General features: G+C 47.2%; 54 protein-coding genes and 1 pseudogene (1 of these 55 running past the window's edge). 46 read left to right on the top strand and 9 right to left on the bottom strand.

Going from position 1 to position 57,671, the window contains the following annotated elements; translation table 11 throughout:
* From gltB to ACFO8Q_RS05145, 4 genes are all read left to right on the top strand, one after another.
* On the top strand, positions 1-3,926 hold the 3' portion of the coding sequence (gene gltB / locus ACFO8Q_RS05160; protein WP_380024667.1) for a glutamate synthase large subunit. The gene continues 676 nt to the left of window position 1, outside the view; only the last 3,926 of its 4,602 coding nucleotides appear in the window; the start codon falls outside the window, past its left edge; the stop codon is at positions 3,924-3,926.
* Positions 3,927-4,058: 132 nt separating this feature from the next.
* A complete protein-coding gene (locus ACFO8Q_RS05155) occupies positions 4,059-4,856 on the top strand; it encodes a YheC/YheD family protein (protein ID WP_380024666.1) in 798 nt (265 codons plus the stop codon).
* Between the two features lie 113 nt (positions 4,857-4,969).
* Positions 4,970-5,566: a TetR/AcrR family transcriptional regulator gene (locus ACFO8Q_RS05150; protein WP_380024665.1), complete on the top strand. Its 597-nt coding sequence runs from the start codon at positions 4,970-4,972 to the stop codon at positions 5,564-5,566.
* A gap of 123 nt (positions 5,567-5,689) precedes the next feature.
* Positions 5,690-6,115 (top strand): CBS domain-containing protein, encoded by a 426-nt coding sequence (locus ACFO8Q_RS05145; protein ID WP_380024664.1) that lies wholly within the window; start codon positions 5,690-5,692, stop codon positions 6,113-6,115.
* A gap of 82 nt (positions 6,116-6,197) precedes the next feature.
* Here the strand turns inward: ACFO8Q_RS05145 and ACFO8Q_RS05140 are convergent, their stop codons facing one another.
* Complete coding sequence (locus ACFO8Q_RS05140) at positions 6,198-6,368, bottom strand: hypothetical protein (protein WP_380024663.1); 171 nt, start codon at positions 6,366-6,368, stop codon at positions 6,198-6,200.
* Between the two features lie 190 nt (positions 6,369-6,558).
* On the opposite strand from ACFO8Q_RS05140, the gene ACFO8Q_RS05135 reads away from it, so the two are divergent.
* The 14 genes from ACFO8Q_RS05135 to ACFO8Q_RS05070 all read left to right on the top strand — a co-directional run bounded on the left by ACFO8Q_RS05135 (position 6,559) and on the right by ACFO8Q_RS05070 (position 20,523).
* Complete coding sequence (locus tag ACFO8Q_RS05135) at positions 6,559-6,855, top strand: thioredoxin family protein (protein ID WP_380024662.1); 297 nt, start codon at positions 6,559-6,561, stop codon at positions 6,853-6,855.
* A 187-nt stretch (positions 6,856-7,042) separates the two neighbouring features.
* Positions 7,043-7,243 (top strand): hypothetical protein, encoded by a 201-nt coding sequence (locus ACFO8Q_RS05130; RefSeq protein ID WP_380024661.1) that lies wholly within the window; start codon positions 7,043-7,045, stop codon positions 7,241-7,243.
* 203 nt (positions 7,244-7,446) lie between these two features.
* Positions 7,447-7,602 carry a hypothetical protein gene (locus tag ACFO8Q_RS05125; RefSeq protein WP_380024660.1) on the top strand — a complete coding sequence of 52 codons (156 nt, stop codon included), beginning with the start codon at positions 7,447-7,449 and terminating at the stop codon, positions 7,600-7,602.
* 66 nt (positions 7,603-7,668) lie between these two features.
* Positions 7,669-9,210, top strand: coding sequence for an extracellular solute-binding protein (locus tag ACFO8Q_RS05120; protein WP_380024659.1), 1,542 nt, complete (start codon positions 7,669-7,671; stop codon positions 9,208-9,210).
* A 116-nt stretch (positions 9,211-9,326) separates the two neighbouring features.
* Complete coding sequence (locus ACFO8Q_RS05115) at positions 9,327-10,265, top strand: carbohydrate ABC transporter permease (protein ID WP_380024658.1); 939 nt, start codon at positions 9,327-9,329, stop codon at positions 10,263-10,265.
* Complete coding sequence (locus ACFO8Q_RS05110) at positions 10,266-11,105, top strand: carbohydrate ABC transporter permease (RefSeq protein ID WP_380024657.1); 840 nt, start codon at positions 10,266-10,268, stop codon at positions 11,103-11,105.
* 29 nt (positions 11,106-11,134) lie between these two features.
* Positions 11,135-12,232, top strand: a complete 1,098-nt coding sequence (locus tag ACFO8Q_RS05105; RefSeq protein WP_380024656.1) for an NAD(P)-dependent alcohol dehydrogenase — start codon at positions 11,135-11,137, stop codon at positions 12,230-12,232.
* Between the two features lie 18 nt (positions 12,233-12,250).
* Positions 12,251-13,297: a zinc-dependent alcohol dehydrogenase family protein gene (locus ACFO8Q_RS05100; RefSeq protein WP_380024655.1), complete on the top strand. Its 1,047-nt coding sequence runs from the start codon at positions 12,251-12,253 to the stop codon at positions 13,295-13,297.
* Between the two features lie 93 nt (positions 13,298-13,390).
* Positions 13,391-14,353, top strand: a complete 963-nt coding sequence (locus ACFO8Q_RS05095; protein ID WP_380024654.1) for a PfkB family carbohydrate kinase — start codon at positions 13,391-13,393, stop codon at positions 14,351-14,353.
* A gap of 25 nt (positions 14,354-14,378) precedes the next feature.
* Complete coding sequence (locus ACFO8Q_RS05090; protein ID WP_380024653.1) at positions 14,379-14,615, top strand: phosphoheptose isomerase family protein; 237 nt, start codon at positions 14,379-14,381, stop codon at positions 14,613-14,615.
* A gap of 11 nt (positions 14,616-14,626) precedes the next feature.
* Positions 14,627-16,141, top strand: a complete 1,515-nt coding sequence (gene xylB, locus ACFO8Q_RS05085) for a xylulokinase (RefSeq protein WP_380024652.1) — start codon at positions 14,627-14,629, stop codon at positions 16,139-16,141.
* Positions 16,142-16,242: 101 nt separating this feature from the next.
* Positions 16,243-18,375, top strand: a complete 2,133-nt coding sequence (locus tag ACFO8Q_RS05080; RefSeq protein WP_380024651.1) for a BglG family transcription antiterminator — start codon at positions 16,243-16,245, stop codon at positions 18,373-18,375.
* A 5-nt stretch (positions 18,376-18,380) separates the two neighbouring features.
* Complete coding sequence (locus tag ACFO8Q_RS05075; protein ID WP_380024650.1) at positions 18,381-20,264, top strand: PTS mannitol transporter subunit IICBA; 1,884 nt, start codon at positions 18,381-18,383, stop codon at positions 20,262-20,264.
* Position 20,265: 1 nt separating this feature from the next.
* Positions 20,266-20,523, top strand: a complete 258-nt coding sequence (locus tag ACFO8Q_RS05070; RefSeq protein ID WP_380024649.1) for an HPr family phosphocarrier protein — start codon at positions 20,266-20,268, stop codon at positions 20,521-20,523.
* A 77-nt stretch (positions 20,524-20,600) separates the two neighbouring features.
* On the opposite strand, the gene ACFO8Q_RS05065 is transcribed toward ACFO8Q_RS05070, so the two are convergent.
* The 4 genes from ACFO8Q_RS05065 to ACFO8Q_RS05050 all read right to left on the bottom strand — a co-directional run bounded on the left by ACFO8Q_RS05065 (position 20,601) and on the right by ACFO8Q_RS05050 (position 24,875).
* A complete protein-coding gene (locus tag ACFO8Q_RS05065; RefSeq protein WP_380024648.1) occupies positions 20,601-20,927 on the bottom strand; it encodes an MmoB/DmpM family protein in 327 nt (108 codons plus the stop codon).
* Positions 20,924-21,994 carry an aromatic/alkene monooxygenase hydroxylase subunit beta gene (locus ACFO8Q_RS05060; protein WP_380024647.1) on the bottom strand — a complete coding sequence of 357 codons (1,071 nt, stop codon included), beginning with the start codon at positions 21,992-21,994 and terminating at the stop codon, positions 20,924-20,926. The genes ACFO8Q_RS05065 and ACFO8Q_RS05060 overlap by 4 nt, the downstream gene beginning before the upstream one ends.
* Positions 21,995-22,066: 72 nt before the next feature.
* Positions 22,067-23,101, bottom strand: a complete 1,035-nt coding sequence (locus ACFO8Q_RS05055) for an NADH:ubiquinone reductase (Na(+)-transporting) subunit F (protein WP_380024646.1) — start codon at positions 23,099-23,101, stop codon at positions 22,067-22,069.
* 121 nt (positions 23,102-23,222) lie between these two features.
* Positions 23,223-24,875, bottom strand: coding sequence for an aromatic/alkene/methane monooxygenase hydroxylase/oxygenase subunit alpha (locus ACFO8Q_RS05050; protein ID WP_380024645.1), 1,653 nt, complete (start codon positions 24,873-24,875; stop codon positions 23,223-23,225).
* Between the two features lie 501 nt (positions 24,876-25,376).
* Here ACFO8Q_RS05050 and ACFO8Q_RS05045 point away from each other — a divergent pair.
* The 7 genes from ACFO8Q_RS05045 (at position 25,377) to ACFO8Q_RS05015 (ending at position 34,074) form a co-directional block, all read left to right on the top strand.
* Positions 25,377-25,934 (top strand): DJ-1/PfpI family protein, encoded by a 558-nt coding sequence (locus ACFO8Q_RS05045; protein ID WP_380024644.1) that lies wholly within the window; start codon positions 25,377-25,379, stop codon positions 25,932-25,934.
* A gap of 58 nt (positions 25,935-25,992) precedes the next feature.
* Complete coding sequence (locus ACFO8Q_RS05040) at positions 25,993-27,012, top strand: amidohydrolase family protein (protein ID WP_380024643.1); 1,020 nt, start codon at positions 25,993-25,995, stop codon at positions 27,010-27,012.
* Positions 27,013-27,035: 23 nt separating this feature from the next.
* Positions 27,036-27,779, top strand: coding sequence for an iron-sulfur cluster assembly protein (locus tag ACFO8Q_RS05035; RefSeq protein WP_380024642.1), 744 nt, complete (start codon positions 27,036-27,038; stop codon positions 27,777-27,779).
* Positions 27,757-28,782 carry an NAD(P)-dependent alcohol dehydrogenase gene (locus ACFO8Q_RS05030; RefSeq protein WP_380024641.1) on the top strand — a complete coding sequence of 342 codons (1,026 nt, stop codon included), beginning with the start codon at positions 27,757-27,759 and terminating at the stop codon, positions 28,780-28,782. The genes ACFO8Q_RS05035 and ACFO8Q_RS05030 overlap by 23 nt, the downstream gene beginning before the upstream one ends.
* Before the next feature lie 118 nt (positions 28,783-28,900).
* Positions 28,901-30,535, top strand: coding sequence for a chaperonin GroEL (gene groL, locus ACFO8Q_RS05025; RefSeq protein WP_380024640.1), 1,635 nt, complete (start codon positions 28,901-28,903; stop codon positions 30,533-30,535).
* 500 nt (positions 30,536-31,035) lie between these two features.
* Positions 31,036-32,982 carry a sigma-54-dependent Fis family transcriptional regulator gene (locus ACFO8Q_RS05020; RefSeq protein WP_380024639.1) on the top strand — a complete coding sequence of 649 codons (1,947 nt, stop codon included), beginning with the start codon at positions 31,036-31,038 and terminating at the stop codon, positions 32,980-32,982.
* Positions 32,983-33,030: 48 nt separating this feature from the next.
* Complete coding sequence (locus ACFO8Q_RS05015; RefSeq protein WP_380024638.1) at positions 33,031-34,074, top strand: Gfo/Idh/MocA family protein; 1,044 nt, start codon at positions 33,031-33,033, stop codon at positions 34,072-34,074.
* A 233-nt stretch (positions 34,075-34,307) separates the two neighbouring features.
* On the opposite strand, the gene ACFO8Q_RS05010 is transcribed toward ACFO8Q_RS05015, so the two are convergent.
* Complete coding sequence (locus ACFO8Q_RS05010) at positions 34,308-34,433, bottom strand: GapA-binding peptide SR1P (protein WP_380024637.1); 126 nt, start codon at positions 34,431-34,433, stop codon at positions 34,308-34,310.
* A 250-nt stretch (positions 34,434-34,683) separates the two neighbouring features.
* On the opposite strand from ACFO8Q_RS05010, the gene ACFO8Q_RS05005 reads away from it, so the two are divergent.
* Together ACFO8Q_RS05005 and ACFO8Q_RS05000 are read left to right on the top strand one after the other, a co-directional pair.
* Positions 34,684-35,454: an SDR family NAD(P)-dependent oxidoreductase gene (locus tag ACFO8Q_RS05005; RefSeq protein WP_380024636.1), complete on the top strand. Its 771-nt coding sequence runs from the start codon at positions 34,684-34,686 to the stop codon at positions 35,452-35,454.
* Positions 35,451-35,924 (top strand): hypothetical protein, encoded by a 474-nt coding sequence (locus tag ACFO8Q_RS05000; RefSeq protein ID WP_380024635.1) that lies wholly within the window; start codon positions 35,451-35,453, stop codon positions 35,922-35,924. The genes ACFO8Q_RS05005 and ACFO8Q_RS05000 overlap by 4 nt, the downstream gene beginning before the upstream one ends.
* Before the next feature lie 64 nt (positions 35,925-35,988).
* Here the strand turns inward: ACFO8Q_RS05000 and ACFO8Q_RS04995 are convergent, their stop codons facing one another.
* Entirely contained in the window at positions 35,989-36,336 is a 348-nt protein-coding gene (locus tag ACFO8Q_RS04995) for a hypothetical protein (protein ID WP_380024634.1), read from the bottom strand.
* Positions 36,337-36,581: 245 nt separating this feature from the next.
* Between ACFO8Q_RS04995 and ACFO8Q_RS04990 the strand changes: the two genes are divergently transcribed.
* From ACFO8Q_RS04990 to ACFO8Q_RS04925, 14 genes and pseudogenes are all read left to right on the top strand, one after another.
* Positions 36,582-36,953, top strand: a complete 372-nt coding sequence (locus ACFO8Q_RS04990) for a Na-translocating system protein MpsC family protein (protein WP_380024633.1) — start codon at positions 36,582-36,584, stop codon at positions 36,951-36,953.
* 536 nt (positions 36,954-37,489) lie between these two features.
* Positions 37,490-38,836, top strand: a complete 1,347-nt coding sequence (locus ACFO8Q_RS04985) for a 5'-deoxyadenosine deaminase (RefSeq protein ID WP_380024632.1) — start codon at positions 37,490-37,492, stop codon at positions 38,834-38,836.
* 21 nt (positions 38,837-38,857) lie between these two features.
* Entirely contained in the window at positions 38,858-39,913 is a 1,056-nt protein-coding gene (locus ACFO8Q_RS04980) for an XdhC family protein (protein WP_380024631.1), read from the top strand.
* Complete coding sequence (locus tag ACFO8Q_RS04975) at positions 39,901-40,551, top strand: nucleotidyltransferase family protein (protein ID WP_380024630.1); 651 nt, start codon at positions 39,901-39,903, stop codon at positions 40,549-40,551. The genes ACFO8Q_RS04980 and ACFO8Q_RS04975 overlap by 13 nt, the downstream gene beginning before the upstream one ends.
* Positions 40,538-40,783, top strand: a pseudogene (locus ACFO8Q_RS04970) (FAD binding domain-containing protein); the annotation flags it as partial. The gene ACFO8Q_RS04975 and the pseudogene ACFO8Q_RS04970, both read left to right, overlap by 14 nt.
* 31 nt (positions 40,784-40,814) lie before the next feature.
* The gene (locus ACFO8Q_RS04965; protein ID WP_380024674.1) at positions 40,815-41,420 is read left to right on the top strand and encodes an FAD binding domain-containing protein; all 606 of its coding nucleotides are present in this window, start codon (positions 40,815-40,817) and stop codon (positions 41,418-41,420) included.
* A 26-nt stretch (positions 41,421-41,446) separates the two neighbouring features.
* On the top strand, positions 41,447-43,732 hold the full coding sequence (pucD, locus tag ACFO8Q_RS04960) for a xanthine dehydrogenase subunit D (RefSeq protein ID WP_380024629.1): 2,286 nt from the start codon (positions 41,447-41,449) through the stop codon (positions 43,730-43,732).
* Positions 43,719-44,273 carry a (2Fe-2S)-binding protein gene (locus ACFO8Q_RS04955; RefSeq protein ID WP_380024628.1) on the top strand — a complete coding sequence of 185 codons (555 nt, stop codon included), beginning with the start codon at positions 43,719-43,721 and terminating at the stop codon, positions 44,271-44,273. Before pucD ends, ACFO8Q_RS04955 begins: the two co-directional genes overlap by 14 nt.
* Positions 44,248-44,748 (top strand): 2-oxo-4-hydroxy-4-carboxy-5-ureidoimidazoline decarboxylase, encoded by a 501-nt coding sequence (uraD, locus tag ACFO8Q_RS04950; RefSeq protein WP_380024627.1) that lies wholly within the window; start codon positions 44,248-44,250, stop codon positions 44,746-44,748. Before ACFO8Q_RS04955 ends, uraD begins: the two co-directional genes overlap by 26 nt.
* Before the next feature lie 11 nt (positions 44,749-44,759).
* Positions 44,760-45,725, top strand: a complete 966-nt coding sequence (gene pucL, locus ACFO8Q_RS04945) for a factor-independent urate hydroxylase (RefSeq protein ID WP_380024626.1) — start codon at positions 44,760-44,762, stop codon at positions 45,723-45,725.
* Positions 45,722-46,081: a hydroxyisourate hydrolase gene (uraH, locus tag ACFO8Q_RS04940; protein WP_380024625.1), complete on the top strand. Its 360-nt coding sequence runs from the start codon at positions 45,722-45,724 to the stop codon at positions 46,079-46,081. The genes pucL and uraH overlap by 4 nt, the downstream gene beginning before the upstream one ends.
* 34 nt (positions 46,082-46,115) lie before the next feature.
* Positions 46,116-47,363: an allantoate amidohydrolase gene (locus ACFO8Q_RS04935; RefSeq protein WP_380024624.1), complete on the top strand. Its 1,248-nt coding sequence runs from the start codon at positions 46,116-46,118 to the stop codon at positions 47,361-47,363.
* Between the two features lie 16 nt (positions 47,364-47,379).
* The gene (locus tag ACFO8Q_RS04930) at positions 47,380-48,627 is read left to right on the top strand and encodes an ArgE/DapE family deacylase (protein ID WP_380024623.1); all 1,248 of its coding nucleotides are present in this window, start codon (positions 47,380-47,382) and stop codon (positions 48,625-48,627) included.
* Positions 48,624-50,000 (top strand): allantoinase, encoded by a 1,377-nt coding sequence (locus ACFO8Q_RS04925; protein ID WP_380024622.1) that lies wholly within the window; start codon positions 48,624-48,626, stop codon positions 49,998-50,000. The genes ACFO8Q_RS04930 and ACFO8Q_RS04925 overlap by 4 nt, the downstream gene beginning before the upstream one ends.
* Positions 50,001-50,199: 199 nt before the next feature.
* Here ACFO8Q_RS04925 and ACFO8Q_RS04920 read toward each other — a convergent pair whose 3' ends face one another.
* Positions 50,200-51,453 carry an IS110 family RNA-guided transposase gene (locus ACFO8Q_RS04920; RefSeq protein ID WP_380024621.1) on the bottom strand — a complete coding sequence of 418 codons (1,254 nt, stop codon included), beginning with the start codon at positions 51,451-51,453 and terminating at the stop codon, positions 50,200-50,202.
* Positions 51,454-51,950: 497 nt separating this feature from the next.
* Between ACFO8Q_RS04920 and ACFO8Q_RS04915 the strand changes: the two genes are divergently transcribed.
* From ACFO8Q_RS04915 to ACFO8Q_RS04895, 5 genes are all read left to right on the top strand, one after another.
* Positions 51,951-52,328 carry a PH domain-containing protein gene (locus tag ACFO8Q_RS04915; RefSeq protein ID WP_380024620.1) on the top strand — a complete coding sequence of 126 codons (378 nt, stop codon included), beginning with the start codon at positions 51,951-51,953 and terminating at the stop codon, positions 52,326-52,328.
* A 66-nt stretch (positions 52,329-52,394) separates the two neighbouring features.
* Positions 52,395-53,591 carry a DEAD/DEAH box helicase gene (locus ACFO8Q_RS04910; RefSeq protein WP_380024673.1) on the top strand — a complete coding sequence of 399 codons (1,197 nt, stop codon included), beginning with the start codon at positions 52,395-52,397 and terminating at the stop codon, positions 53,589-53,591.
* A gap of 15 nt (positions 53,592-53,606) precedes the next feature.
* Positions 53,607-54,464 (top strand): MBL fold metallo-hydrolase, encoded by an 858-nt coding sequence (locus ACFO8Q_RS04905; RefSeq protein ID WP_380024619.1) that lies wholly within the window; start codon positions 53,607-53,609, stop codon positions 54,462-54,464.
* An 86-nt stretch (positions 54,465-54,550) separates the two neighbouring features.
* Complete coding sequence (locus ACFO8Q_RS04900) at positions 54,551-55,126, top strand: LysM peptidoglycan-binding domain-containing protein (protein ID WP_380024618.1); 576 nt, start codon at positions 54,551-54,553, stop codon at positions 55,124-55,126.
* Between the two features lie 135 nt (positions 55,127-55,261).
* The gene (locus ACFO8Q_RS04895; RefSeq protein WP_380024617.1) at positions 55,262-56,875 is read left to right on the top strand and encodes an ABC-F family ATP-binding cassette domain-containing protein; all 1,614 of its coding nucleotides are present in this window, start codon (positions 55,262-55,264) and stop codon (positions 56,873-56,875) included.
* Between the two features lie 469 nt (positions 56,876-57,344).
* Here ACFO8Q_RS04895 and ACFO8Q_RS04890 read toward each other — a convergent pair.
* Positions 57,345-57,671: transposase (locus ACFO8Q_RS04890; protein ID WP_380024616.1), on the bottom strand; the 327-nt coding region annotated here is incomplete at its 5' end.

Below are 57,671 nucleotides of genomic sequence, written 5' to 3'. Positions count from 1 at the left end.
ACTCGCGGTTCAGCACAAACACTTTCCCGACTTGGGAACGGGCTCATCCGTATCGCTATCTGATTCACAATGGAGAAATCAACACCCTTCAAGGCAATATCAACTGGAATCTGGCTCGCGAAAAGATGTTCGAATCCGATGCGTTCGGTGATGATATCAAGAAAGTGCTGCCGATCATCGATATGGAGGGCAGCGATTCGGCGATCTTGGATAACTGCTTTGAGTTTTTCGCTTTATCCGGACGTTCACTCCCTCATGTGGCGATGATGATGATTCCGGAACCATGGGATCAAGACGACCGCATGAGCGATACGAAAAAAGCGTTTTATGAGTACCACAGCTGCTTGATGGAGCCGTGGGACGGACCGACCGCGATCTCTTTTACAGACGGCAAACAAATTGGAGCCATCTTGGATCGCAACGGACTTCGTCCAGCCCGTTATTATGTAACATCCGATGATACCATCATTTTCTCTTCTGAAGTTGGCGTGTTGGAAGTACCAGAAGAAAAAGTGCTCTATAAGGGACGTTTAAGCCCGGGCCGGATGCTGCTGGTGGATCTCGAAGAAGGTTGCATCATTGCTGATGAAGAGATTAAAGAACGAATTGCAAGCGAACAACCGTATCGCGAGTGGCTGGATAACAATCTGGTTTCGGTCGAGAACCTGCCGGAAGCAGAGCAAGCTCCGGAATTGGACAGCAAAACGCTTCTGCAGCTGCAAAAAGCGTTTGGTTATACGCAGGAAGAATTGACCAGGAGTCTGGCGCCGATGGTGACTGAGGGGAAAGACCCGATCGGTTCCATGGGTATCGATACGCCTTTGGCTGTTCTGTCCAACAGACCGCAGCTGTTGTACAACTATTTTAAGCAATCCTTTGCTCAGGTTACAAATCCGCCGATTGACGCGCTACGTGAATCGTGTGTGACTTCCACGCAGACCACGCTTGGGTCGGAAGGCAATTTGCTGAAGCCGGATGCGATGAACTGTCGAAAAATTCGTTTGGATATGCCAATTATTTCAGATGGCGAGCTGGCGAAAATCCGTCAGAATCCGTATCCGGAATTCAAGTCTGCAACTTTGCCCATCTTGTTTAAAGCGCTGAATGGAGAACAGCAGCTTGAATCGGCTCTTGATGAACTGTTTGCAGCAGCGGATCAAGCGATTGAATCAGGACATACGCTTCTGGTCCTTTCCGACCGAGGGGTGAATCAAGAGTGGGCGGCAATTCCGGCACTTCTCGCGGTAAGCGGGCTTCATCATCATTTGGTGCGGCAGGGGACCCGCACAAAGGTAAGTCTGATTGTGGAGTCGGGTGAACCTCGTGACGTCCATCAATTCGCGATGTTGATCGGATATGGTGCCGATGCGATCAATCCTTATTTGGCCATTGCATCTCTGAAAGAAATGACCAAAGGAAACGCTTTGACCAATGTGACACACGAAGAAGCCGTTCGGACTTATATCAAAACAGCAACAGAAGGCGTCGTAAAAGTGATGTCGAAGATGGGGATCTCTACGGTTCAGAGTTACCGTGGTGCACAAATCTTCGAAGCCGTTGGGATTGACCAATCTGTCATCGACCGATATTTTACGCGTACGTCTTCCCAAATCGGTGGAATTCAACTCGATGTGATCGCGAAAGAATCGCTTATGCGTCATGAAAAGGCGTATAGCCCGGACCACATCGAAGAAGCTTTGGAAGCCGGCAGCGATTTTCAATTCCGCCGGGACGGCGAGCATCATGCGTTTAATCCGAAAACGGTTCATGCTCTTCAGAAGGCATGTCGTGAAGGGGATTATGAACAATATAAGCTCTACTCCAAATTGGCTAATGAAGAACAGTCCACTTTCCTGCGGCACTTACTGGATTTCAAATCGGATCGTAGTCCTGTGCTGATTGAAGAGGTGGAATCCGTAGAATCAATTGTTCGTCGCTTTAAAACCGGTGCGATGTCTTTCGGTTCATTGAGTAAAGAAGCACACGAGACGTTGGCAATCGCAATGAACCGCCTTGGCGGCAAGAGCAACAGCGGAGAGGGCGGAGAAGACTCCAAGCGGTTTGTTCCGGATGCAAACGGAGATTTCCGCCGCAGTGCGATCAAACAGGTAGCTTCTGGACGCTTTGGGGTTTCCAGCCATTATCTGGTGAATGCTGATGAGATCCAGATTAAGATGGCTCAAGGAGCAAAACCGGGAGAAGGCGGCCAACTGCCCGGAAACAAAGTGTATCCTTGGATCGCGGAAGTTCGCGGATCAACTCCTGGAGTTGGATTGATTTCACCGCCGCCACACCATGACATTTATTCGATCGAAGATCTTGCACAATTGATTCATGACCTGAAAAATGCTAACCCTAACGCAAGAATCAGTGTGAAGCTGGTGTCGAAAGCAGGAGTTGGAACAATTGCGGCAGGTGTGGCGAAGGGTCTCGCGGATCTGATTGTCATCAGCGGACACGATGGAGGAACCGGTGCTTCTCCGCGCTCCAGTATCAAACATGCCGGTCTTCCTTGGGAATTGGGATTGGCTGAAACCCATCAAACTCTGCTGCTCAACCAGCTGCGCGACCGCGTGGTTCTGGAAACAGACGGTAAAATGATGAGTGGCCGAGACGTAGTATTTGCTGCCCTGCTAGGTGCCGAAGAATACGGATTCGCTACTGCTCCACTCATTTCTGTAGGTTGTGTGATGGCGCGCGTTTGTCATCTCGATACGTGCCCGGTAGGTGTGGCTACTCAAAATCCGGATCTGCGTAAGAAGTTTAAAGGCGATCCGCAGCATGCTGAGAATTTCATGCGCTTCGTAGCACAGGAAGTGCGAGAAATTATGGCTGAGCTGGGCTTCCGAACAATTCAAGAAATGATCGGACGAACCGATGTATTGACAGTCAGTGAGAAGGCGAAATCTCATTGGAAGGCAAAACATCTCGATCTGTCCCCACTTCTGTATCAACCGGAAGTACCGGAAGGAACAGGCAGATTTTATCAACGGCCACAGGATCACAAATTGGATCAGACACTTGACCGTCAACAAATCCTTAAGCTCTGCGAACCGGCTCTTGACAACAAGCAGCCAGTCCAAGCAACCCTTCCGATCTCCAATATCAATCGGGTTACGGGTACAATCCTCGGCAGCGAGGTTACCAAGCGATATGGGGCAGAAGGCCTGCCTGAAGATACGATTCGTCTGCATTTCAAAGGATCGGCCGGTCAGAGCTTTGGAGCGTTCGTTCCGAAAGGCATCACCCTCACATTGGAAGGGGATGCAAATGACTATATCGGAAAAGGTCTCTCCGGAGGGAAAATTGCGGTGTATCCGCCGGAACAGTCCACATTTGTGCCGAAAGAAAATATTATTATCGGTAACGTAGCTTTCTATGGAGCGACTGCAGGCGAGGCTTACATTCGCGGAATTGCCGGTGAACGTTTCTGCGTCCGAAACAGTGGTCTGCATACGGTTGTTGAAGGCGTGGGAGATCATGGATGTGAGTACATGACCGGAGGACGTGTTGTCATCCTCGGTTCCGTCGGCAAAAACTTTGCTGCCGGAATGTCCGGTGGGGTTGCGTATGTGCTCGCTGAGGATGCGAAGAAATTCGCGGAACTCTGCAACCAGGAAATGGTACTGCTGGAAACGTTAAGCGATGAGCAGGAATTAGCAGAAGTGAAGCTCCTGATTGAAAAACACGTTCAATACACCTCCAGCCAGCATGCGCAAGAAATTCTGGACCAATGGGATGTCATGGCCACGAAGTTTGTAAAAGTCATTCCGAAAGACTACAAACGGATGCTGGAATCGATTGAACAAATGGAAAAATCGGGACTCAGTCGAGAAGAAGCGGTTATGGCCTCTTTTAACTTGAATAAAGAGAAAGGTGTCAAGAAAGACACCGGCAAGAAAGATCCGCAACCAATTCTTTCTTAAAAGAGATAAACAGGAAAATGATAGGAGTGTGAAGAGGCCACCATTTTGGTGGCCTGTTCTTTTCTGTCACCCACACACCTTTCCGCGATTTCCTACATAGATTACTCGGAGAATGGAGACGCGTGTTAGGAAGTGATCAGATGGCAAACCCTAAACGGCGCCCTGAGATGGGGAAGTGGGGATGGTGGAAGTTTTTTACGACAGACCGCTTCTTCCTTTCTTATTTGCCCCCCGACTGCAGTATTAACTGCCTCGTCTCTTAAAAAGTTTGTGACGAAGTATAAAGCGGCCTATATCAAGCCGAATGGCAAACACCGCGGTGAGGGAATCATTAAGGTTTGGAAAACGTCCGCTGGCTACGCGTTTGTTAGGGAGCAGGGGGAACCTCTCGTGTTTTCATCATTGGTATCCCTATATCGAACGATTCGAAAGGAAACTCCGAAAACGAAATATGTCATCCAAAAGGCAATTGATCTTGCCGAGGTCGAGGGACGTCCTCACGACTTCCGGATCATGATGATGAGAGACACACAGCGGCAATGGAGATACGTTGGAATGTTAGCGAGGGTAGCTCACAAGGACTGTGTGATCACGAATGCGAAACGGGAACACGGAAAAGTTATCAACGCAGAGACTGCTCTAAAACAGTCTTTTGAAGACGCGGATGTGGAGAAACTAAAACAACAAATGATTCAATTGAGTTATCAGATTTGCAGGAGATTGGATCATTACCAGTATTATTGGAAAGCTGGCGTGGATCTCGCCTTTGATAAAAAGGGAAAATTGTGGATGATCGAAGCCAACACATGGCCCGGAGTCACTGCTTTCAGAAAACTGCCGGATCAATCGACGTACAGGAAGATTCGGGCAATGGCTGCAGCTTATCGCAGGAGGCGTCGAGTGAAGATACCAAGTAAGGCCCTTCCTTGAGAAGGGCCTTACTTCTTGAAATTTTCGAAAGAAAGCCCTATTATAGAAATGGACCGAATGGTCTTGAATTTTAATTGAAATTGATCAAACATAAATCAAAGAGGAAATGGACAATGCGCAAAGGTGAACGAACAAGAGTGATGATTCTGGAAAAGGCAGCAGGTTTGCTCAATCGACAAGGTTACTTGTCCACTCCTATCTCTGAAATCATGCAGGAGACTGGTTTGGAAAAAGGCGGAATTTATAATCATTTTACCAGCAAAGAAGAACTTGCCATTCAGGCTTTTCATCATTCGGTCAATACGATGAGGCAGCACTTCGCCAAAGCTTATCAAAATAAGACAAGCTCTGTAGATCGCTTATTTGCTGTTATGGACGTGTTTCGTGAACTAGGTGACAATCCTCCACTTCCCGGTGGGTGTCCACTAATGAATGCGGCCATTGAGTCAGATGATGCACACCCTGTTTTATCGAGTGAGGTTCGCCAAGCAATGGCTCAACTTTACAATATGATGAAAAAAACAGTGTTGCAGGGAATTCAAGAAAAGGAACTATCGGATAAGGCGGATGCAGACGCTGTTGCTACTGTACTCATTTCCACTTTAGAAGGCGCCTTGATGATGACTAAGCTCTATAAGGATTCGATCTATATGGAACGGGCAATTGACCACCTGAAGACGTATATTGAATCGTTGCGAGTACCAGTATGACTCTCCGTGGGGAAATCGCTCACGGAGCGTAAAATTTCGCGAGCCGGATAAATAAACCTTATCAGGAATTAGAAACCGGTTCTTTTGGGGAAGTTATGAGTAACCTGACAAGGAGGCGTTTTGATGAAACTGAAGGAACTCATGACAGACAATGTTCATTGCTGCAGTCCAAGGGATACGGTCTCTGAAGCTGCCAAAATGATGCGGGGCATAAACGTAGGCATTATTCCGGTATGTGAAGGGGAGCAATTAATCGGAGTCATTACAGACCGTGACATTGTTCTTAATGTTGTCGCGGAAGGAAAAGACGCCAACCGGGTTCTGATCGAAAACTGTATGTCGAGTACTGTGGTAACGAGCCATCCCGAAATGGATGCTCATGAAGCTGCAGAATTGATGTCCGAGCATCAAGTTCGGAGACTGCCGGTTGTGGAGAAGGGACAACTCGTTGGCATTGTTTCGATCGGGGACCTCGCCACTGTAGGGATTCACGAAAATGAGGCCGGTCGCGCACTGTCCGAAATTTCAGTTCCCAGCCGTCCTCACTAAGAGAATGCCACTCACTCAAAAAATTTCTAAAAGAAACCCCTTGAAGTTTTAGCTCCAAGGGGTTTTGTTGTTTGTCTGCGGCTTACTGAACATGGATTTTGCGCTGGTTTTTCCGCTGCAGTTGCAGCTTATAGCCTTGAACGGAATAGGCGACTGTTTTGTCCTTGTTCAACTCCTGCACATACGCATGAACCTTCGCGAGTTGATCCTCAGATAGGTATTCCAAAGCTTGTCGAACATCCTGATATTTCATATTTATTCCCTCCTCAGTATCATATATAGCGTCATTTATTCCTCCGAAGCGTGTAAGATTTTCAAACTCCTGATGTCGCATTTTCATTTAATTGTTCCCATTCCGATTCTTGGACATTCACCATCCTTCGGGCAATCTCCGAAAAGTTTCATATTATATATCAAACTTTGAAAGCGGGGAGGCATCCAGGATGATTAAAGAGATCTTTAAGTACGAAGAATTAAAAGATGCTCAATCTGTTGTGCTCGTCTTCTACACTCCCAAGTGTTCTCCGTGCCAGGTTTTGTTGAATGAGGCAGAGCAAATTGAGCCAACCGGATTCGAAATTTTAAAAGTAAATGCAGAAAAGGCGAACGATCTGGTTTACAAATTTAGTATTTGGGTAGTCCCAACATTGATTGTCTTGAAAAACGGGAAAGAAGTAGGACGGATGCTCGGGGCAAGATCGAAGACTGAACTCGAAGAATTGATCCTAACAAAATTGTAAACGATATGGTACTATATTGTATATTGTAAATAATCTGTAGAAATGCCGTTGGTAAGGAGTTGACCCAATGAGTCTTGCAAAAAAACTTCAGTTGAAAACGGCGGATTCGATTTTAGTTGTAAATGCACCGTTTGAAATTCCGAAACAATAGGCGTTCCAGAAGGAATCGTAATAAAAGAGAATCTGAATGAATCTTATGATTTTGTGCATCTCTTTGTCAATAATAAAGATGAGCTCCAAAATCAAAACCGATATCAATCGGGATAAACTGTGGCAACTTGTGGATGGTACCGCCGGATACCGGCCCGTATCTCAAATTTCTATTGACGAGACCTGGTCAGCGTTACGTTTTCGGGAGAGCGATAAAGTAAACAGCAAGAAAAAATAACGGACAAAGACCCTGCGAGTAAAGTGCAGGGTCTTTGTCCGTTTAAAATGGAGTGTGTTAGATTCCGGTTCTTAAATCTTGTCACGTGTTCCATGTGACAAGAGTATGAGATCTTTGACTATGACTTGGACCCGGCAGCTACTATAATGAAAGCGTAATCATTTTTCTCTTCTTCGCTGAAAAGGAAAAGGGGGTCAAGGAATTTGAGTGAACCAAACATCACACCGGGTTCAAAAGTCTATCAACTTTTCAACTATGAGACGGTAGTTGTGGAAGGTAAAGAAGAGCGATTTATCATTACAATCAAAAAAGAGCCTCTTCCTTCTTCGGATTCAGGGCCCCGGGCCGAATGCGGATAATACGCATCGGTCCTTTTCTTTTCTGCGAAAAAACAAACCATTGAGGAAATTAAAGGGGGCAATCTGGTGAAAAAACAAACATTGATGAAAACGACCAGCTTAACTTTGGCAGGATCTCTTTTTCTGGCTGCATGCTCTTCCCAAACCACCCAAAACAACTCGAATAATCAAGGCGCTAAGGTGAATCCGGATAAGCTGGTGGACGCTCCGTTTGATGGGTGGGTAGAGGGGCTTCCTAAGATTCAGGCACCCGAAGGATTCGACTGGAAACAGTATGCAGGTACCGAGCTGACATTGATTTCCGAAAACACCCCACCGTCTTCGGCTCTTGCAGCCAACATCAAAAAATTTGAAGACGTAACCGGAATCAAAGTAAAGATCGAACAGAGTGATTTGAGTGTAGTAGTTGAAAAAGTCGGTCTTGACTTTAATGCGAAATCAGCGAAGAACCACATCGTTTACGCGGATCCGTATCAAATTCTGGCAAAGAATTCGACCCATTTTTTGGATTTGAACAAATTCAATAACGATCCGACTCTGCCGCATGTTCCTGGCGGTATGCAGGATTTCATCGAAAGCCAGCTGCAAGTGGATGGTTATATGGGAAGCAAGGACAAACTGTACACGCTTCCGTATGATGCTCCTACCATGGTTCTGGCATATCGAAAAGATGTAATTGAAAAGTATAAAGATCTCTTTATGAAAGAAAAAGGTTTTGATTGGACACCGGGACCAAACTTAACCTGGGAACAATACTATGAAATGGCAAAATGGATCAATGAAAAAGTGAAAGCCGGCGTGATTACGGAAGTCAAATACGGCACCGGTCACCAGGCGAAGCAATACGATTCCCTGATGTGTGACTTCAGCAACATTCTGGCCGCGTACGGTGGGGATTATTTTCAAGCCGAAAATCTTGGAAGCGTGGGAACGACCAAACCGGGTAAATCCTTGTTAACATCCCCTGAAGCGATTGAAGCTGCGAAGTTCTATCAAAAGCTGCTGAAAGAGGCTGCTCCGGGAAGTACCTCATGGGATTGGTCCGGTCTTGCAGAAGCATTTGCAGCGGGAGATATCGCACTGGCGCCTGAGTGGCATGAATTCTCCTCGATGTTCGAGAACCCTGAAAAATCGAAGGTTGCAGGTAAAGTAGGATGGGCGGTTCTTCCGAAAGGTCCAAAACGCAGTGCCCACATTTACGGGGGTACAGGCGTGGGAATTAGCAAATATGCAACTGAGAAAGAACAAAAAGCAGCCTGGTTGTTCCTGGTGTGGTCGACTTCTCCACAAGCTCAGTACATGATTTTGAAGTCGAAAGATGGCGGATCCACTCCGACTCGCCATTCCGTATACGGCTTGCCGGATGTAAAGAAGGGAATGGAACCGGGAACTGCTGAATCCAAACAAATGCCAAATCTTCTTGCTATGAAAGCGACTCTGGAAGCTTGGAAAACGGAAAACGTCTACATGCGTCCGAAGATCCCGCAATGGCCGCAAGTTGATACATTTGTCTTCACCGAGCTTTCGAAAATGTTGGCCGGCAAACAATCTCCGGAAGACACAATGAAGGAGATTGCCAAGAAGAGCGACGACGCAACCGGTAACTAACGGAAAATCGTCTTCCGAACATAACCGATGATGGGATGGGTGCACAAGGTTGGAATCGTTCCTTCCATACTTGTGCATCCGTTTCAAAAAAACATGAATCGAAAGGAGCGATGTCAATGAGCGCGAATCCGAACATCTTTGACAGCAAGCCGGATGTGTACACGAAGACATCGGCCGCTGCAACACGAAAATTTGGAAATCGCCGGAATAAAACTGAGTTTTGGATGCTCTTGCCGTCCATGATTATACTCGCGATCATTAGCATTTTTCCTTTCATCTACCTTATCTATGCCAGCTTTATGGATTACGCTTTATCAATTGATGAGCCTGCTTTCAATAACATACAAAACTGGCTTCGCGTTTTCAAAAGCGAAACATTCTGGGGTTCATGGGGTAGAACAGGAATATTTGCGATGAGCGGATTGGCGTTAGAACTTCTCCTTGGTGTAGGACTCGCTTTACTGATTTACTACCTTCCCAAGGGGAGAAACCTGATCGTTACGCTTTGGATGCTTCCGTTATTTGTAGCTCCTGTTGTGACGGGACTTTTGGGAAGATTTATGCTCAATTCTACTTACGGACTTTATGCATGGTTTTTGCAGTTGCTAGGAATCAATACCGAAATATTCGGCAATGTCTCCACGGCCATGCCGGCCATTATTCTGATGGATGTTTGGGAGTGGACTCCTTTAATAACGATTATAGTGTTGGCAGGTCTGCAGTCGATGCCGGAAGAGCCGCTTGAAGCGGCGGAAGTGGATGGGGCCGATTTTTTGCAAAAATTGCGCTACATCATTTTACCTTTGGTTTACCAGACCATTTTAGTCGCGCTTCTGATTCGGTCAATGGATATTCTTCGATTTGTGGACACGATCAAGATTACGACCGAGGGCGGACCTGCAGATTCTACGAAAACAATCGGGTACTACCTGCTTGAAGTGGCATTCCGTTTTCAAGATTTCGGAACGGCGGCAGCACTTGGTTTAACCATGTTATTTGTAACCATCTGGTTGGGCAAGGCGTTCGTGAAATTAATGACGAAGGGAGAATCGTAAATGGCCGCAAAACGTCACCTGAAAAAGACAGCCGGATCTGTCGTTCTCTACAGTCTTGTGGGTATTGCATTGATCTGGGCGCTTCTCCCGATCGTTTGGATGATCCTATCATCACTTAAAACGGAAGCCGGAATGTTTTCCATGCCGCCGAAGTTTGTGTTTACACCTACGTTTGACACCTATGCACAGATGTTTTCCGACAGGGGCAATTTTTCCGGTTTTCTGGCAAACAGCATGATTGCTTCTGTTTTGTCGACCCTGATTTCTCTCGTACTTGGGACACTCGGCGGATTTGCACTCGCCCGGGGGAACTTCAAGAAAGAAAAACAAATTTCGTTCTGGATTATCAGCACCCGGATGGCCCCGATTGCGGCGGTGATTTTACCCCTTTACCTGATGTTCGCCAAGCTGGGTTTAATTGGAACCATGGCCGGATTGATTTTTGCTTACACAACATTTAACTTGCCGTTTGCGCTCTGGATGATGATGACGTTCTTTAAAGAGATTCCGATCGCGCTTGAGGAAGCAGCCATGATTGACGGATGCAGCAAATTTCAGGCTTTCTGGCGGATCGCGCTTCCTCCAGCGGCACCAGGCCTTGTCGCGACTGGAATCCTTTGCTTGATGTTCTCATGGAACGATTTTGCGTTTGCTTCTGTTTTTTCAGGTAACGGAACGCAAACCGTACCGGTAGCTGCTTCCCTGTTGATCACACAGCAAGGGATAGCTTGGGGGCAGGCAATGGCCACAGGTACAGTAATTATCACACCCATGTTGATTGCCGGGTTGGCAGTGCGCAAGTACTTGGTTCGCGGTTTATCAATGGGTGCAGTGAAATAGGTGGATGACAAAAAGAGGAGGCAGGCAAAATGAGCACTCTGCAAACAAATGAATCGGCAGCACAAATCACCGATCTGCCAAGCAAAATGAAAGCGGCGGTGATGAAGGCACCGTTCGTCATTGCAATCGAAGAAGTTCCCGTTCCGGAGGTAGGGCCTGAAGAGGTGCTTGTAAAAGTGATGGCGGTCGGAGTGTGCGGTTCGGATATCCATTATTACGAACACGGACGGATTGGCCGGTATGTGGTCGAGAAGCCGATCATACTCGGGCATGAGTGTTCGGGTATTGTGGCAGCTGTCGGTCAGAATGTGACCCGATTCAAGATTGGGGATCGGGTAGCTGTTGAACCGGGTGTCACATGCGGACGCTGCGATGCATGTAAGAAAGGGCGCTACAACCTTTGTCCGGATGTCCAATTTTTGGCGACCCCGCCCGTCGACGGAGCGTTTGTCCAATATATCAAGCATCGCGAAGACTTTTTGTTTCCGATCCCTGATCATCTTTCCTTCGAAGAAGCCGCGCTGAATGAACCTTTCTCCGTTGGTATACATGCAGCAAAACGTGCAGGTGTGCAGCCCGGATCGATCGTAGCCATTATGGGAATGGGACCGGTTGGACTGATGGCTGTAGTGGCTGTTAAAGCGTTTGGGGCCCGTCAAATTATTGTGACAGACTTGGAACCGATCCGACTGGAAGCGGCAAAAAAACTGGGAGCCACTCACGTAATCAAAGTACGAGATGTGGATCCGGTCGAAGAGGTTAAGCGATTAACAGCTGGTATTGGTGTGGATGTCGCGTTTGAAACGGCAGGAAACCCAAAGGCTTTGCAATCCGCTTTGGCATCCGTTCGAAGAGGCGGAAAACTGTCGATTGTCGGACTTCCTCCACAAGACGAGATTCCGTTGAGCGTCCCTATGATCGCTGATAATGAGATCGACATTTATGGAATCTTCCGCTATGCGAACACTTATCCGCAGGGAATCGCCTTCTTGGCATCCGGTCTTTCGGACGTCAAGACTTTAATCACGGACAGATATTCTCTCGAGCAGACTCATGAAGCTTTGGAACGGGCTCGCACGAACAAAAGCGGAAGTTTGAAAGTGATGGTTTACCCGAACGGACTATAGAAATAGGAGGGAACAGTTGTGGCACAGACACTGACTGGAGTAGAAACGATGAAGGCCGCTTTTTACAAAGATCCTCACAAGATGAGCGTTGAAGAAATTCCCTATCCCGAGCCGGGGCCGGGAGAAGTCACAGTGAAAGTGGCCTGCTGCGGAATCTGTGGAACGGATTACCATATTCTCGAAGGCGATTTTATCTCTCCGTATCCTCTGATTGGCGGACACGAGTTTTCCGGGACCGTTCACTCCATTGGAGAAGGAGTATCGGGATGGTCAGGCGGTGAGCGGGTTGCGGTGGACCCGTCTGTCTATTGCGGTGAATGCTACCACTGCCGAAACAACCAGTTTAACCACTGCAAAAACTGGAACGCAATCGGTGTAACGCTAAACGGAGCATTTGCGGAATATGTTAAAGTTCCCGCGAAAAACTTGTACCGGCTGCCTGATCATGTATCGTTTGAGGAAGGGGCACTGATTGAACCGTTATCCTGTGTCGCTTACGGACTGAACCGGGTAGAAGCCAGGTTCGGTGAGAAAGCGGTGATCTTTGGAGGGGGCCCGATGGGGCTCATGCTGCTGCAGGCAATCAAGACGAGCGGGGTATCGGAAGTGATTCTCGTCGATATTGCAGAACAAAAGCTGGAACTGGCACGGCAATTTGGAGCGACCGCCGTTTATCGAAATGATGAGTCCTTGGATTCACATATTGGCCCTGGAAAATACCCGAACGGTTTTGATATTGTGGTGGATGCCACAGGCATACCGAAAGTGATTGAAGGGATGTTCCGTTTTGCCGGTCCCCGCGCCCGAATTCTGCAGTTTGGGGTGGCACCCCGGGATTCAAAAATTTCAATCAATCCGTTTGATATCTATCATAAAGACTGGAAGTACCTTGGATCTATGGCACTGATGTTCAACTTCTACCAGGCATTTTTCGCCATTGAACAAAAGCGGGTAGACATCGGATCGTTGGTGACCCGGAAAATAGGACTGGACGAGTTTGCCGTTTACATGGCATCTCCAAAAGATCCCAAGGATTGCAAGGTACTGGTCTATCCCGGCCGCTAACCGGACGGTTGAGCAATCGCAGGAAGAAAAAGGGGCAGGAAGGTACGGGCTAAAGCCTAACACTTCTCCTGTCTTTCTATTAGGAGGTTCAAAATGATTGTCTGTCTCGGAGAGGCCCTAATCGATATGATTGCGATGGAATCGGGCAAGTCGTTGGAAGAAACGGAACGGTTTGAAGTGCGGCCGGGAGGGGCACCCGCCAATGTAGCTGTGGCGGTTGCCCGGTTAGGAGGACGGTCCGCATTCATTGGAAAAGTAGGCCAGGACAGCTTCGGCCGGAAACTTCAATCGGTGATGGCCGGATACGGAGTAAACATCGGCGGGATGGTCGAAACAGACACGGCAAAGACTGCCTTGGCATTCGTTTCTTTGCGCAAGGATGGGGAGCGAGAGTTCAGTTTCTACAGGGATCCCGGGGCAGACATGCTGCTTCAGCCGGATGAAGTCAATGAACAGTTACTTGAGGAGGCCGCCGTATTTCATTTCGGTTCGATCAGTTTAGCTAGTGAACCGTCACGTTCCGCGACGATCCATGCATTAGAAGCAGCGAAGAAATCGAACGCGCTGATTTGTTACGATCCAAATTGGCGACCCTCACTGTGGCCCGGTCAGGAGGAAGCAAAAAAACGAATTCTATCCGTTGTTCAGAGTGTGGATCTCCTGAAGGTGAATCGGGAGGAACTGTTATTTTTGACCGGAAGAGAAGGATTGTCAGAAGCTGTCGAATTGTTTCACGAAATGGGAGTCCCGATGGTGCTGGTCACATTGGATCGGAAAGGCTGCTTTTATTCCTATTCCAATGGGAAGATCCGATACTCCGGCCAGGTCGAAGGAATTCCCGTGGAGGCTGTAGATACCACAGGGGCCGGTGATACGTTCGTTGGAGCGTTCCTTACCCGGTGGACAGAACAGAATCTGAACCTCGCCCATATTGAACAGGAAGAAATAGAGGAGACAATCCGATTCAGTGTTCAAGCAAGCTCGATCACAGTAACCAGGCGCGGTGCTATGGCCGCTATGCCGGATCGCAGGGAAGTGGAGGAAGCGACACTATGAGAATCAAATTTGTCGACTCGGTTTTATGAATAAACAAAAGGTTGTTAAACAGCAAATGTTGGAAGAATTGGCTTCTGTTTTCTATTCTATCGGCGACGCGGAGATTGAGGGTTTGGTAAATGAAATTGTCCGGGCGAAAAAAGTGTTTATTTATGGGCTGGGGCGCGAGCGATTGATGATGGAGATGGTTGTCATCTTGCTGAAGGAAAAGTTGAATCAAACGGAAGCGAATATGGAAAAACGACATACCAATCTGGAATAGGAGATGAGGTTTTGAGCCGGGAACTGTTAGTAGGGATCGACATTGGCACTCAGGGAACGAAAGCGATCGCAATTGACTTGGCGGGCGTGATTCAGGGAACCGGATACAGTTCTTATCAGTTCGAAGTTCCACAACCTGGCTGGTCGGAACAGCATCCCGATTTGTGGTGGAATGGGGTCATTGACGCTTTGACCCAGCTTTGGGAAAAAGGGATCCGGCCGCAGGATGTCCAGGGGATTGGAGCAGCGGGACAGATGCATAGTTCGGTGCTTTTGAGTGAGAAAAAAGAGGTTCTGGGGACCGCAATCCTCTGGAATGATGTCCGAACGGCGGTGGAGTGCCGGGAGATCGAATCCCTCGTGGGAGAAAAACGAATTTATGACATTACCCGGAACTCCGTTCTGCCGGGTTTTACAGCTCCGAAACTGCTTTGGATTCGAAAACATCAACCGGAAAGATATGAACGGATTCGCCATGTGCTGCTCCCAAAAGACTATATTGTTTTCAGATTAAGCGGTGAACTGTCGGGGGACGTATCTGATGCAAGCGGTACTGGTCTTTTCAACGTTGCTGATCGACAATGGGCCGATGACGTGATCCGGGAACTTGGAATTCCCCGTACATGGATGCCGGAAGTACATGAAAGTTCCACCGTAGTAGGGTATGTGACCGGTGAGGCAGCAAAAGTCACTGGGCTGAAAAAAGGAACACCCATCGTCGCCGGAGCTGGAGACAATGCGGCAGCAGCACTCGGAAACGGGATTTTTAAAGAAGGAACAGGTCTTGTCAGTGTAGGGACATCAGGGATTGTTCTTATGCCGCTGCAGCGGATTCCGGATGTTTCAGACATGGACCCGGATTTAAAGACGCTTCATATGTTTTGCCACTGTTTGCCAGACACCTGGCACGCGATGGGGGTTACTCTCTCGGCCGGAATGTCGCTTCGCTGGCTTAGGGACTCTTTTAAATTTGCTTCTTATGATCAGATGCTGGCAGGTACGGCTGAGATTGCACCAGGGGCCGAAGACTTGTTCTTTCTCCCCTACCTGAACGGAGAGCGTACTCCACATAATGATCCTAATGCGCGGGGAGTTTTTTTCGGTATGCATTTTGGCCACACGATGGAGCACTTTGTCAGGGCAGTGCTGGAGGGGGTGGCCTACAGCTTGCGTGACTGCCTTGAACTTATCAAGCGGCTGCAACCTCATTCGGAAATTAAAGAAATGTTCTTGACGGGAGGAGCAGTTAAAAGCCCTGAATGGAGTCAAATTCTTGCAGATGTCTTAACCTGCCGGTTAATCGGCTATGAAGAGCGGGAGGGTCCTGCTTTCGGGGCCGCTCTGCTTGCCGGGCTTGGCACAGGGATCTGGAAACAACCGCAGGAACTTCCCGGTCAATCTGGAGTGCCCCGGATTACGGAAGTGAATAGTGAAATCGCGGATCGGTATGATCGACTTTATCCCATCTACCGGGACCTCTACCCGTCGTTGCGACCGGTTTTCCAGACATTACATGCACGGAAATAGCAAGTTCGGTAGTATTTTTGTAGGAGAGCGGGAGAAATTTGGCGAAATAGATAAGCGTCATAGGATCGGTTTTTTGCAAATTACGAACAGGAGGGAACAAAGTGAAGGAACAACCGGCTATGAACTCCCGTCAAAAAGAGTTGCTTCGAACACTGTTGTTCGCCCCGGGTCCCGTTTTACTGCAAGAACTTGCAAATTCGGTTAAAGTCAGCATACGTACGGTCCAAAGGGAAATGGATGCTCTGGAATCGATTCTTCGACAATATGGGCTGGATCTGATAAAAAAAGCCGGATCCGGTCTTCAAATAAGCGGCACTGACCAGGATAAATACCGGCTTCAGGAGTCTTTGTCCGCTCCAGAGGAAGCTCCGGTATATACACCGGAGGAACGCCAACAGGGGTTGATACGTGATCTGCTTCTGTCACGAGAACCGGTTAAACTCTATGTATTCAGCAGAAAGTATGGGGTTACGGAAGCAACCATCAGCCATGATATGGACAGAATTGAGGGTTGGTTTAAAAATTTCGGTGTTCAACTGATTCGCAAACCCGGATTGGGCATCTACCTCGAAGGTACTGAACAACAGCTTAGAATGGCCGCTTCGAATGTCCTTAAACAAGGCATTACAGTAGAAGAGTGGCTGGAATTGTTTTCCTTATCCAATAGCGAAGACGGAATTTCATTCCCCCCCAATCATTTAAAAGAATTGGTTCGCAACCGCCTTTTGGAGTTCGTTCAGGTACCGGATATCCTTTCCGTTGAAAAGGCTGTCCGAGAAGTGATTCATCCAAAGGCGGACATTCAACTGACAGACAGGGAATATGTCAATCTGGTCGTACACCTTACGCTTGCGGTCGAAAGGGTGAGGCACGGCGAGTTGATTGAGGATAAGACATTTGATCCGCTGCCTGTCACGGAGACGAAAGAGTACGTAATGGCCCAACGGATTTCAGAGCTGTTGGAACAATATTTGAACATTTCGATCCCTGCTGTCGAAGTCGGTTATATCGCTTTGCATCTGCAAGGTGTTCGATGGAATCCTTATTCCTCCACGCAGTTGAACAATGATCCGGATGGACTGTTTTGGATGGATCTGGCCCAAAGCCTTGTGCGGGCGGCAGAACATCATTTGGGGGAGCGTCTGTCAGAAGATGAGGCGCTCTTAGAAGGACTCATCACCCATCTCGTGCCTGCCGTCAACCGAATCCAATTGGGGTTGCAGATTCATAACCCGATGCTGGATCAGATAAAAGAAAACTATTCCGAAGTGTTTGCGGCATGCAGGGAAGCGGCCGCCTATTTATCCCGCAAGACCGGTCATCGAATTCCCGAAGCGGAGGTCGGATATTTATCGATGCATGTAGGAGCGGCACTGCTGAGAAAGAAAGATGCGACCAACCGAAACTATAGCGCGATTGTTGTTTGTGCCAGCGGAATTGGAACCTCCCAATTTCTGGTCTCCCGATTAAAGAAAGAACTGCCTAACATCGAGATCAAAGCGGTAGTGTCAGTTTCAGGAATTAAGGATTGGTTGGAGTCTCATCATCCGATCGACTTGATTATTTCAACGGTGACTTTACCGTCCATGCCTTCCGAAAGGGTAGTGATCGTGACACCTTTTATCAATAATAAGGATCTGGCAATGATCAGGAATGTGATGGAACGGATTTCTTCCCCCCATGCCCAAGAATCTCAAGATAACCGTCCCTCATCCGTTATGCTTTCTGTTGCGAGATATGGAGAGGCTATGGTGCAAATCCTTCGCAATTTGGAGATAGCAGAGGAAGTCCGACCGGGATCGGAATTATTATTGACGTTGGTGGAAACGGTTAAAAAATCCGCGGCTGTGTCCGATGTCGAATCCCTGATTCGGGATCTGGAACAACGGGAGCGGTTGGGCAGTTTTATACTGGATGAATTGGCGATGGTTCACGCGAAAACAACGGGTGTAAAGGAATTGCTGACGGCTGTATTTCGTCTCCAGGCTCCTGTCCCATGGAAGGGAGCCGATGGACAATCCCAGCCGGTCCGAACGTTTCTGTTACTGGCAGCACCATTGACAGCCCCGAAAGAACACTTGGAGATGATCAGCGATATCAGTGCGGCACTGGTTGAGGAGCCATTTGTCGATGCCCTTGGCACAGCACCTGCAGAAGAACTTAGGAACATCTTGGAAGAGATCTTATCCGCCGGCTATTTTGACAAAACCGAACGGATTCTGAAGGACCAGTGATTCACATGAACAAGGTTGGTCGATTGCTCAGCGCCATTGTATTTCAAAATATTGCCGCCTTGATTGCCGTAGGGATTATCAGATCGTTGTTCGGAGTATACGGGTGGTGGCCGGACGATCGGATTTATCTTTTGGTTGATCCAATGCTGAACATTTTAATTCCCGTGCTGTTAGGGTACACAGGCGGCCGCTTGCTGGGCGGGCAGAGGGGTGCAGTCGTAGCTTCCGTTGTGACGCTTGGCTTGGTGCTTGCCAGTTCGGTCCCGATGATTATTGGTGCGATGATTGTTGGTCCCCTAACAGGCTGGCTGATGGGACGTCTTGACAAAACATTGGAGAATCGGCTGCCTGTGGGATTCGAATTAATGGTGGCCAATTTGTTGGCTGCTGTTTTGGCAGTAGTTTTGACGGTGGTTTGCTTTACCTATGTAGGTCAAACTTTATCGGCAGGAATCAAATGGCTCAATACTTTAATGGAAGAAGTGATTCATTCAGGTTGGCTGCCGCTGGCTGCTGTGTTTATTGAACCAGGCAAAGTTCTATTTTTTAATAATGTGATGAATCATGGAATTCTAGGGCCATTGGGAATCCAGCAAGCAAAAGATCTTGGAAAATCCATTTTCTTCTTGCTGGAGAGCAATCCTGGACCGGGTCTTGGCATGCTGCTTGCGTATCTGCTTAAGACACGCGGGGAGCAGCGGAAGGCGGTCAAAGTCTCAATTGTGATTCACTCTCTGGGAGGAATCCATGAGGTTTATTTTCCTTATGTATTGATGAATCCGGTTTTGTTCCTGTCGGTAATTGCCGGTGGAATCACCGGAGTTGCCGTTTTTCAGCATCTCGACGCGGGTGTCGTTGCTACTCCCTCGCCAGGAAGCATTTTCTTTTTGATTGCGCTAGCGCCGCGGGATGATATTTTAGCTGTTCTTTGCGGAGTCATTCTGTCTGCGGCAGTATCGTTCGTTACTGCATTTTTCATGTTAAAATCAACTTCCGAATCCCCGTCAACGAACATGAAACTGGAAGAATTGGCCGAATTGGAAGGCTTACAGCATGTGGAAAAATGGGAAAGTTCTCATCCTGTTGTGGCTGCCTCTATGGAGACCAAAGAGAAAACGGCGGAATCGGATATTGCTTTGAACGCGGCTCAACGAAGGATCCGCACAATAGTTTTTGCCTGTGATGCCGGAATGGCCTCAAGCGCTATGGGAGCAGCTCTTCTCAAGAAGAGGCTAAAATTGGCCGATCTTGCGATTGTGGTAAAAAATTCTTCCGTTGATGATATTCCGAAAGACGCGGATCTCATCGTCACTCATAAAAACCTGACTTCAAGGGCGCTGCGGAATGCTCCAGAGCGGGAACATGTATCGATCGATTCCTTTACAGACGTCGCCTTCTACGATAATCTGATCGAACGTCTAAAGGGAACTGCGACTGCATCTTCCCATTCAGTCCTATCGGAGAATCAAGTGCTTCTCGGTTGTCGGGCGGCCTCCAGGGAGAAAGCGATTGAGATCGTCGGACGTCATATGGTGAAGCTGGGTTTTGTCAAATTGGAGTATATCGAAGAAATGCTGCAGCGCGAGCGGTTATTGTCCACTTACATTGGGAATGGGGTGGCAGTTCCGCACGGATTGGAAAGTGGCGCTTCGATTTTGAAGCCTGATATCGTAATTGCTCAATTTCCGGAAGGCGTTCCGTTTAACGGAGAAACAGCTTATTTGGTGATTGGAATTGCCGGTCATCAGGAGCACCAGGTCCAGGTATTGTCTTCTATAGCGGACATAGTGGAAGATAGGGAGACGATGCGCCGATTAAGCCAAACGGATTCGAAAAATGATTTTTTACTAAGCTTTCAACCGCAAGATTCAAACCCAGGAGCGAATTGAAGTGATTCAACGTGAAATAACTGTAGCAAACTGCAATGGATTCCATCTTCGTCCGGCCGCTCTTTTCACCCAGACTGCTTCCGATTTTCAGTCTACGGTGAGGATTCTTTACAACGGACAGAAAGCGGAGGGGCGGAACCTGCTTGAGATTCTCAAGCTTGGCATCGAGGAAGGAAGTCGTGTAACCCTTGTGATAGACGGTTCTGACGAAAAAGAAGCGATGGAAGAATTACTTGGAATTTTTTATAAGAGTATTTGACCGGGTCTTTTCTCAAGGAGTTTCGAGTAAACAACACCATCGGCTTCAGTGCCGATGGTGTTGTTCTTGGTGTATCGCTAAAAACCGATGTAATCTTTAGCATCGTCAGGGTTGGCAAACAGCAAAACCTTTTCGTCCAGCAATACCATGCGGCCATAGTGAGTTGACATTTCTACCTGAAATAGGTAGGGGTCGAAGTCTCGCCCCAAAGCTTCACTGATCTCATACATGTCAAACTCCAAAACTCCGATCCCGTCGATTCGGATCATAGCGGGGTATTCCGTTACTTCAACACCAGGTTTATCCCGCATAATGTCGGCAATGACTCTCCCCTCCACACTGTCGCTTAAGGTGATCCCGCATTTGTTTGAGAAACCTTTTTCCAGTTCCAATTTGCCGCTCATAGTTTTACCTCCTCCGGCAACTTCAAATTAAGCTGTTCCAAAATAGAGCTAAATCGCTCTTTTGCCCGAGTGTTGGAATCGACAAAAGTCGTTACCTTTACGCGCGGTTGTGACCAAATCGGTTGTAACTGATTTGCAGCCTGAACACACATAGGAACCCACTTTTTCAGCCAATTCTGAACAGTCCGTTTGTTGTGATCACCGTACTGAGGATCATTAAGAAAAGTAGCAAACATTTCAACGGAGTAAGCAAGGTTACGCTCAAAGTCAGCTTCTGCGGTGGAAACAAGCGTCGGAGTTACATAATCGCCATGGGAGGCAGCAAACTGCATCAAGAAGCCGCTTCGGAACAATTCACCAACGAGCGGTTCATAAACCAAGTTGGCTGCAAATACTTGTTCAGCCCAATCGGTTGAGGCCGGGAGATGTTCAACAACCTCACGAGTCCCTTGCCACAAAGGGTGATTCAGCCAATTCTCTTTGCCTGCGGCTTCGTTCAATTGATCAATATCTTGAGCGATTTCCATCATATATAAAGCAATATCCTGTGCGTAGCGTAACTTATCGGATGAATTTACCAGAATCGCATTGTTGATCATTTGAGACATTCCGTCACGCTGTGCTGATTGAAAGAGCATACCCAGACCGTATTCCGGATGTTTTGAAGCCCCAAAGTGATCCTGCAAAACTTTGATCCAAGTCTTGTCAAGATTCTCAAAGGCATTTTCTTTTCGTGCATTTTCGATGGTGAGTGAGACCTGTTTTTCAATGCCTGACTGGCGAATATAGTGAGTGCGTTCCCATTCGCCGTTGGGGTCGCGAAAAACATGCCAATCCGAACTCTTAATGTCAGTTCGTGTCTCACAATAAGCGGGAGTTCCGTCGGCAAAAGAGATGATCCAATCCTGCAGTAGATAACGCTTGGGATCAGGTTGGACGTCGACTGTTACATCCTCATATAACGTTGCACGACGACCTTTAGGCTGATAGTAGTTGAATTTGCGGCTGGTGCTGCCTGCGAACTGTTTCGCACCAGCTGCAGCGGATTTTTCCAAAACTTCTTTCATTTTGTCTACCTCCGATTCTGAATAAAAATTGTTTTAGAGAGTAGGACAGAGGAGTCACGGATTTTGAGAGATTTAGTTGGAAGCGGGTACAAACTTATCAAAGAAAATACGGTCCGATGTAACTCCCTTATCTCTGAGCAACGGAATTGCCGAGTCAATCATGGGTGCAGGACCGCATAGAAAGACTTCTAAATCTTTCCCTGCGATTGCGGGATCCAGATAACGCTCCAGGACCTCGGTGATCAGTCCGGTTTCACCATTCCAGTTGTCTTGCGGGAGCGGTTCCGAAAGGGCTGGTATAAAACGGAATCCCTGATGACGTTCAGCAATCTCAGCGAATTTATCCAGATAGAACAAGTCTCGTTTCGAACGTGCACCATAGAAGAAGGTTACCTTGCGTTGAACTCCCTTTTCGACAATGTCATTGAGGATTGACCAGAGCGGTGCCATACCTGATCCGCCACCTATGAGGAAAATCTCACCGGTGCTTTCCTCACGGCGGATGCAGTTTCCGAAAGGTCCTCGAACCTCCAACTCGTCTCCGATTTTCAATTGTTCATCCAAGAGAGTGGAGAACTTGCCCCCCTTGAAGATCTTGATCATGAATTCAAGCCGGTCCGACTGGCTAGGGGTATTGGCCATTGAATAGGACCGATAAACATCTGATCCCGGCAAGTAAACATCCGCGAATTGTCCAGCATGGAAAGTGATCTGATCGGGTTCGGCCAACTTTAATACAATCCGTCGGATGTCATGGGTGAGAGATTCGATTTCTGAAATCACCGTACGGAAAGTCTTAATGGGCACTGACACTTTCAGAGCTTCTTCATCGTATTGCATCAACTCTACAGTCAAATCACTGTAAGGGACCGTTTTGCATAACAGGATATACCCTTCTTCTTTTTCAAAATCAGGCAGTGCAAATGTGGAATACCGCTCCATCTCGACATCACCGTCGAGAAGGATTGACTTACAAGTTGAACACTGTCCTTCCTTGCATCCGTGCATTAAGGCGACACCCTGACGGAAGGCCGCTTCTAATACCGTTTCACCCTCTTCGACCTCCATCTCAACCCCCACGGGTTCAAGTGTGACTTTATATGCCATGATTTGGTTCCTCCTTAAGGGGTCTATAGATACACCGGACCCGCTGATTCAGCAACGAATCACGAAAGGCAGCGGGGCCGAGTGTAATCATTTTTCATTTCATCAAAATTAATATGAAAGACTAGCGAATCGTGAATCCGGCACGATACTCGGCAATGTGCTTCTCACGTTGTTCCGGCGGCATTTCCCGGAGGTCCACAAGCGGGCTTCGAAGCTCATATCCTTTCACATGATCCAGAGTCCACATTTTATCATCCTCAAAGTGAAGATGCGGTTGGGGAACCAATGTTTTTCCATCGTTACGGACAAAGCCAAGATCTTTAATAACGTCAGCTAAATCCATACCATGATAGACTTCTTCCCAATTTCTACGCCCACTGAAGCGTCCCATCGCAGGAGTGGGTCGACCCTTGTAGTTATCAGAAAAGGCTACTTTGTGTGTCCAACAGCATTGCTCGGAGCAATAGGTGTATAGTTGTCCATCCACTTCGTCAACAACCAGATCTTCACGGATCACAACAGGAACTAAGCAACTCCAACAACGATGCGGATAGACATATCCGGTGTCAGCCCAAGCGATAGGAGCGTTGCCAGGCTTCGACAGTTCACGGTAATGATCCCACCACTTACCGAATTCATTGTACCAACCCGGATATTTGGCTTCGAACCATTCATAATCGTACTCGTCGAGCGGGTCGATCCGCCAGAAATTTACCGGCCAGCCGGTTGCAAAGAACTGGGCAACTTTGTGCACGTAGAATTTTTTGGTCAAACGATCCCAGGCAGCTTCTACATCGTCGTGGTGAATCTTCAGTCCATACTTCTCCAAGGGGATTAAGTAACTGCGATAGTAGTCATCGTAAACCCACTTGCGCCAGAGCTCCGCATATGACTCCTTGTTCTTGCGGCGATCCCGGCTGCCGTATTCAATAATGGTACCTATAGCCGCATCCACAATGGCATGATTTTGCCAGAAAGCATATCGGATATCCCGTTCCAGCAGATCGTGATTGTCCGGATCACCTAACACCATCATCAGTGTGCCGTATCCGTTGTTGATATGACGGGATTCGTCAGATTGCACAGACAGGAAGATCGTCGGCAGCGCATAATCTCCGTTTGCAGCCGCCTCGGAAGGCATTGCGACGAACAGTGTGTTTGTGAAGGCGGTTTCAGCAACGATTTGCAAATAGATGTTGGCTGCCGTTATCGCATCACCAGTAATAAATCCTTCACCAAATTGACGACCGATGGTTGTGGCATAGCATTTTCCAAAGGCTTTCTGGGTAATGTCGAAACCGGCAGGATCAATGTAGTTTTCCATGTACCACTTTTTCAAGTTCATTTGGATCGTGGAATGGCGGAATTCATCGATCATCTGCATGGTATAACCGTTCTTCAACTCGTCATTGGGCACCACATTGCTTAACAGAGCCATGGAACGGGAAGCTGAGATTTCCGGGAAAGGGATGATTGCAAGGAAAAGCTTCATCCATTCAATCCAGCGGGGATCGGCGTTGCGAAACATATTTCCGCGAAGTGCCGCGTCCATTGCACCGAATACCCGGTTGTCTTTCTCCTCCTCCATTGCGAAGTAGGAACGTAAAACTTGCTTCATGGTATCCTTGGGAGCCTTAGAAAATTTGTAGTCGGTCGGATACTTCAAGGATTCCTTGGCATAGGTGGGGAGCCATGCCAAATCCTTGACCCGTTTATGAGCCTCAGAGATGCTCATCCCGGGTTGAGACTTAATTTTTGCTAACGAAGTGGACATAAAAAGTACCTCCTTTTTTTATTGTTTCCGAAAGGGAAGGACGAATCGGGATGTCCCTTTCATAATCGATAGTAAAGCAATTTGTATGCCAACATGGGAACGGTTGTCGACGAACAGTCAATCGCAAACAAAAATCATTCAAAACTTTCAATAATTATAAGGAAGATTCGAGTCGTAAATGGTTGGTCAAAATAAGATTCCCACCGTTAAAATAGATTGAATAATTTTACTTGTTGCAAAATTGTTTCGTTTATGCGACAGTCGTGCGTTATTGCGACAGTTTGCAACGGAGTGTCATGCCTCAAGTGTTTCTTTGATAAGGCAGGCTTCTGTGTATTTTCACTATAGTGATTAGTGATTTGAAAAGGCGGCTTGTATAACCATTTTCTACTCCTGCATGAACAAAGAATATATGACAGAAATGCATGTTGGCACGAGTTTTGCTTATATATAGGGGCAGATCACTCGATTTTGATAGAAAAAGAAAGGAGGATTTTATAAGTGAGTAAGAAAATTTTGATTCTCACAGGAGATATGGCTGAAGCGCAGGAGGTGATGTATCCTCTGCACCGGCTGCGGGAGGAAGGTTACACAGTTGAGATTGCAGCACCAACCAAAAAGGTGATCCAAACAGTTATCCACGATTTTGAACCAGGTTTCGACACCTTTACAGAAAAATTTGGTTATCGTGTACAGGCCGATCTTGGGTTTAATGAAGTCGATCCATCTGTGTATGACGGTGCAGTAATCCCTGGTGGACGTGCCCCTGAGTATATACGCAACGACAGCGCTTTCGCCAGTATTGTGAACTGGTTTGTGGAGACCAATAAACCTTTGGCATTTGAATGTCACGCCGCCTTGGCCTTGCTTCCTCTTGGTCATCTGAAGGGACGTCGATGTGCAGCCTTTTGGTCATTACAGCCTGACATAACTACTGCGGGAGCTACATTTGTAGATGAAGAAGTTGTGGTAGACGGGAATTTTGTAACTTCCCGTGCATGGATCGACCATCCTGGTTATATGAGGGAGTTTATTAAATTGCTAAAACAACAAAATTAAATTGTTAGTTTCAAAGCTAGGATAGTCAAAATAATGAAAGACAGTGGGAGGTATGTGTATGTTTAAAACAGAAAACGGAGAAGAGATTTTCGTAATAGACGGTCATATTGCGTTATGGGACGGAAGTCCGGAAAACCAACTGAACATTCATGGGGCTCAGTTTATCAACTGTTTCTATGACTATCATAAGAATCTTAGTCCCGCGGAATATCTTTGGCCGAAGAATAAGTTTCAAAAATACGATGCGGATACTCTAGTAAACGACCTGTTTGTGAAGGGATATGTAGACATGGCGATTTTTCAGCCAGTTTTCCTGACAGATTTCTATAAAAATGGGTTTGGCGATATTGAAAAGAACGCCGATCTTGCGAAACAATATCCCGGGCGATTCATTGGCAATGGGACTTTTGATCCCCGAGACGGGGAGCGGGGACTTGAGTATTTGGAGTATTTGGCAGTAACCCACGGAGTTAAGGGTGTGAAATTATATACAGCCGAATGGCGAGGCGCTTCGAAAGGCTATAAACTTTCTGATCCTTGGGCCCAGCGGTATCTGGAAAAGTGCGAACAATTAGGAATTGTTAATATTCACGTGCATAAGGGGCCCACTATTATTCCGCTCAATCGGGATGCTTTTGATGTGGCGGATATTGACGATGCGGCCACCAGCTTCCCAGGTTTGAACTTTATCGTGGAACACTGTGGTCTGCCACGGTTAGAAGATTTCTGCTGGATCGCTACGCAAGAACCGAATGTGTATGCGGGTTTGGCTGTAGCAATGCCATTCATTCATACTCGCCCCCGATATTTTGCGGAAATCATCAGTGAACTGCTCTACTGGGTTGGTGAGGACCGAATCTTATTTGGAAGTGATTATGCACTTTGGGAACCGAAATGGCTGATTGAGAAATTTATGGCCTTTGAACTTCCGGAAGATATCAAACAAGAAACAGGGACTGATTTAACCCTTTCTGTTAAAAAGAAAATTTTGGGCGAAAACGCTGCCCGACTGTACGGTATCGATATCGAAGCCCAAAAGGCCAAAATACGGGGTGACAAGGTGGCAGTGCGTGGATAATCTGATTGACGGGAGGGTCCCAGATGCAGCAGCGGGAAGAAGTCTTTACGAAATTAGCCACGGTTTATGATCCGGAACTGGATCAATCGCTTACGGAATTAGGTTTTATAAACGAAGTGATAGTCAAAGGATCGGACGTCATGGTGTCATTCCGTCTGCCCACCTATTGGTGTTCCCCAAACTTTGCTTTCATAATGGCGGAGGATATTCGTGACCGGGTATCGGAACTCCCGTGGGTTAGAAATGTGGTAGTTTGTCTTGAAGATCATTGCGCTTCAACCGAGATTAACGAGGGAGTTTCCAACGGCAAATCGTTTACTGAAACGTTCCCGGATGTGTCATCCGGTGAGTTGGACGAACTGCGAAAAACCTTTCGTGTCAAGGCATTCCTATCTCGTCAAGAAAGGTTATTACGGCATCTCATCCGCTTAGGATTCACTCATGTTGATATCTTGAATTTAACTATTAAGAATTTGTGTGACCTTCCGAATCTTGAATCGGAGGGGATGCTGCTCACGAAGCGATATTTATCCATTCGCCAGGAACTGGGGCATGACAACGAACCGCAGAGTACTGCTTTTATTCAGCCCGACGGCAAGAATTTAGACCCGGAAAGTTTCTCTGATTACTTGGCCAATGCTCGGCGAACCCGGCTGAGTATGGAATTTAACGGTCATCATTGTCGAGGATTGTTTCAAACACGGTACAGCATTGAACAACTATCTGAATTGGAGGTATGTAAGCATGAAAGCAGCGCGTTTGCATAAATACAACGAACCTTTACGAATTGAACAAGTTCCGGACCCGGTTATCACAGACCCAAGCGACGTTATTGTGAAAATCGGGGGAGCCGGCGTTTGTCATACTGACCTGCATTTGATCGAAGGGGTTTGGGCAGAAACCCTTGGCACAGAACTTCCATACATCATCGGTCACGAAAACGCCGGTTGGGTCTATCAAATAGGTTCTGCCGTTACCAATTTTAAGGTAGGCGACCCTGTTATTGTACACCCTGTGATGAGTTGTGGAAAATGTTTGAACTGTCGTGCCGGAGAGGATATGCATTGCCCGAATCTTACGTTTCCCGGCCTAACCGTTGATGGCGGATATGCCGAGTATCTGAAGACCACCGAACGAGCTTTGATTCCGTTGCCTAACAATGTAAATCCTGCTGATGTTGCACCATTTGCCGACGCTGGAATCACTGCGTACCGGGCTGTACGCAAAGCTGCTCCTTTAGCCAAGCCAGGAACTACAGTTCTCATGATTGGAATGGGGGGACTTGGGCATATTGGCGTCCAGGTGATGCGAGAGCTGGGTAATGCGGATATCATTGCACTTGACAGAAATAAGGATCGTTTGAACATGGCATTGGATCTGGGGGCCGTTCATGCGGTTGAAGCAAATGATAAAGCTATTTCTCAAGTACGGAGCCTGACAGCCGGGCAAGGGGTTGATATAATCATTGACTTTGTGGGTACTGACCAGACTCATGCGGACAGTCTGGAAATGCTTCGTAAGGGAGGAACTTATTACGTAGTCGGCTATGGGGGGACGGTGAAAGTTCCTTCTCTTAACCTCATCAATAATGAAATAAGTATAGTCGGCAGTTTGGTTGGAAACTACAATGAGCTGTATCAGTTAATGGAACTCCATGCGCGGGGCAAGGTAAAGCTCCATTCTGCTAAATACTCAATCGATGAGGCAAATGCTGTACTTAAGCTGCTTCATGAAGGAAAGATCAACGGGCGGGGAGTTTTGGTTCCTTAAAATATTTACCTGCGGAAAGGGCGCCGGGTGAAATCTCGGCGTCTTCCCTATCATTGGATGAGCGAGACGTTTTCGCCATCGTTTAAAGATCAGAACGGGAATAGGGGGAATCACATTTATGGCAAAGCTTTTCCTGTTGAATGAGGATGCGCGTTCTGCCCTTGAAAGAGGTGTCGATAAACTCTCCGCCATCGTTAAGAGCACACTGGGACCGAAGGGTCGTAATGTAATTATTGACAGGCCGTTCACTACTCCAATAGTCTCGAATGATGGCGTATTTATAGCGAGGGAGATTGAACTCGAAGATCCCTTTGAGAATATGGGCGCAATATTGGTTAAAGAAGTAGCCAGTCACACAAACGATGTTGCGGGTGACGGTACGACCACTGCAACGGTTCTTGCGCAGGCCATGGTTAAAGAAGGATTAAGGTATGTTCGAGACGGGGCAAATCCCATGATTCTAAAAAGAGGAATTGAACATGCTATCAAAGCAGTCGTTGAGATTCTAAAAGATTCGGCCGTTTCCATAGACAGCCGTAAGCTCATTGCTGAGGTGGCGTCGCTTGCCGCTAAAGATAATGAGATTGGTCAGTTAATTGCAGATGCGATGGACAAGGTAGGAAAGGATGGAGTTATTACTGTAGAAGAATCCAAACTACCCATTACAACACTGGAGATCGTGGAGGGCATGCAATTCGACCGCGGTTATATTTCACACAAGATGGTCACTAACCCTGAAAAAATGGAAACGGTTCTTGATGATCCGTACATCCTGATTACCGATCAAAAGATTGCCTCAATTCATCAGATTTTACCTTTAATGGACCAATTGATACAGAAGGACCGGCCGCTGTTGCTTATCGCGGAGGATGTAGAGAATGAGGTTTTGGGTACTCTGATGGTTAACCAGCTCCGGGGCACATTGCAGGTCGTGGCTGTTCGCACACCTGAGTTTGGCTACAATCGCAAATTAGTATTAGAGGATATTGCGATCCTAACAGGCGGTCAGGTGATCTCGGAGAGTGCAGGGAGAAAATTGGAAAACGCGACCCTGGAAGACTTGGGTTCAGCCCGGCAGGTTCGGGTTACTAAAGATAGCACCTCGATTATTAACGGGCAGGGAAACGTTAATGAAATCAAAGGACGAAGAGAGCAGATTCGTAAACAGTATGAAGATGCTGTTCAAGAATGGGAAAAAGAGAAACTGCAGGAGCGACTGTCCAAGCTGTCCGGTGGTGTAGGTGTGATTCTGGTTGGAGGCACAACGACGGTTGAACGTCGGGAAAAACTGCTACGAATTGAAGATGCATTGAACGCTACACGTGCCGCAGTGGAAGAAGGAATTGTGGCGGGAGGGGGGACCGCCTTGCTGCAGGTTTCATCAAAAATGGAAAGATGGGTTCAGTCCTTGCGGGGCGATGAAAAGATGGGAGCTCAGATTGTCTTGAATGCTTTACCTGCTCCATTGCAAACCATTGCCTCAAACTGTGGCTTGGATGGAACTTCTATTGCGGAAAAGGTTCAGGAACTCCCGGTGGGACACGGATTCAACGCTCTTACCGAAGAATACATCGACATGATTTCGAGTGGAATTATTGATCCGGTCAAGGTGACCCGTTGTGCTCTTGAAAACGCGGCATCCATAGCCTCTTTAATTATCACAACGGAGTCGTTGATTACTGATAAACCTGAAGCAGCCTCCGATCCTACCAGCGGCCCCTGTCGGGGTGGAGGAGCAGAGTTGTTGGAATAACGAGTCTTTTTATTCCCAAGGAAGCGCTACTAACACGGCGCTTCTTTTTTCATGTGCAACGGGAGAATACTTAGGTCAACCGGAGGAAAGCAAGCAGGCCTTTTATGAATCTATGAACGGATACACTAATATTGATTTAAGGAAAAAAACGATATATAATTAGAATATATATAATTTTCTGCCTGTTTTGTAAGGAGTTATTATTGTCCCCTGTTTAAATAGCGACCCTTCTCCCATTTTCCAGAACTTTGGGAATTGCTGCACCATTTTTCGTTTTTCGGACACCTGTGGTAACAATTAAAGTATTGTGCACGTTGATTCAGTAATTGAAAGAAGCTATAGGAGATCAGACGGGAATCATTCTACAGAGTGAGATTTTTAATTTTATTTCAATGAAAACGCTTACACCGTTTTTCTGTTTGATTTTATTGATGTGTAATGTTGATCGAAGTCCAAAGAAGGATTTACGGAATAATTTTCAGGAGGTGGCTCTGCAAACTATGAAGAATCCGTTTCTTGCTTTAGATGCATGGTCTTCTCCCGGTTTTATAAGATCGAAACTGGAGGCTGCTTGGGAAAGTTTTATAATCCAGGAACATTTAGACTTTGACGTTCGGCCGTTGGTAGTCGAATCCTGGCGACGTTGTCATTCACAAGGGATTCATCCTTTACAATCAAAGTCACCAATCCTTTTATCCGAAGACTATATTCAGGATTATTTGTCAGAGAATCCGCTGTTTTTTGATCTGGATCCGATGTTGCGCGGGCTGAAAGACCTGGCAAATGATTCCGGTCATTTAGTGGTATTCACTGATGCAAATGGTACTATTTTAAAAATTGATGGAGATATCTCCTTAAGACATAAAGCGGAGAATATGCATTTCGTTGCAGGAGCATCCTGGGCTGAGAGTAATGCGGGAACTAACGCTATCGGCATGGCGCTTTTAAACCATACTCCCGTACAGGTTTTTGCAGCTGAGCACTTTTGCAAAGAGGTCCACAGCTGGACCTGTTCGGCATCTCCGATACGAGACCCAGCCACTCAGCAGATTCTGGGGGTTCTTGACTTGACAGGACCGTGGCAGGTAGCTCATCCACACTCTCTATCCGCGGTTGTTTCAGCTGCTCGGGCAGTAGAAGAACGTTTGCGTAACAAGTTAGAGGTGGAACGGGCGAAAGTTATGGAATATTATCTGGACGGAATTTCTCGCAGCCCGAATACACTTATGGTTGCCCTTGATCGTGGAGCAACAGTGATCAAAGCGTCTCCCAAAGTGTATGAAAATGGTTGGATTGATTCAAACAATCGCCTGGCAGGCTGTCCGGTTGTTTCATTAACAATGGCGTCGGAACGGAATTGGGAAGTCGAAGGAAAAGGCGGCAAGTGGGGTTTTGTACTGCGTGCTTGTTTTCAAGAAGGTCAGCTCATTGGAGCTATTGTTCAAGTTGTACCGCCAAACTGTAGGAGTCGATCTTCTGAAGGGCTTTCAACAAAGTATTCATTTGCCAGTTTGATCGGATGTTCTCAGAAATTTTTGGTCGCTGTGTCTGAAGCACGATCTGCTGCCAGAAGTGAGTTGCCGGTTTTGATTGAAGGAGAAAGTGGAACAGGTAAAGAATTATTGGCTCAGTCGATTCACGCGGCCAGTTCCCGGGCGACAGGACCATTTGTCGCGGTTAATTGTGGTGCCATACCAAAGGAGCTTGCTGCCAGCGAATTTTTTGGTTATGAGAGCGGTACGTTTACAGGAGCAACAAAAGAAGGAAGAGCAGGCAAATTTGAACAGGCCGACGGAGGTACAATATTTCTCGATGAAATAGGGGAATTGCCGCTGGATTTACAGACTCTTATGTTACGGGTTCTAGAGGAGAGGGAAGTGGTCCGCTTGGGCGGGAAAAAACCAATCCGGGTAAACGTACGAATTATTGCGGCCACCAATCGGGACCTTTTCGCTGATGTTGAAACTGGTAAGTTTCGCCGGGACCTGTACTACCGATTAAATATACTATCGCTGCGTGTTCCTCCTCTGCGGGAAAGACAAGGAGATATTCCTCTTCTGTTGAAACATTTCTTGCAGAAAGTATGCAATGAGATTGGGCGATCGCCGATTCAGGCGAATGAAGAAGCTGTGAGGGTTTTGGAAGATTACCCGTGGCCGGGCAACGTTCGGGAACTGCGGAATGTTGCTTATCGAATCGCCACCAGATTAACAGGGAATGTCGTACATGTGGCCGATTTGCCGGAGGAAGTGCATGGAGGCAAGGGGAACCGGATTGTGGTTAAGGAGGATTTCTCTAACACGAGGACGGCATTCAGGAATCAGGAAATACAACTAATTCGTTCGGTGCTCAATGAGTTAAATGGAAACGTATCGGAGGCGGCACGTAAGTTGGGGATTCACAGGAGCACGATTTATCGAAAACTCGGCCGCGACCTGCAGACTTGAACTTCGGGATAATATCGATAGTCACAAAGTCTATTAAGGAGAGAGTTTATGATTCCGAAAAAAGTCAAATGGGGTGTTTTAAGTACGGAAAATACTATCTGTGAAGCACTACTATCTGCGTTTGGCTCCTCATCCAATGCAGAATTGTATGCCGTTGCCGGAAACGGAGGAAAAATACGAAGTATTTCAAACCGGTTACAGATCGAGAAGCACTATGAAAACTACGAAGAGATACTAAACGATCCAAATGTTGATGCTGTCTATATACGATTACCAATCAACCTCCGTCATGAGTGGATAATAAGGGCGGCCAGTGCCAAAAAACACGTCTGGTGTGAAAAGTCCGCAGCTTTAAATGCGGAAGAGGCGGCAGAAATAATTAATGTCTGTGAGGATAATGGTGTTATCTTCATGGAAGCATCCATGCATCTTTTCCATTCCCAACATGAAAAGGTAAAACAATTGATTCAAGACGGCTTGGTTGGTGATGTCAAAATGATGAGGGCCAGTTTTTCGTTTTGCACAGGCAACAGGGAGTCGGAATTTGGGGAAGGAATTTTGTACGATCTTGTTTCTGACTGTGTGAGTTCAATTCGCAATATTTTTGGAACCGAACCAAGAAGTGTCGTTGCTTGCGGTGAGAGGGATCAAAATGGGGTTGAAACGACTGTCGGCGTTCTTCTGAACTATCGAGATAACAGGTACGCGCTTGTTGATTGCAGTTTTGAAATGACAATGCGAAATGAATATGAAGTGATTGGAACAAAGGGGATGATTAAACTCCCTTTTGCTTACCGCCCTGATCTGAATGGCGGCGATGGTATCATTGAGGTTTTTACAGAAAACACCAATCTGGAAATAACGATAAAAGAAGATCAGAATTTACGAACGGTTGAACATATATCCGATTGTATCCTGCGGGGAACTATACCGGCATACTCGAGAGATAATATTTGGAAAAATATAGATATTCTTGATTCCGTTTCTCAATCTTTGACAAAAGGTTCTGCCGTAACGTTAGTAGAATCCAAGAGAAGAGTAGATATTGAATGGGGTGCCGAATGTGGGATAGCTGCATTTTTAAAAAGATGAACGGGAGAAAAATCCAAAACCTGCGATTGCAAGGTCGCTTTAGTGGGATTTCAAAGGATCATACCCGCTACAGGCGGAACAAAGGCAATCGATGCCGGGGGCCGTTTGAGTTTGCGGCGAATGATTTTGTTGATCGGATCAACCTTGGTTTTCGCAATCTCAACCATTTCTCGGGAGGATGCCGGAAAAATTAAAGTGCTAAAACAAAAAAGCAAGCCGGTTTCGGCTTGCTTTCATCGATCTGATTGTTGAGCAGCAGCTTCCTGACAGAAGGAACACTTTCCGTACAGAACTCGAACCTTTTCATCCGGCATGTAATCAATGGTTTGCTCACAATCCTGACAAACTAGAACGGTCATCTCATCCAGCCTCCCTAATTAGTATGTCACAATTCTTATCCGTATGTCTTTATTGGTATTATAAGCCCGTTAAATCAGCAAAAAAAGACTGCATTTTTTGTCCTGTGCTGGACATTTTTTGTCCCTTGAACGCATGAGAGAAGCCGTTATGAGAAGGGGCAATTCAAGTTGGGGATGATGATTGCGGGAACAGGTGTTATACTTTTTCATAGAAATTACAGTGAATTGTGACATGTAAGGAGACATGATTATGTATTTGCCTTCTTTTCGGCTTGATGACAAAGTTGCTTTAGTAACGGGAGCAGGCCGCGGTATAGGCCGGGCACTGGCCATTGGTTTGGCTGAGGCCGGTTCGGATGTGGCGATATTGGCACGAACGATGGAGGATTTGGAAAAGGTTGCAGGTGAAATCCTCAAGTTAGGCAGGAAGGCGTATCCGCTTCAAGCAAACATCACACAGCGTGCAGATGTAGAGGCTGCTGTTGAAACGGTGATGGATCAGGCGGGCAAGATTGACATTCTGGTTAATAATGCGGGAATGAACATCCGTTCGCAGGCACTGGAAGTGACAGATGAAGAATGGGATACGATCATGAACACCAACCTGAAATCAGCATTTTTGATGTCACAGGTGGTGGCCCGTAGGATGAAGGAAACAGGAGGAGGGAAAATTCTCAATATCGCCTCGGTGGGAGGTGCGGTTGCGCTGCGTACAGGGGTGGCATATGGGGCGAGTAAGGCGGCGCTCATGCACATGACCCGTATTCTCTCAACGGAGTGGGCGAAATACGGCATCAACGTGAATTCGATCGGCCCCTGGTATTTCAAAACGCCTCTGACTGAAAAGCTCTTGAATGACCCGCAGTATCTCGGTGAAATCCTCGACCGCACGCCGCTGAAGCGTGTTGGGGAATTGGAAGACCTCGTGGGACCGGCGGTGTTTCTGGCATCTGATGCATCGAACTATGTGACAGGTCAGGTGCTGCTGGTGGATGGCGGGATGAGTGTGTACGGGTTTTGAGCTCCAAACGCAAACAATCCCGACTCGAGATGAAGAGAAATCTGCCTTCGAACCTCACCGCTGAAGACATTGAAAACATTCAGCGGAAATTTAATTATTCCTGTTCATTAACCGGGATTCGGGACAACGTCACTTTAGACCACTTCATTCCTGTGGAATGGGGACACGGTGGATTTTATCCGGGGAATGTCTATCCTTTGGAGAAAACACTGAATGCTTCAAAGTCAAACAAAAATCCTTTTGAATGGATTAAAGAAGTACGAAGAGACAAAACTTTACGTCGTGGGAAAAATATTGATCAGCAATGGAGTGAACTGATTCAATACTTGGCGTCCGAAAACGGTTTGACTGTGGATGAATTTAAACAATTTGTAAAATGGTGTGCAAGAAACAAGAGAACGGTAGAGGAGGTCAGGCGCGACAAAAGGATGTCGCTTGAAATCTATAAAGAACACAGATGGGACGTTTGAAGGATCGACCAGCAAAAACGCTGACCGATCCTTCTTTCAACCGTTCTAATCTTTTTTCATTACACTACTCATCGCCGTTGGTGCAGCATAAAACCGCTTCTCTTTTATTCTCGTACTCTGCACCGCAAATTCTGCATTCATTGTCATTTTCTATTAAAAACTGTGTATCTCGAAAAACTACAATCTTCTTCGCAGGTATTATCTCGAATTCCGTCGTTCCGGCAGTTTGACGCATTAAACAGGCATTGTCTCCGAAAACAAACAGAACCTCGTCAGTTTCCTGATTGGATCCCTTATTGGTTTCAACCCACTTTTCAATCAGTTTCTTTAGTGTCACAACATTTGAATTGGACTTTGTTTCATTATTGTCGATCTGTTGAGAGGTATACCCATAAAATTCGGCAATTCGCATCCCTAATCTCTCCTCGGATTTTCTTTTGCATTTATTGTACTATAACAGATGAATTTTTTGAATATCTGTTTTGTTACAAACTTCGAAAATTTAAATTTTGGATGGATGCAAGGAAGCGTACCTTCCAAAAATTTTTTCGAAATAAATTGTTAGTTTTCCTCACATAACGGATTGAGTCTTTTTTTGCCGGGACGTAAGATTGAACTATCGAAGGTTCTATCCCAGACAGAAATAAGGTGAAAAGTATGTTATCGGCCGTTCATTCACCTGTGACAACTTTTAAGAAACAGCTGGCCCATTTGTTTAATCAAATCAATCAGGAAATGTACGGAGTCGGGGTAAAAAAACAAAGAATCGAGATATTTGATGATAAGATCATCATTTTCAGTCAGTCAAAACGGGTTCCGGCCTTAGCAAGCATCAGTGAAAAATATCCCGAGCTGACTGTAACCGTAGATGCTGCTTTAGTGGGGGAGTACAAAGCCAGGCTTAAGGAACAGTTTCAAAACATGTTCAGCATAAATGTGGTTGCCATTTTAAAAGATTACGACCCGAACACAGAGTCTGCTTGTACGGTGATTTGTCTTGAGGAGCCGTTCCATACAACTACAATTTAAGTTAAGTGGGTAAAAACTTCACTGAAGGTGAATCGTAGAATTCGTTTCATCTTTAGTCAAAGGTACCCGGTCGCTTATACTCCGTTTAACGGGGATTAAGAAACCGTAGAGTTAGATGCACTTTCTTCTAACGTTCTACGGTTTTTTTATTTTGTTTTTGGAGGAGAAGACGATGGATCAACGTTATTACGGAGTGGCTTACATACCGGAAGACGGAACCTGCAATCTCACAATTAATGGTAGACGGGGAGAGCTTTCGGATCGATTGTGATTGAATGTCAGCTTTGGTTACAATGTAGATTCAGTTCTGTATCACTGCAAGTTAGAATAAAGTAAAGCAAGGAATAATAAAACTTTATATAGGTTAGGAGAAGAATACGTATCTATCGTTTTCCTCTTCCAAACTATCGGGTTCGGTCGCTTAAACCCTGTTCAGCGGGGATTTAAGAAGCCGTGGATGTAGGAGGCTTCCTTCTATTTCTGCGGCTTATTCTTTTTCCGGACAGCAGAAGTAACCTGCAAAGCGAGGAAGGAATATGAAAACACTTATCAAGGATGTCACCCTCATTACAATGAACCCGTCCCGGGAAGTATTTCCAGGGTATCTGGTTGTTGAAGACAATATCATCACAGAAATCGGACGAGGAAAGGCACCTGTTCATTCACACCAACCGCACCGTTTTGACAAAATCGTTCCAGGCAAAGGGCGGATCGCACTTCCGGGCTTTGTTCAGACCCATGTTCATCTGTGCCAGACACTTTTTCGGGGTCAAGCGGATGATCTTCAATTGATGGACTGGTTGCGAAAGCGAATTTGGCCGCTTGAGGCAGCCCATGACGAAGAATCGATCTATATTTCAGCTCAATTGGGAATCGCTGAGTTAATTCGGGGAGGTACCACTGCAATCGTCGATATGGAGACGGTTCATCATACGGAATGTGCTATTCGGGCTCTCCAAGAAAGCGGGATGCGAGCGCTAGTCGGAAAAGTCATGATGGATACCGGGGGAAACGTGCCTACGGGACTTCAGGAGAATACAAACGAATCGATTGAAGAAAGTGTCAGGCTCCTGGAAAAGTGGAACGGATATGACAATGGACGAATTCGCTACGCTTTTGCTCCTCGATTTGTCATATCTTGCTCAGATGATTTGTTAACCGAAGTGGGAAAATTGTCCCGTCACTATAACGTTCCCGTCCATACTCATGCATCTGAAAACCGGGAAGAAATCTCTTTGGTTGAAGTCACCAGGGGAATGCGAAATATCCAATTCCTGCAAAAAATCGGATTAACAGGTCCCAATCTGATTCTTGCTCATTGCATCTGGCTGGACGATTCGGAGAAGCGAATCCTGGCAGATGACCAGGTAAAGGTTACCCACTGTCCGTCTTCCAATTTAAAATTGGCTTCCGGATTTTGCCCCGTTCCGGAACTCCAATCCATGGGGGTCCACGTATCTTTGGGGGCGGATGGGGCTCCCTGCGGAAATAATTTGGATATGTTTCTGGAAATGCGTCTTGCAGCTTTAATCCATAAACCGACCAACGGGGAAACCTCAATGTCTGCCTATACGGTTCTTGAAATGGCGACGCTTGGCGGGGCACGGGCGATGGGATTGGAGCAGGAGATCGGCAGTTTGGAAGCAGGCAAAAAGGCGGACCTCATTCTGGTTAATCTTGAAAAACCGTCAGCCTATCCGTCAGTCTCAACAGATCCGGTATCCCGTCTCGTCTACAGCGGGAAAAGCAGCGATGTGGAGTGGGTGATGATTGACGGAAAGGTTGTCTTGGACGAGGGCAAGCTTCTCACGCTGTCAGAACGGGAGATTTTGCGGAAAGCGGATGCCGCGATCCTCCGGCTTTTGAAGAAGGCAGGGATTTAAAAAAGAAAAGAGGTACCGTATATGGGCGATATCCATAGAATTTTGGATGTTTTGAATACCTCAACTCAAAGAAGTGTACTGGCAACCATTATCAAGGTAACAGGTTCCGCTTATCGAAAAGAAGGCACCTGTATGCTGCTGCAGGAGGACGGTACCCAGATAGGCCTCTTAAGTGGAGGGTGTTTGGAAGCTGACCTTGCTGTCAGGGTACCTGATGTGATCCGGGAAGGGATTTCACGGACGATCATCTATGACATGCGGGCCGAAGATGATTTGTCCTGGGGGCAAGGCACCGGATGCAATGGCGCTATCCATGTGCTGCTGGAACCGGTTGGCCAACATTTGCAAGAGCATTTGCTTACATTAAAAAATTTTCTGGATCAGGGCATACCTGTAACCATGCTGAAAAAATTAACCACTGATTCATCTGTTTCCGACTATATCTTTTGTTCTGAGGATGATCAGTTTTTCGGGGAATGGAACGGAGAGCCACCTTTTCAAATCAGGGAATTCTTATCGGATGCAGAACAGACAGGACTCCATCACGGGATGCATTTTTTTCCTGACTTGTCCGCATTTGTGTACATTCAACACTTTCATCCGAAACCCCGCTTAGTCGTCTTTGGGGCGGGGCCAGATGCAAAACCTCTTGTGTCATTTGCAGCACAAACGGGGTATTCCGTGACGGTCGCAGACTGGCGACCGGCATTATGCGAGGAAACATTTTTTCCGGATGCGGATCAAATCTTGGTCGGACTGCCGGACGAAACCATAAGAAAGTTACAGTTATCCGAACGGGATTCAGTGGTGATCATGACCCATAATTTTCAACGGGATCGGGAATTTCTTTCCCTGCTGCTAAACCGGAAATTGGGGTACTTGGGAATCCTGGGTTCCCGTGAAAGAACCTCCCGTTTGTTTCATGGGACTGATGTACCCGATTGGATTCACTCTCCGGCCGGTCTGGCGATTGGAGCCGAAGGGCCCGAGGAAGTCGCGCTCAGTATCCTGGCGGAGATTATTAAAACACGAAGAGAGGCTGTTACCGGAAAGGTTGCACTCCAATGCAGGACATAAAAATTGTTGGAATCTATTTGGCGGCTGGAAAGAGCAGTCGAATGGGGGAAAACAAATTATCCCTCGAGGCAGGGGACACCACTCTTGGCAGTTTCGCACTGAAAACCGCACTGAAGTCACAACTTTCCAAAGTAATCGTTGTAACCAAAAAAGGCGATAACCTTGCCTGGATGGATCCAATCCTGTTTTGCACCTCGAGTCAAGAGAAGTGGTATCACGTGGAATGCAAGGAATCGGATAAAGGGCAAGCCCATTCTCTTCGCTGTGGAGTGGAGACGGCCCGACGGTTTGGTGCAGAGGGAGTTATGATCTTGCTTGCAGACCAACCTCTCGTATCGCTGGAATTCATCAACAAGATGATTTCACAATATCTAAAAAACAGGAGATTGCATTATGTCGCCGCATCCTATCAAGGCATTCCCAGACCGCCGGTTCTGTTCTCCCAAATCATGTTTGAAGCTCTGATGAAGCTTCAAGGTGATGAAGGAGCCCGGGGATTGTTACGTCGAGACACGCTGATGAGTGGAATGTTGGTTGAACATGACGATCCGGACTGTTTTTTCGATATCGATACAAGGCAGCAATACAGGCAGATAAAGAATTTGCTAGGGAGGGGGACAAAAGATGTCCGAAGATAAGTTGTTAGCTGTATCCCCCGTACAGGTTTGGACACCATCTGAAATTCAAGAGGCCTGGCAAATAAAACAGTGTCTAGGATCCGAAGCTGCATTTATCGCCGGCGGGACATTGCTGCAGATTCAGTGGCAGTCCGGATATCCAATGCCTCATCATCTGATCAGTTTGGAAAGAATCGAAGCCTTGAATACTATAATTGAAACCACCAATCAAAGTGACAGATCCATTCGGATTGGCTCACTGATCCTGCCGAAAGCATTTTTCGATCAGAAATCACTGGGCTCTTCTGGCAGCAGCTTGTGGGGATATTGCAGCCCCTGCCATCCGCAATCGGGGAACAATCGGGGGAAATGTGGCAAGCGGTACAGGGGATTTACTTCCTTCTCTGTTAGTTCTGGATGCCGAACTGATTTGGTACGACGGAAACGGATTTACCACAGAAAACATCTGGGATTGGGTCAAAATCGGAGCAGCCAATTCTTCGGCTGTGGATAAAAAATTATTGACAGCCATCCGGCTCAGCAAATCATCAAATTCGAATCAAGCGATTGGCATTTATAGAAAAGTAGGCAGAAGGGAAACGTTCGTTCCTGCTCTGATTGCAGCAGCTGCTTTTTGTACCCGCAATTCAAATCAAGAATTCGAACATGTTCGTTTGTCCATCGGCGGTGGTGAGAATACACCGCAAAGATTGCCGTCAAGCGAAAGACTGTTACAAGGACAAAGACCGGATTCGGAATTGTGGAAAGATCTGCATTGCGCGTTGTTGGATGAAATCCAAACCGCGTCGGACTTTTATGCCTCATCCGATTATCGACGTATGATGGCAGCCAATTTATTGGTGGCCGAGCTTATGCAAAGAACAGGATGAGTTTCGGGAAAAAAGGGGTGAGAGACATGCTTCTCAATCGAAATACGGCAGGTGCCAAGTGGCGGGTTCGACCTGACGGCACCGAAAAGGTGACTGGCAAACTAAAATATCTGACCGATTTATCATTTCCCGGAATGCTTTATGGGAAAATCCTCCGAAGTGAATATCCGCATGCGCTCATCCGATCGATCAATACGGAACATGCAAAACGGCTTCCGGGTGTGCATGCAGTAGTAACGCACCCCGATGTGCCGGGAATGAATCGGTTTGGACTTGTGATTCCTGATCAACCGGTTTTATGCGAAGACAGGGTTCGCTGCGTGGGGGACGCTGTGGCGGCTGTTGCAGCAGAAACAAGGGAGATCGCAGAACTGGCGCTGCGATTCATTCAAGTTGATTATGAACCATTACCGATTGTGGATGATCCGGAGGCAGCACTTTTACCGTCTTCCCCAAGGCTGCATCCCGGAGGCAATATCCTGCATCGGGCCGGTTTCAAGAAGGGTGAGCCGGAACACGCATTTGAAAAATGTGCCGTTGTGATCGAAGAAACTTATGAAACTCCTCGCCAAATGCACGCTTATATGGAAACGGAGGGAGGGGTGATCGTACCGGAACCGGATGGGGGAATTACCGTTTACGCCGGGACTCAGCACGGTTATAAAGACAGGTTTCAATTATCGCGTATCCTGGCCATGCCCGAAAATAAAATACGTGTGGTATCAAGTCCCATGGGTGGTTCATTCGGAGGAAAGGATGAATTGAACATTCAACCTTACGGTGCCTTATTGGCGCTGGCAACGCAGCGTCCCGTAAAAATTCATAACAGCCGAAAAGAATCGGTAACAGCCGGACTGAAACGTCATCCCATGCGGATTACCATGAAGACCGGCAGTGATGAGCAGGGAAATTTGCTGGCCCACTCCGTACGAATCGTTGCAGACACGGGAGCTTATGCGAGTCTTGGTCCAGCCGTGTTGGATTTTGCCGTGGAGCATGCAACCGGACCCTATGTGATCCCCAACGTAGAGGTGGAAGGTCTGTCCGTGTTGACAAATAACGGGGTTGCCGGCGAATTCAGGGGATTTGGAGGAAATCAAGTCACTTTTGCACTGGAAGGACAGATGGATCGTTTGGCGGAAAAATTGAATCTTGATCCATTGGAACTGCGTCGACGGAATCTAAGAAAATCGGATGATCCAGGTCCGTTAGGTCAGCGGATTGTACCGACCGATGGGGCAGTTGATGTATTGGAAACTGTTGCTCAGTCTCCTCTTCGGAAACAAAAAGGGGGCACAGTCGAAACGCAATGGAGAAAGACTGGAACAGGGGTTGCCATTTGCATGCACGGAGGGGGATTGGGGTTTGGCCGTCCGGATCCATCCGGCGGGAGCCTTCGTTTAAGCAAGGACGGAAAAATTGAAGCGGCTTTCGGCTTCGAAGAATTTGGCCAAGGGTTTCTTTCCGCAGCCGAAATGATTCTAATTGAGGAGCTCGGTTGTTCTTTCGAAGATGTAAGGATTGTAATCGGCGATACTGCTGTGGTGCCTCCATCCGGTTCTTCTACCGCATCCCGTGCGACCAGTATGGCATGGCTGGCAATTCGAAGAATGAAAGAAGCATGGAAACGGGAGCTTCTCGAACAAGCTTCTCAGGCAACAGGTGTTGCCGCGGATCAATTAGAGCTCGGTCCCGGTGGAATATTCACTCAACAACAGGAAAAGGCTTATGAACCCGTACTCACCTATTGTGATCTCGCTGCACGATTGGAACGCCTCCCCAGCACCACCGTTCACTTTCATTTTCCCACCACACCGGATGCATTGGTGGGAGGGCACTATTTATATTCTTTCAGCGCAGTGATTGCCCAAGTGGAAGTCGATTTGTTAACCGGAAGAGTGAGGGCATTGAAAATGGATCAGGCGGTATCCGCCGGCCCTGTAGTAACCCAAATGGGATACCTTGGACAAATCGAAGGGGGAGGCGTTATGGGCTTGGGATTCACATTGATGGAAGACGCTGTCATGGAAAAAGGCAGATACAGTACCCAAAATTTCGACTCGTATCTGATTCCGACGATTCGAGATGTGCCTCTCGATGTGAATGTGGAAGCGATTGAAGCCTTGCACCCGAATGATTCTTACGGACCGCGTGGAGTTGGTGAAATCGGTACAGTAGCGGTGGCACCGGCTTTGGCAGCCGCGATCCATGATGCCATCGGTTATCGAGTAAGTCGATTGCCCGTGTCACCGGAGGAAATTTTAAAGGCTGTTACTCCAAATTTCGAGGTGACCAGAAATGGCCGTAAATAAACCAAAATCGGTCGGAACACCGACTCACTTTGCAGGTGAAATGACACTCCGGCTTACAGTGAATCAGCAAGAAGCAGAAATTGTTGCAGATCCCACACGGCGTTTGGCAGATATCCTTCGCGAGAATCTGGGTTTGACCGGTACAAAACTGTCGTGTGAAATTGGGCGGTGCGGAGCCTGTACTGTAGTAATGAATGAGAAGCCTGTGAATTCCTGCCTCGTACTGGCTTATCAAGCTGATGGATCTGTGATAACCACGATCGAAGGTCTTTCTGAGAATGGACTTCACCCGATTCAGAAAGCTTTTCTCGAGGAAGGCGGATTCCAGTGCGGGTACTGTACGCCCGGAATGATTATGGCTGCGAAAGCGTTATTGGACGAAAATCCGGAACCTGATCAAGAACAGATTCTTGAGGCACTTTCAGGTAATCTTTGTCGATGTACCGGTTACGCGTCAATTGTTCGAGCCATTAAGCGCTGTACAAAAGATGTTGTTTCGAAAGGAGCGATTCGGTATGAAATTGACAGTGGAAGACCTTAATCGACTTACTCTGCCTGAATTTGTGGAAAGAGTGGGATGGGTATTCGAGCATTCCCCATGGGTTGCAAAACGTGCGTGGGTTGATCGCCCCTTTTCATCAGTGGATATACTTCATCAGACAATGGTTGGTGTTGTTGAGAAAGCGGATTGCCAGGATCAATTGTCCCTGATTCGAGCGCATCCCGATTTGGGAACCCGAGTGAAAATGAGTTCTGTTTCACAGCGCGAACAGTCAGGAGCCGGTTTGGATCAGCTTTCTCAGGAGGAATATGAGGACTTCTTGGAACTGAATCGTTCCTATATGCAGAAATTTGGCTTTCCCTTTATCATGGCTGTTCGAGGACAAACCAAAGAGACCATCAAATTTGCCTTGCAGGAGCGGTTGAGTCACTCCAAGGAAGACGAATCGGCACATGCGCTGCAGGAAATCTATAAAATTTCACGCTTCCGTTTAGAAGATATCTTTCATTCGTAGGGAGGATCGCTATGAAACCGGCAAATTCCGAAGAAAGAATGATGTACTACGGCAAAGGCGATGTTTTTGTGTATCGGACTTTTGCAAAACCGTTGAGCGGGATCCAATCGATTCCTGAGTCTGATTTTACCGGCAGAGAGAATATTATCTTTGGAATGAATGTAAAAATTGCGGTGGGAGGGGAGGATTTCTTACCCTCGTTCACCGAGGGAGACAATCGATTGGTAGTGGCCACCGATTCGATGAAAAATTTTATTCAACGGCACGCTGCGCAGTATGAGGGTTCCACAATGGAGGGGTTTCTCGAATTTGTCTCCCGCCGTTTTTTAGAAACCTATCCGCAGATGAGTTCCATCCTGATCACGGGGAAAGAGACTCCCTTTGAGGCAGCCCTTGTTCCGGTAGATTCCGTACTTCAAGAGAGCTGCCTAGTTTTCCGTCATTCAAGGAACGAATATGCGACTGTCACGCTGGAAATGGTGCGAACAGAAAATGACGCTGCGATTGTCAGTCATTTGTGCGGAATATCCGATCTCCAATTGATCAAGGTAAGCGGAAACTCATTTACAGGATTTGTCCGTGACGAATACACCACCCTGCCTGAGGATGGCAATCGGCCGCTTTTTATTTATTTGAACATTGGTTGGCGCTATGGGGACGTGCAGGATGCGATGGGGAAGGATGCAGCCCGTTATGTGCCAGCCGAACAGGTTCGCGATATTGCCGGGGCCGTTTTCGAGCAAGTGGAAACCCGCTCGATTCAGCATCTGATCTACCATATTGGCTGTCGGGTACTGGAACGTTTTCCGCAGCTGGAGGAAGTTCGCTTTGAATCCCAGAACCGAACCTGGGATACGGTTGTCGACACTATCCCGAACTCCACCGGCAGAGTATATACGGAACCGCGGCCTCCTTATGGGTTTCAAGGCTTTTCTGTTATCCGGCAAGACTTGGGGCAAAAAGGGAGCAACCAATGAAAGGCAGACTGACTACACACGTACTCGATCTAGTCAACGGACGGCCAACTCCGGAACTGCAAATTCAACTCTACCGGGTAGATTCGGAAGGTACTCGAATTCATATTCGTTCAGTCCGAACCAACTCCGACGGTCGGGTTGATGGGCCTGTTCTTTCCGATTCAGAGTTCAAGCCCGGAATCTATGAACTCCTATTCTTTGTGGCGGACTATTTCCGGACAAAGGGAGTACCGCTTCCGGATCCGCCTTTTTTGGACGTGGTGCCTATCCGATTCGGAATTGCGGATCCCAATTCACACTACCACGTCCCGTTATTGATTTCACCTTGGGGGTACAGCACTTATCGGGGAAGTTAGAACCAGCAAGAAACTGCCGAAGGAGAGAGTGGGAATGAATACGCTTCATCAAAAAATCAACGTGGAACGAATTATGCAGCGCATCGATAAACTAGCAGAATGCAGTTCTACCGACTACGGCGTAACACGTCTTTCTTTCACAAAAGAAAGTGAAGCTGCCGCCGAGCTTGTAAGCCAGTGGATGAGGGACGCGGGCATGTCAGTCCGGCGGGATCAACTGAATAATCTCATCGGCAGGTATGAAGGCAAACATTCTGATGCACCGGTGCTGATCATCGGATCCCATCTGGATTCGGTTGTCCATGCCGGGAAATATGACGGGATTCTCGGGGTCATTTCAGGCATCGAGGTGGTTCAAACCTTGTTTGAGAACGGTGTTCAACCGGACACCCCAATTGAAGTGGTTGCTTTTTGCGATGAGGAGGGGGCGAGATTTCATACGACTTTGCTGGGAAGCAGAGCAATGGCAGGCAGCTTGCGGGATGAAGATTTCGAGGCGGAGGATGAGAAAGGGACAACTCTGGCCTCCAGTATAAGAGAGCTTGGGCTTGACCCTTCCGCTTACCGTTTGGCCGCCCGTGACCCAAAGACGATTAAGGGGTATATCGAACTGCATATTGAACAAGGTCCTGTTCTGGAGCAGCTTGATCAGGCCTGTGGGGTGGTGGTCGGGATCGCCGGAGCTTCCAGGTATGAATTTCGCGTGGAAGGATCAGCAGGTCATGCGGGGACAGTCCCGATGGCTCTCCGAAAAGATGCACTGGTGGGTGCCAGCGAGATGATTCAGGCAATCGAACGGATCACACTGCAATATGAAAATGTGGTGGCAACTGTTGGCAAATTGACCGTGACTCCGGGAGCCAGCAATGTAATACCCGGTACTGTCAAAGGCACATTGGATATCCGGAGTATAGAGGATGAACAAAGACATGAAGCACTCAAACTCATCGTTGAAGAATGTGAGAGGATTAGCCAACGGCAGGGCCTCTCCTGTTATTTTTATAAAATTATGGAATCCTCCGCTGTTTCCTGTTCGAACAGTTTCATGAATGTGATCTCAACTGTTCTCGAGATGCATGACATAATTCCGTTCGAAATAGTCAGCGGTGCAGGACATGATGCAATGGCCATGGCTGCGATTGCTGAGATCGGCATGATTTTTGTCCGATGCAAGGAAGGAATCAGTCACCATCCCGCTGAAGAGGTAACCGGAGAAGATATGCAAAAGGCCGCTTCCGTCCTATTGGACACCGTTGTCAAGTTGACTGCATCAATCGACTGAAAAGGGAGCGGAAATCATGGAATCAGCAAAACAAGACATCATTCAATGGATCGAATCTCAGAAGGAACCTCTCATTCATTTTCTGCGGGAGCTCTTAACCATTCCATCCGATAACCCTCCGGGCGACTGTTTTAAGATAGCGGATCACATTCAAAAGCGTTTGCATGATTTTCAGTTTGAAAATGTCTCGTTCCTGGAGGTAGAGCCGGAGGAAGTAAAGCAGGCCGGGATGCAGAAAGTCTTCAACGTAGTCTCCACAACCGTTTTTGGAGAAGGAAAAGGGCCCGAAATTGCCCTGAACTCTCACGGCGATGTGGTAGCCCCCGGCCTTGGATGGACCCAGGATCCGTATGGCGGAACTATTGTGGACGGTAATATATACGGTCGGGGTGCAGCCGTATCCAAATCGGATATTGCCGTGTATACCTTCGCGGTGATGGCTGTGCGTAAAGCGGCAGAACGCTTGTCGGGAAAAGTTTCACTGGCTTTTACGTTTGATGAGGAAACGGGTGGAAATATTGGACCCAAATGGCTGCTTGAACGCGGTTACATTCAACCGGATATGGCCATTTGTGCCGGTTTTACTTATTCAATTGTCAATGCACATAACGGTTGTCTCCACCTGGAAATTCAAGCCAGGGGAAAATCGGCCCATGCAGCCGCTCCTGAAACAGGATACGATGCGATCGAAGCGATGACCGGGATTCTACAGACACTCTATTCTTACCGACGTTCATTAAGCAAAATCCGTTCCTCCGTACCGGGCATCGAATCACCGACCCTGGTGGTTGGTTTAATCTCGGGTGGCATCAACACAAACGTGGTTCCGGACCAATGCACCATTCGGATTGACCGGCGGCTCATTCCTGAAGAAAACGGTGATCAAGTTGAATCCGAGATCAGGCAGCTGGTGGAACAAACGGTAAATCACTATAAGGGAGTGAAGGTCAATGCCCAGCGTATTCTACTCGCTAACAGCTTTGGACCTGTCTCCGAGGATACCCCGTTAATTCAAACTCTCTCAGATAATTGGAAGAAGATGATGGAGGGGCAGTTGGCGATTCACGGCGTGCCTATATATGCGGACGCTAGACATTTTGCAGAGGTGGGGGTTCCCGTTGTCATGTTTGGAGCCGGTCCCCGGACTCTCCTGGAAGCGAATGGCCATCGTGCAGATGAGCATGTTCGAGCAGAAGATGTGATAAAAGCAACGAAAATTGTGGCTCTCACCCTATACGACCTGCTGAAGGGGGAGCCGGAGTGAGTGGAACAATTGTTGATTTGATCATCCGAAACGGGACTATTGTGACTGAGAGGGGGATCTTTCAAGGCGATATCGCAATTCAAGGTGAACGGATTATTGAAATCGCCGAACAACTATCAGTTGATTGGAAAGCGCAACAGGAAATTGAGGCCTCCGGTTTACACGTTTTTCCCGGATTGATGGATACACACGTTCACTTTAATGAACCGGGGCGGACGGATTGGGAAGGAATCTCTTCGGGAAGCAGAAGTCTGGCGGCAGGCGGAGTCACCACTTTTTTCGATATGCCTCTCAACAGCAGTCCTCCCACTACGACACTACATGGTTTTCGACTGAAAAAACAGGTGGCAGAAGAAAAATCGGTCGTTGATTTCGGTCTATGGGGCGGTCTGGTTCCAGGGAATTTGGATTCGCTTGAGTCTCTCAAAAAGTCCGGTGTGATCGGATTCAAGGCTTTTATGTCAAACAGCGGGATCGATGACTTTGTTCATGTGGACGATTCCACTTTATTTCAGGGGATGGAAAAGATAGCGGAGCTTGGATCGATTCTCGCCCTCCATGCGGAAAACGATGTGATTACAAGCCGTCTTTCCGCTTCAAGTATTGAGCAAGGACGTCTGACGGTTCGCGATTTTTGTTCCTCTCGGCCCATTTTGTCTGAAATCGAGGCGGTGGAACGGGCGTTGACATATGCGGAAGCGACAAAATGCAAACTGCATATCGTACATGTAAGCAGCGGCCAAGTTGTGAAGCGGGTGACGAACGCAAAGCGGAGAGGAGTTGATGTAACCGTCGAAACGTGCCCTCATTACTTGACTTTTACCATAGATGATTTTGAACGGCTCGGGGGATTACTCAAATGTGCGCCGCCTCTTCGCGAACTGGAGCAGGTTGAGTCTCTTTGGGAAGCGATAGATTCCAGAGAAATTGATAGTATTGGCTCGGATCACTCGCCATCACCTCCAGCGATGAAGACTGGTTCAGGAGAAGATATTTTCAGCGTTTGGGGAGGAATATCGGGAGCGCAATCGACATTGAATGTAATGTTGGAAGAAGGGTATTGGCGCCGGGGGGTTCCATTGGAAACGATTGTCCGCATAACATCGACCAATCCGGCAAAGCGATTCGGATTGTATCCAAATAAAGGAACGATCGCAGTCGGAAGTGACGCCGATCTTACTCTGGTAGATTTACAGTTCCCGTTTCTCTTAGAGGCATCAGATCTTCTTTATCGCCATAAACAAAGTCCATACGTCGGAAAAACATTCCGGGGACTCGTATTGTACACGTTACTCCGTGGTCGGGTCATCTTTCAAAAAGGGGAAATCATTGACAATGGGAACCGTGGGAAATATTGCGGGAGCACCCTCTGATAGGAGAGGGTGCTCTTGTGTGGTAAAATATGTTATACACTTGTCGATTGACCTAACTTAACATAATATTTGTCGTACCCGTTCTTTTTGGGGAGGTGTACCGAAAGAAGGCAACACCAAACTAAGCCCACCCTACCTTGAATTCCAGTTATTACCGTTTTGTTCAAGGAACTGGTGGTTCTTCAGATTTCTGGTATGTCTACGCGTGTTGTCGGATCCCTCCTTCGGGCACGTAAAGTCGATTGGTCTTCAGCAGATAAAAGACCACTCGCATTAGTTTACGGGCTGTAAGCGCAAGGGCTCGTCCCTCGGCAAACTCTTTCGGCTCCGCTTTCTTCTTGGCGTAGTACTCGGCAAAAACAGGGTCGTGCACCCGGACGCTGTTTGCCGCCTCGATCATGTAGTACTTGAGATAGCGGTTGCCGGAAAGAATCAGCCGGGTTCGGTTTGCTGTAAATTTCCCGGACTGGTGAACGGTCCAAGCCAGCCCTGCGTATTTCGCCGCTTCCTTATGGCTTTTGAACTGACGCACATCCAGTTCGGACACTATTCCGGAAGCAAAGATGGGACCGATGCCGGGAATGGAATCCAGCGTCTGCGGAATCGTCGCCAAGTGATCTTCAATACCTTTGCGAAGCGCCTTCAACTGCTCCTGTACCGTGCGAATCACGCGGATGCTTGAAGCCATAGCGAGATTGACAGAATCCGCCATCGCTTGCGGCAATCGATACGAAGAGCGAGCAGCCTTTTGCAAGGCACGGGCGACCGCCTCAGGATCGTCGAATCGGTTCTTGCCGTGCTTCACAAGGAAGTCGATAAGACGTTCGACGGATATCTCGGCAAGTTCTTCGGTCGATTCGAACTCCTCCATGACAGCTAGCGAGGTGGCCGACAACTTGTTTTTGCGAAACGGTCCAGTGATGGTGTAATCACTGAACTTGAGGAACAAGTTGGTCATGAGGAAGTTGCTTTCCCGGGTCAAATCCTGCATCAGGTGGTAGCGAGCCCTCGTCAGGCGCTGCAACGCCATGAGCGGTTCGCTCCACGTAAACGGATGCGGGAGATGTCCGGAACGGAGCTTGGCTGCGATGAACCAGGCATCGACCCGATCGTTCTTGGGGGCGTCCAAGTAGTGCGACTTCTTGAACTCCTTGATGAGACTGGGATTGAAGACGTACACGTTCTTACGCCGGACGCCGAAATCCAAGTGACGTTGGATGTACATGGCAGCATGAGTCGAATAACAACCAGTGTGCTCAAGACCGAAGAGAACTTCTTCCGCGTGGTGTTTCTGGACCAGCTTGGTGATGCGGTCCTGAAACTCCAGGATTCCGGGACGATTGTTCGTGACGGTGAATCGGCTAACAGGTCGTTTCTCATCGTCCCGGGTCAAACAGCAAACCGAATTGGCTTCGCTGTCTACATCAATTCCGACAAACAAGGGAGATGGCATGGCAATCACCTCCTTCGGTTGGAATGAAGATGCCTACGACCTTGGGATGTCCCTGGGAAACCCATGAACGACAGCCTTGCGAGCTATTGGAATACACCGGGGGCCATCGGTGCACGTACCTCCCTCTGCTTGCAGGAGGGATGACCGACCGGGAGACAGTCAGCGTGTAGGTCTATTCCATGGGGCCAGGGGAACACTCTCAATTCGGAAGACACCCTCGTGATGAGGGGCGACGGGAGGAATCGGAACATTCCCTTGGTAGACACCTACGGCTATTTTCCCAAAGACAGCCCAAGGTCGTAAACATCCGTAACTGGTATTCAATCACTTAAACGATCACTAGGAAAATGCTCCCGCGCTTCGCTTGGGCTACACCCAGCATTATCAAAACGGTTCTATTTAATTTTCAAAGAACACAAATTTAAAAGAGCAACTCCAGTCTGGTTTTATGTGAAGCAAATTGGTAGCTGCTCTTACTATACAAGGAGGAATAGTGAATGGGATTCTTGGACGGATTAATGGGGAATGCTTCAGAGGTCAAAATTGAAGATGTACAGCGTGAATATGCGAATATCCTGAGTTCAACAGAAAAAATCGAAAAGGCATATAAGATTATACGTGACATGTTTATTTTTACCAATAAAAGGCTGATATTGGTAGATAAGCAAGGGGTTACCGGGAAGAAAGTGGAGTACCACTCGATTCCCTATAAAAGCATCACTCATTTCAGTATTGAAACGGCAGGGCATTTTGATCTGGAGGCGGAGCTTAAAATATGGATTTCAGGTAGTCAAACTCCGCTGGTAAAACAATTTAATAAAAGTTTAAATATATACGAGCTGCAAAGTGTATTGGCTGAATATGTTTTAAGATAAGCAGTGGTATACTGAACAGAAGACAATTTGGCAGGGAGATCCAACATGAACGATACTTTTCAATCCATGATAACAAAACCTTTTCTGCAGGAGGCTTGGGCCAAGGCCGGGTTTGTATCCCTCACTGCCATTCAACAAAAGTGCATTCCGTCGATTCTTGAAGGGAAAGACATTATAGCTGAATCTCCAACGGGAACAGGGAAGACACTTGCCTATTTATTACCCCTGCTTGAACGGATAAATCCAGGGCAGAAGGACATACAGGCCGTCATTCTTGCTCCGACACGTGAACTGGTCATGCAGATTCATCAGGAAGTTCAGAAGTTCTCGGAAGGCGGCGGAATCTTAGGCGTCTCTTTAATCGGTGGCGCAGATATAAAAAGACAAATCGAAAAATTGAAGAAGCACCCACAAATTGTAGTGGGCACCCCAGGTCGCGTACAGGAATTAGTGACGGCCAAAAAGATGAAAATGCATGAAGTAAAGACGATTGTGGTGGATGAAGCTGACCAGATTCTTGAGATGGGACTCATGAACACCATAAAAGAAGTGGTTAAAACAACTTTAAGGGACCGCCAACTCCTTTTCTTCTCGGCCACCATTTCGGAAAGGGTCGAGAAGGAAGGCAAAGAAATGATGAAAGATCCTGACGTGATTCGGATCACGAAACAGAGCATGCCTGATTCCCGGGTTGAGCATATCTACTTTATTTGTGAAAAAAGGGATAAGATCGATCTGCTGCGAAGGATCGTGAAAATCACGTCCCCCAAAGCGATCGCTTTTGTTACCGGAACGAGTGATTTTAATGAGTTAGCCGCAAAACTCGAGTATAAGGGAATCCCTGTGGGAGTCCTGCATGGGGAGCTAAAAAAGACGGAACGGGAAACGATTATCAAAAATTTCCGGGCGGACAAGTTTCCATTGCTCGTGGCTACTGATGTTGCTGCTCGGGGACTGGACATTCAGGGACTTTCCCATGTGATTCATTTTGACTTGCCTGACACTGTGGAGCAATATGTTCACAGATCTGGCCGAACGGGTCGAATGGGGGCAGAAGGAACGGTTATTTCGATTATTACCAACTATCAAGAAGGGGTACTGAAAAAGTTCAGCAACCAACTGGGGATCCCGATTCAAAAGAAAACTCTATTTATGGATCGAATTGTGGATCAGAAGCCAGTTCGCCCCAAAACCAAATCTGCTCGACCGTCAAAAACAGGAAAGAAGAAAAGCAGACAATCCCATTCTCACCAAATCAAGTAGAAGAGGGTGACCGGTATGGGAACCGAAAAACGTCTGGATACAAATGTGCCGGGAGATTTTTACGTGACTGAGGCGTGCATTAATTGTGATCAGTGCAGGCAGTTAGCACCCCCGATTTTTTCCGAAGTGGGTGACTACTCAGCGGTTATCTCACAACCGTGGAGGGAAGAGGATCGAACCAAAGCTTTTCACGCCTTACTTTCATGTCCGACAGGCGCAATCGGCAGCGAGCGCAAAGAAGGATTGACCGAGGCGATCGCCGATTTTCCACTGTTGATTGAAAACAACGTTTTCTATTGCGGATTCACGTCTCGGAAGTCTTACGGGGCAAGCAGCTATTTTATTAAGCATCCGACAGGAAATTGGTTGGTCGATGCTCCACGGTGGGCCCCCCAGTTGGTTCATAAGTTTGAACAATTGGGAGGCATACGCTACATCTTTTTGACCCATCAGGATGACGTGGCCGATGCGGAAAAATACGCCGAAAAATTTAACGCGGAGAGAATAATTCATGTGTTGGAGAAAAACTCCCAACCGGGTGCTGAGCATTTCATTCAAGATCGGACGGCGGTCGATTGGGCACCCGATTTTCGTATTATTCCGGTACCCGGTCACACCAAAGGACACATGGTTCTTTTGTATCGCGAAAAATATTTGTTCACGGGTGATCATTTGGCGTGGGATCGGGAGCGGGGTCAACTCGATGCAAACGAAGATTTTTGCTGGTACTCGTGGAAAGAGCAAGGGGAATCGATGGAACGCTTGGCAAAGGAAAGGTTTGAATGGATCCTGCCCGGACACGGCGACCGGGTTTATCTTGAAGCGGATGAAATGAACATAGCGATGAATCAATTGCTGAGCCGGATGAAGTGAGATAAGGTAGGCGAAAGAACCAACCCCATCCTGCTTTAATAGAATGTTGAAAGACATTCCCAAATGAAGAAGGGAGGGTGTTTGGTTTGTACAGACGGCCACCTCTCGCGCCAACCATGTGTCCCCCAGGATTCGGTGGTCGGTATGTGGTGGTTCCCGGCGATACATTGTACTCTATCTCCCTGCTGTTTCGGGTGAGGTTCGAAGGTTTTGTCGTTGTGAACCAGCATATTCCAAATCCAAACGTTTTGGTTCCGGGCGACGTGTTGTGCGTTCCGCCGTTTTCTGCTTGTTCCCTAGTATTGAAACCCCGACGGGATCCGGCCAATTTTCTGATAAGCGGGACCGTTTCGATTACCACGGGTCCCGGGGTAGAAAGATCACTGAGTGTCGTAGCGACACTGCCCGCGCCTTCAGCTTTTGGTGATTTCGACCGTTACGTCGTTTATGCGATCCGAAGATACAACAATTCTTTCCACGCAACTGCAAAACCACTCGCCGAGGTGCCCAACAACCCTAATACATGGGCAGCGAGGATCGGCGACATTTCCGACGTTTTATTGTCTCCCGACACCATCATCGTGATAAGTGCCAACAAAGGCGATGTTCCACCCCCCGGAGTGCTTGTGCTGCTCGAAGGCAACTTCTACGGATGCAGATGATCATTTTTCCTAAACCCGAACCCGCTTGCGGTTCGGGTTTTTGAACGGTGCGTAAAAATATCGTAGTTAACGCTGCAAATTGTATGGTAAAGTAAGAAAGTTATAGGTTTAAAATTATAAAGGTGGTAATTATAAATGATCAGTACAAACGGAATTACGTTGAGATATGGAAAAAGAACATTATTTGAAGACGTGACTGTAAAATTTACTCCGGGAAACTGTTACGGCTTAATTGGAGCCAATGGGGCAGGCAAATCCACATTTTTGAAAATTCTTTCCGGAGAAATGGAAGCCAATCACGGGGAAGTTCTCATTACTCCAGGAGAAAGACTCGCTGTGTTAAAGCAAAATCACTTCGAATTTGATGAATGTGAAGTGTTAAAGACAGTCATCATGGGACACCGCAGACTGTATGAAATTATGGAAGAAAAAGACGCCATCTATGCAAAAGGGGATTTCTCCGAAGAGGATGGAATGCGTGCTGCAGAATTGGAAGGGGAATTTGCCGATCTTAACGGGTGGTCAGCGGAACCGGAGGCGGCCGAGTTATTGCAGGGACTTGGCATCCCGGTTGAACTTCACGACAAAAAAATGAAAGATCTGGACGGCAATGCCAAAGTTCGTGTGCTTCTGGCTCAGGCCTTGTTCGGCAACCCTGATATTCTGTTATTGGACGAACCGACCAACCATTTGGACATGGAATCGATCAAGTGGCTGGAGAACTTCCTTCTGAACTATCCGAATACCGTAATCGTGGTTTCCCACGACAGACATTTTTTGAATCAGGTTTGTACACATATCGCCGACATTGATTTCGGCAAGATTCAGCTTTATGTTGGGAACTATGATTTCTGGTATGAATCGAGCCAGCTGGCTTTGCAACTATCGAAGAATGCCAATAAGAAAAAAGAAGAGAAGATCAAGGAACTTGAGGAATTTATCCGCCGGTTCAGCGCAAATGCATCAAAATCGAAACAGGCCACTTCCCGCAAAAAACAACTTGACAAAATCAGCCTGGAAGACATTAAGCCGTCCTCGCGCAAATACCCGTTCATTGACTTTAAGCCGGAGCGGGAGGCGGGAAATGATATCTTAACGGTGAACAATCTGACGGTGACCGCTGAGGGCGAAAAGGTCTTGGACAATATCAGTTTCACGGTCAATAAAGGGGACAAGATCGCTTTCGTCGGTCCGAATGAACTTGGCAAAACAACGCTCTTCAAAACATTGATGGGCGAATTGGCACCTGATTCCGGCGAATTTAAATGGGGGATCACGACCTCACAGGCCTATTTTCCGAAAGATAACGCAGAATACTTTCAAACAGATCTGAATTTAATCGATTGGCTTCGCCAATATTCGAAAGATCAGGACGAAACATTTATCAGGAGCTTCCTCGGGCGGATGTTGTTCTCAGGGGAAGAATCGCTCAAGAAAGCGAATGTTCTTTCCGGTGGCGAGAAAGTCCGCTGCATGCTTGCCAAGATGATGTGTAAAGGCGCCAATGTCTTGCTGTTGGATGAACCGACCAACCACCTGGATCTGGAGTCGATTACAGCACTGAATAATGGTCTTATTAACTTCACGGGAAGTATGTTGTTTGTTTCCCATGACCATCAATTCGTACAAACGATCGCCAATCGCATCATTGAAATTACGCCTAAGGGTCTGGTAGACAAGGTTACTACGTATGATGAGTATCTGGAGAATGAGAATGTGACAAGCCTACTTGAAACGATGTATAACTAACAGGGCCGTCCACATCCTTGCGGCGTCAAACAAGGGGTGTCTCAAAAATGTAGATGTGTCCGATTCCCGGGCGACCTGTGCAGTGTGTAACTGTTTCGGTTATGTCTATACTACTAAAGAAGGAACATACACATGACCCTTAAAGAAGAAGTGATTAAATTAATTCAAGAACTTCCCGATAATACAACAATATTTTTTATGAGGCAACTCAAAAGGTGCTTCGGATAACAGGCTATTAGAAACTCCTGAAATATTCATGGGCGCTTAGAACAATTGGATGAAATGGGAAGATTTATGTATTCTCTATATTTGTGAAACGATCACTCTGCTGAATATCAGAGAGTAGCTTTATATTATCTCTTCATGCATGGGCATTTGTGGCTTATTTAGATAAATATGGATACTTCTTGACATACCTATCCCGTTGGGCCTTTCAGCACTTTTTTAAATGTCCGTCTTTCATTTTCTATTAACCGAAACGTGGCAAACGCTGGATGTTACGAAACGTTTGGATGAACGCATCCCGGTATATGCAGGAGTTGCACAGCCTCCACGTCCAGTAACGACCGGAGCTGACCAGCTTACCCGCAATCTTAACCAGCTTGGAACGCAGCGTCTCCATCCGATTTGGCTTCATTCGCTCCGGCAAACAGAGGCGGCGAAACCAATTGTTGAAGTTGTACGCCAACATGGCCAATTGCAGTTTCATGACGTTGGTTTCAAAACCGGTGCTGCTCATCTTGTCGCAGGCGAATCCGTTCTTGGCTTCCTTGATGAAATTCTCCATGTGGCCGCG

The sequence above is a fragment of the Effusibacillus consociatus genome (genome assembly GCF_042652925.1).
In the GTDB taxonomy this organism is placed as follows: Bacteria; Bacillota; Bacilli; order Tumebacillales; family Effusibacillaceae; genus Effusibacillus; species Effusibacillus consociatus.
Note: the sequence above shows the minus strand (reverse complement) of the source record. Positions and strands in the feature narration are given on the sequence as shown.

Coding starts and splice junctions, on each gene's coding strand:
- ACFO8Q_RS05150 (WP_380024665.1), top strand. CDS start 4,970: ATGCGCAAAGGTGAACGAACAAGAGTGATGATTCTGGAAAAGGCAGCA.
- ACFO8Q_RS05145 (WP_380024664.1), top strand. CDS start 5,690: ATGAAACTGAAGGAACTCATGACAGACAATGTTCATTGCTGCAGTCCA.
- ACFO8Q_RS05140 (WP_380024663.1), bottom strand. CDS start 6,368: ATGAAATATCAGGATGTTCGACAAGCTTTGGAATACCTATCTGAGGAT.
- ACFO8Q_RS05135 (WP_380024662.1), top strand. CDS start 6,559: ATGATTAAAGAGATCTTTAAGTACGAAGAATTAAAAGATGCTCAATCT.
- ACFO8Q_RS05130 (WP_380024661.1), top strand. CDS start 7,043: ATGAATCTTATGATTTTGTGCATCTCTTTGTCAATAATAAAGATGAGC.
- ACFO8Q_RS05115 (WP_380024658.1), top strand. CDS start 9,327: ATGAGCGCGAATCCGAACATCTTTGACAGCAAGCCGGATGTGTACACG.
- ACFO8Q_RS05110 (WP_380024657.1), top strand. CDS start 10,266: ATGGCCGCAAAACGTCACCTGAAAAAGACAGCCGGATCTGTCGTTCTC.
- ACFO8Q_RS05105 (WP_380024656.1), top strand. CDS start 11,135: ATGAGCACTCTGCAAACAAATGAATCGGCAGCACAAATCACCGATCTG.
- ACFO8Q_RS05095 (WP_380024654.1), top strand. CDS start 13,391: ATGATTGTCTGTCTCGGAGAGGCCCTAATCGATATGATTGCGATGGAA.
- ACFO8Q_RS05090 (WP_380024653.1), top strand. CDS start 14,379: ATGAATAAACAAAAGGTTGTTAAACAGCAAATGTTGGAAGAATTGGCT.
- ACFO8Q_RS05075 (WP_380024650.1), top strand. CDS start 18,381: ATGAACAAGGTTGGTCGATTGCTCAGCGCCATTGTATTTCAAAATATT.
- ACFO8Q_RS05065 (WP_380024648.1), bottom strand. CDS start 20,927: ATGAGCGGCAAATTGGAACTGGAAAAAGGTTTCTCAAACAAATGCGGG.
- ACFO8Q_RS05060 (WP_380024647.1), bottom strand. CDS start 21,994: ATGAAAGAAGTTTTGGAAAAATCCGCTGCAGCTGGTGCGAAACAGTTC.
- ACFO8Q_RS05055 (WP_380024646.1), bottom strand. CDS start 23,101: ATGGCATATAAAGTCACACTTGAACCCGTGGGGGTTGAGATGGAGGTC.
- ACFO8Q_RS05050 (WP_380024645.1), bottom strand. CDS start 24,875: ATGTCCACTTCGTTAGCAAAAATTAAGTCTCAACCCGGGATGAGCATC.
- ACFO8Q_RS05040 (WP_380024643.1), top strand. CDS start 25,993: ATGTTTAAAACAGAAAACGGAGAAGAGATTTTCGTAATAGACGGTCAT.
- ACFO8Q_RS05035 (WP_380024642.1), top strand. CDS start 27,036: ATGCAGCAGCGGGAAGAAGTCTTTACGAAATTAGCCACGGTTTATGAT.
- ACFO8Q_RS05030 (WP_380024641.1), top strand. CDS start 27,757: ATGAAAGCAGCGCGTTTGCATAAATACAACGAACCTTTACGAATTGAA.
- groL (WP_380024640.1), top strand. CDS start 28,901: ATGGCAAAGCTTTTCCTGTTGAATGAGGATGCGCGTTCTGCCCTTGAA.
- ACFO8Q_RS05020 (WP_380024639.1), top strand. CDS start 31,036: ATGAAGAATCCGTTTCTTGCTTTAGATGCATGGTCTTCTCCCGGTTTT.
- ACFO8Q_RS05015 (WP_380024638.1), top strand. CDS start 33,031: ATGATTCCGAAAAAAGTCAAATGGGGTGTTTTAAGTACGGAAAATACT.
- ACFO8Q_RS05010 (WP_380024637.1), bottom strand. CDS start 34,433: ATGACCGTTCTAGTTTGTCAGGATTGTGAGCAAACCATTGATTACATG.
- ACFO8Q_RS05005 (WP_380024636.1), top strand. CDS start 34,684: ATGTATTTGCCTTCTTTTCGGCTTGATGACAAAGTTGCTTTAGTAACG.
- ACFO8Q_RS04995 (WP_380024634.1), bottom strand. CDS start 36,336: ATGCGAATTGCCGAATTTTATGGGTATACCTCTCAACAGATCGACAAT.
- ACFO8Q_RS04990 (WP_380024633.1), top strand. CDS start 36,582: ATGTTATCGGCCGTTCATTCACCTGTGACAACTTTTAAGAAACAGCTG.
- ACFO8Q_RS04985 (WP_380024632.1), top strand. CDS start 37,490: ATGAAAACACTTATCAAGGATGTCACCCTCATTACAATGAACCCGTCC.
- ACFO8Q_RS04980 (WP_380024631.1), top strand. CDS start 38,858: ATGGGCGATATCCATAGAATTTTGGATGTTTTGAATACCTCAACTCAA.
- ACFO8Q_RS04975 (WP_380024630.1), top strand. CDS start 39,901: ATGCAGGACATAAAAATTGTTGGAATCTATTTGGCGGCTGGAAAGAGC.
- pucD (WP_380024629.1), top strand. CDS start 41,447: ATGCTTCTCAATCGAAATACGGCAGGTGCCAAGTGGCGGGTTCGACCT.
- ACFO8Q_RS04955 (WP_380024628.1), top strand. CDS start 43,719: ATGGCCGTAAATAAACCAAAATCGGTCGGAACACCGACTCACTTTGCA.
- uraD (WP_380024627.1), top strand. CDS start 44,248: ATGAAATTGACAGTGGAAGACCTTAATCGACTTACTCTGCCTGAATTT.
- pucL (WP_380024626.1), top strand. CDS start 44,760: ATGAAACCGGCAAATTCCGAAGAAAGAATGATGTACTACGGCAAAGGC.
- uraH (WP_380024625.1), top strand. CDS start 45,722: ATGAAAGGCAGACTGACTACACACGTACTCGATCTAGTCAACGGACGG.
- ACFO8Q_RS04935 (WP_380024624.1), top strand. CDS start 46,116: ATGAATACGCTTCATCAAAAAATCAACGTGGAACGAATTATGCAGCGC.
- ACFO8Q_RS04930 (WP_380024623.1), top strand. CDS start 47,380: ATGGAATCAGCAAAACAAGACATCATTCAATGGATCGAATCTCAGAAG.
- ACFO8Q_RS04920 (WP_380024621.1), bottom strand. CDS start 51,453: ATGCCATCTCCCTTGTTTGTCGGAATTGATGTAGACAGCGAAGCCAAT.
- ACFO8Q_RS04915 (WP_380024620.1), top strand. CDS start 51,951: ATGGGATTCTTGGACGGATTAATGGGGAATGCTTCAGAGGTCAAAATT.
- ACFO8Q_RS04910 (WP_380024673.1), top strand. CDS start 52,395: ATGATAACAAAACCTTTTCTGCAGGAGGCTTGGGCCAAGGCCGGGTTT.
- ACFO8Q_RS04905 (WP_380024619.1), top strand. CDS start 53,607: ATGGGAACCGAAAAACGTCTGGATACAAATGTGCCGGGAGATTTTTAC.
- ACFO8Q_RS04895 (WP_380024617.1), top strand. CDS start 55,262: ATGATCAGTACAAACGGAATTACGTTGAGATATGGAAAAAGAACATTA.